General features: G+C 70.5%; 37 protein-coding genes and 2 pseudogenes (1 of these 39 only partly in view). 8 read left to right on the forward strand and 31 right to left on the reverse strand.

Annotated features, from left to right (window positions below; genetic code table 11):
• From AB0G08_RS02755 to AB0G08_RS02840, 18 genes and pseudogenes are all read right to left on the reverse strand, one after another.
• A protein-coding gene (locus AB0G08_RS02755; RefSeq protein WP_358082134.1) for a BTAD domain-containing putative transcriptional regulator crosses the window boundary here: on the reverse strand, positions 1-1,163 show its 5' portion. The gene continues 730 nt to the left of window position 1, outside the view; only the first 1,163 of its 1,893 coding nucleotides appear in the window; it begins with the start codon at positions 1,161-1,163; the stop codon falls past the left edge of the window.
• A 480-nt stretch (positions 1,164-1,643) separates the two neighbouring features.
• Entirely contained in the window at positions 1,644-2,354 is a 711-nt protein-coding gene (locus AB0G08_RS02760) for a hypothetical protein (RefSeq protein WP_358082137.1), read from the reverse strand.
• 138 nt (positions 2,355-2,492) lie between these two features.
• Positions 2,493-2,936, reverse strand: coding sequence for an SUKH-3 domain-containing protein (locus AB0G08_RS02765; protein WP_358082139.1), 444 nt, complete (start codon positions 2,934-2,936; stop codon positions 2,493-2,495).
• Positions 2,937-3,121: 185 nt separating this feature from the next.
• Positions 3,122-3,595, reverse strand: a complete 474-nt coding sequence (locus tag AB0G08_RS02770) for a hypothetical protein (protein WP_358082142.1) — start codon at positions 3,593-3,595, stop codon at positions 3,122-3,124.
• A 183-nt stretch (positions 3,596-3,778) separates the two neighbouring features.
• Entirely contained in the window at positions 3,779-4,234 is a 456-nt protein-coding gene (locus AB0G08_RS02775; RefSeq protein ID WP_358082145.1) for a hypothetical protein, read from the reverse strand.
• Between the two features lie 216 nt (positions 4,235-4,450).
• Positions 4,451-4,633, reverse strand: coding sequence for a hypothetical protein (locus AB0G08_RS02780; RefSeq protein ID WP_358082147.1), 183 nt, complete (start codon positions 4,631-4,633; stop codon positions 4,451-4,453).
• Between the two features lie 430 nt (positions 4,634-5,063).
• On the reverse strand, positions 5,064-5,564 hold the full coding sequence (locus AB0G08_RS02785) for a hypothetical protein (RefSeq protein WP_358082149.1): 501 nt from the start codon (positions 5,562-5,564) through the stop codon (positions 5,064-5,066).
• A 461-nt stretch (positions 5,565-6,025) separates the two neighbouring features.
• Positions 6,026-6,730: a DUF4265 domain-containing protein gene (locus tag AB0G08_RS02790; protein WP_358082152.1), complete on the reverse strand. Its 705-nt coding sequence runs from the start codon at positions 6,728-6,730 to the stop codon at positions 6,026-6,028.
• A gap of 17 nt (positions 6,731-6,747) precedes the next feature.
• A complete protein-coding gene (locus tag AB0G08_RS02795) occupies positions 6,748-7,197 on the reverse strand; it encodes an HNH endonuclease signature motif containing protein (protein WP_358082244.1) in 450 nt (149 codons plus the stop codon).
• Positions 7,148-7,273: a hypothetical protein gene (locus AB0G08_RS02800; RefSeq protein WP_358082155.1), complete on the reverse strand. Its 126-nt coding sequence runs from the start codon at positions 7,271-7,273 to the stop codon at positions 7,148-7,150. The genes AB0G08_RS02795 and AB0G08_RS02800 overlap by 50 nt, the downstream gene beginning before the upstream one ends.
• Before the next feature lie 511 nt (positions 7,274-7,784).
• Positions 7,785-7,997 (reverse strand): annotated as a pseudogene (locus AB0G08_RS02805) (ISAs1 family transposase); the annotation flags it as partial.
• A gap of 64 nt (positions 7,998-8,061) precedes the next feature.
• Positions 8,062-8,316: pseudogene (locus AB0G08_RS02810) on the reverse strand (transposase family protein); the annotation flags it as partial.
• A 143-nt stretch (positions 8,317-8,459) separates the two neighbouring features.
• Positions 8,460-8,858 (reverse strand): hypothetical protein, encoded by a 399-nt coding sequence (locus tag AB0G08_RS02815; protein ID WP_358082158.1) that lies wholly within the window; start codon positions 8,856-8,858, stop codon positions 8,460-8,462.
• 313 nt (positions 8,859-9,171) lie between these two features.
• The gene (locus tag AB0G08_RS02820) at positions 9,172-9,804 is read right to left on the reverse strand and encodes a polymorphic toxin-type HINT domain-containing protein (protein ID WP_358082161.1); all 633 of its coding nucleotides are present in this window, start codon (positions 9,802-9,804) and stop codon (positions 9,172-9,174) included.
• Between the two features lie 122 nt (positions 9,805-9,926).
• Positions 9,927-10,346, reverse strand: a complete 420-nt coding sequence (locus AB0G08_RS02825) for a hypothetical protein (protein ID WP_358082164.1) — start codon at positions 10,344-10,346, stop codon at positions 9,927-9,929.
• 24 nt (positions 10,347-10,370) lie between these two features.
• Positions 10,371-19,481 (reverse strand): DNRLRE domain-containing protein, encoded by a 9,111-nt coding sequence (locus AB0G08_RS02830; RefSeq protein ID WP_358082167.1) that lies wholly within the window; start codon positions 19,479-19,481, stop codon positions 10,371-10,373.
• 680 nt (positions 19,482-20,161) lie between these two features.
• The gene (locus AB0G08_RS02835) at positions 20,162-20,869 is read right to left on the reverse strand and encodes an HAD family hydrolase (protein WP_358082171.1); all 708 of its coding nucleotides are present in this window, start codon (positions 20,867-20,869) and stop codon (positions 20,162-20,164) included.
• Positions 20,870-20,984: 115 nt separating this feature from the next.
• Entirely contained in the window at positions 20,985-23,693 is a 2,709-nt protein-coding gene (locus AB0G08_RS02840; protein ID WP_358082173.1) for a glucosidase, read from the reverse strand.
• A gap of 42 nt (positions 23,694-23,735) precedes the next feature.
• On the opposite strand from AB0G08_RS02840, the gene AB0G08_RS02845 reads away from it, so the two are divergent.
• The 3 genes from AB0G08_RS02845 to AB0G08_RS02855 all read left to right on the forward strand — a co-directional run bounded on the left by AB0G08_RS02845 (position 23,736) and on the right by AB0G08_RS02855 (position 28,156).
• Complete coding sequence (locus tag AB0G08_RS02845) at positions 23,736-25,679, forward strand: amylo-alpha-1,6-glucosidase (protein WP_358082176.1); 1,944 nt, start codon at positions 23,736-23,738, stop codon at positions 25,677-25,679.
• A 138-nt stretch (positions 25,680-25,817) separates the two neighbouring features.
• Positions 25,818-27,146 (forward strand): glycosyltransferase family 4 protein, encoded by a 1,329-nt coding sequence (locus tag AB0G08_RS02850; RefSeq protein WP_358082178.1) that lies wholly within the window; start codon positions 25,818-25,820, stop codon positions 27,144-27,146.
• Between the two features lie 200 nt (positions 27,147-27,346).
• Complete coding sequence (locus tag AB0G08_RS02855) at positions 27,347-28,156, forward strand: metal-dependent hydrolase (RefSeq protein WP_358082182.1); 810 nt, start codon at positions 27,347-27,349, stop codon at positions 28,154-28,156.
• 18 nt (positions 28,157-28,174) lie between these two features.
• Here the strand turns inward: AB0G08_RS02855 and AB0G08_RS02860 are convergent, their stop codons facing one another.
• From AB0G08_RS02860 to AB0G08_RS02875, 4 genes are all read right to left on the reverse strand, one after another.
• Positions 28,175-29,239: a phosphotransferase gene (locus AB0G08_RS02860; protein ID WP_358082186.1), complete on the reverse strand. Its 1,065-nt coding sequence runs from the start codon at positions 29,237-29,239 to the stop codon at positions 28,175-28,177.
• Positions 29,236-29,763, reverse strand: a complete 528-nt coding sequence (locus tag AB0G08_RS02865; protein WP_358082188.1) for a hypothetical protein — start codon at positions 29,761-29,763, stop codon at positions 29,236-29,238. Before AB0G08_RS02865 ends, AB0G08_RS02860 begins: the two co-directional genes overlap by 4 nt.
• A 110-nt stretch (positions 29,764-29,873) precedes the next feature.
• Positions 29,874-30,467, reverse strand: coding sequence for a nucleotidyltransferase family protein (locus tag AB0G08_RS02870; protein ID WP_358082191.1), 594 nt, complete (start codon positions 30,465-30,467; stop codon positions 29,874-29,876).
• Positions 30,468-30,662: 195 nt separating this feature from the next.
• The gene (locus AB0G08_RS02875) at positions 30,663-31,475 is read right to left on the reverse strand and encodes an NAD(P)H-binding protein (protein WP_358082195.1); all 813 of its coding nucleotides are present in this window, start codon (positions 31,473-31,475) and stop codon (positions 30,663-30,665) included.
• 81 nt (positions 31,476-31,556) lie between these two features.
• Here AB0G08_RS02875 and AB0G08_RS02880 point away from each other — a divergent pair, with 81 nt between their 5' ends.
• A complete protein-coding gene (locus AB0G08_RS02880; protein ID WP_358082198.1) occupies positions 31,557-31,970 on the forward strand; it encodes a helix-turn-helix domain-containing protein in 414 nt (137 codons plus the stop codon).
• A gap of 16 nt (positions 31,971-31,986) precedes the next feature.
• On the opposite strand, the gene AB0G08_RS02885 is transcribed toward AB0G08_RS02880, so the two are convergent.
• Positions 31,987-33,690, reverse strand: coding sequence for a bifunctional 3'-5' exonuclease/DNA polymerase (locus tag AB0G08_RS02885; RefSeq protein ID WP_358082201.1), 1,704 nt, complete (start codon positions 33,688-33,690; stop codon positions 31,987-31,989).
• A 119-nt stretch (positions 33,691-33,809) separates the two neighbouring features.
• On the opposite strand from AB0G08_RS02885, the gene AB0G08_RS02890 reads away from it, so the two are divergent.
• Positions 33,810-35,687 carry an ABC transporter ATP-binding protein gene (locus tag AB0G08_RS02890; RefSeq protein ID WP_358082204.1) on the forward strand — a complete coding sequence of 626 codons (1,878 nt, stop codon included), beginning with the start codon at positions 33,810-33,812 and terminating at the stop codon, positions 35,685-35,687.
• Positions 35,684-37,414, forward strand: a complete 1,731-nt coding sequence (locus AB0G08_RS02895) for an ABC transporter ATP-binding protein (RefSeq protein WP_358082207.1) — start codon at positions 35,684-35,686, stop codon at positions 37,412-37,414. Before AB0G08_RS02890 ends, AB0G08_RS02895 begins: the two co-directional genes overlap by 4 nt.
• Before the next feature lie 10 nt (positions 37,415-37,424).
• Here AB0G08_RS02895 and AB0G08_RS02900 read toward each other — a convergent pair whose 3' ends face one another.
• From AB0G08_RS02900 to AB0G08_RS02920, 5 genes are read right to left on the reverse strand one after another with little or no spacing between them, the layout of a single operon-like run.
• Positions 37,425-38,351 carry a carbohydrate ABC transporter permease gene (locus tag AB0G08_RS02900; RefSeq protein WP_358082210.1) on the reverse strand — a complete coding sequence of 309 codons (927 nt, stop codon included), beginning with the start codon at positions 38,349-38,351 and terminating at the stop codon, positions 37,425-37,427.
• Positions 38,351-39,259: a sugar ABC transporter permease gene (locus tag AB0G08_RS02905; protein ID WP_334606514.1), complete on the reverse strand. Its 909-nt coding sequence runs from the start codon at positions 39,257-39,259 to the stop codon at positions 38,351-38,353. The genes AB0G08_RS02900 and AB0G08_RS02905 overlap by 1 nt, the downstream gene beginning before the upstream one ends.
• A 15-nt stretch (positions 39,260-39,274) precedes the next feature.
• Positions 39,275-40,711 carry an N-acetylglucosamine/diacetylchitobiose ABC transporter substrate-binding protein gene (gene ngcE, locus AB0G08_RS02910; protein ID WP_358082213.1) on the reverse strand — a complete coding sequence of 479 codons (1,437 nt, stop codon included), beginning with the start codon at positions 40,709-40,711 and terminating at the stop codon, positions 39,275-39,277.
• Between the two features lie 26 nt (positions 40,712-40,737).
• Positions 40,738-41,487, reverse strand: a complete 750-nt coding sequence (locus tag AB0G08_RS02915; RefSeq protein WP_357881406.1) for an SIS domain-containing protein — start codon at positions 41,485-41,487, stop codon at positions 40,738-40,740.
• Entirely contained in the window at positions 41,484-42,446 is a 963-nt protein-coding gene (locus AB0G08_RS02920; protein WP_358082215.1) for a MurR/RpiR family transcriptional regulator, read from the reverse strand. The genes AB0G08_RS02915 and AB0G08_RS02920 overlap by 4 nt, the downstream gene beginning before the upstream one ends.
• Positions 42,447-42,637: 191 nt before the next feature.
• Here AB0G08_RS02920 and AB0G08_RS02925 point away from each other — a divergent pair, with 191 nt between their 5' ends.
• The gene (locus AB0G08_RS02925; protein ID WP_358082218.1) at positions 42,638-43,627 is read left to right on the forward strand and encodes a BadF/BadG/BcrA/BcrD ATPase family protein; all 990 of its coding nucleotides are present in this window, start codon (positions 42,638-42,640) and stop codon (positions 43,625-43,627) included.
• 588 nt (positions 43,628-44,215) lie between these two features.
• Here the strand turns inward: AB0G08_RS02925 and AB0G08_RS02930 are convergent.
• The 3 genes from AB0G08_RS02930 to ngcE (AB0G08_RS02940) form a co-directional block, all read right to left on the reverse strand.
• On the reverse strand, positions 44,216-44,965 hold the full coding sequence (locus AB0G08_RS02930; protein ID WP_358082247.1) for a carbohydrate ABC transporter permease: 750 nt from the start codon (positions 44,963-44,965) through the stop codon (positions 44,216-44,218).
• Between the two features lie 152 nt (positions 44,966-45,117).
• The gene (locus tag AB0G08_RS02935; RefSeq protein WP_358082221.1) at positions 45,118-46,026 is read right to left on the reverse strand and encodes a sugar ABC transporter permease; all 909 of its coding nucleotides are present in this window, start codon (positions 46,024-46,026) and stop codon (positions 45,118-45,120) included.
• Positions 46,027-46,100: 74 nt separating this feature from the next.
• Positions 46,101-47,519, reverse strand: a complete 1,419-nt coding sequence (ngcE, locus tag AB0G08_RS02940; protein ID WP_358082224.1) for an N-acetylglucosamine/diacetylchitobiose ABC transporter substrate-binding protein — start codon at positions 47,517-47,519, stop codon at positions 46,101-46,103.
• A 195-nt stretch (positions 47,520-47,714) separates the two neighbouring features.
• Here ngcE (AB0G08_RS02940) and AB0G08_RS02945 point away from each other — a divergent pair.
• The coding region (locus tag AB0G08_RS02945) for an acyltransferase (protein WP_358082226.1) at positions 47,715-48,993 on the forward strand (1,279 nt) is incomplete at its 3' end.

Raw genomic sequence — 48,993 nt, forward strand, 5'->3', positions numbered from 1 at the left:
CGCTCGTCGGTGTTCGCCGGCACGTCGCCGGGGGCGACCCCGATCGCGCGCAGCACCCGGGCCAGCACCTCACCCGGCGTCACCGTGGCCCGGTCGCCAAGGTCGACGAAGACCTGCCCGTCGGGGAAGTCCGCGGCGACGACGTGCGCGGCGCGTACCGCCAGGGCGGTCTTGCCGCTGCCGAACGCGCCGGTCACGACCACGGCGGCGGGGGTCGCACCGCGCAGGGCCGTGACGACCTCGGCGGCCTCCCGGCCCCGGCCGACGAAGGTCACCAGGCCCGCCGGCAGCTCACGGGGCACCGCCCAGCCCGCGGGCCCGCCGAGCCCGGACGGGCGCGGGGCCACCCCGGCGGCGTCCGCCGCGGGCGGCGGGGCGACCGGCACGGTCGCCGCCGTGACCGGCGCGGGCGGCGGGGTGTACGCCAGCTCGGGCGCCCGGTCGAGCATCGCGCGGTGCAGGGCGGCCAGTTCCTCGCCCGGCTCGATGCCGAGCTGCTCGTCGAGCGTGGCCCGGGCGTCCCGGTAGACGGTGAGCGCCGCCGGAACGTCCCCGCAGCGGTAGAGGGCCAGCATGAGCTGTGTCCAGGCGCGCTCGCGCAGCGGGTGGGCGGCGAGGTGCCCGCGCAGCTCGGGCAGGAGGTGCCCGTGCTCGCCGGCGGCCAGCCGCGCCTCGGCCAGCTCCTCGAAGACCTGGAGGCGCTGCTCGTCGAGGCTGGCCCACCGGTTGTCCAGCGTGGTACCCCGGGGCAGGCCGTCGCCCGACACCCCACGCCACTGGGCGAGTGCGGCGGTGAGGGTGCCGACGGCACTGGCCGGGTCGGCCGTGGCGAGCAGGGCCCGCCCCTCGCCCGCCAGCCGGTGGAACTCCGTGACGTCCAGCTCGTCCGGCGAGAGCCGCAGCTCGTACGCGTTGGGGCGGGCGAGGAGCCGGTCGCCCAGCTCCCGCCGCAGCCCGGCGGCGTGGGAACGCAGATTCGCCACCGCGGAGGCGGGTGGCACGTCGGGCCAGACCATGTCGGCCAGCCGTGACAACGAGACCGGGCGGTTCGCCTCCAGTGCCAGACCTGCGAGGACCGCGCGACGCTTCGCCGCGCCGGGTGTGACGACCTGGCCGTCGACGCACAGCTCCACGCAGCCGAGAAGCCGAATCTGTAGTTTCATGGTGCCGCTCCCCCGTTGAACCTTGAGCGCGCTCAGGCTAAGTGGGGGGTTCCGCATGGAACAAGGCATACAGGGAGCGACAGACGGTGACTAACATCAATGTCTTTGGGCGGCGTGTCATCGTAACGAGATCGACCAGGAGAACGCTCCCGTCGATCCGTCACGCGTGGTGACGGGCCTCGCATCAACCCGGGCCGACCACCCGCCGAAATACCCGCTGCCGCAGGCGTGAAACAGCCACCGGAGGCCGCCAACAGTCCACACCGGAGCGGGCGGTTTGCCAAGCAGCTGAAAGGACCACCAGCGGGCCGGATCGGCGTGTCACGGGCCGGCGGTCAGTGAACACGCAGCCCCTGGATGGAGGCGCCGCTGCCCCGCACAGCCCGTGGCGCCAGCAACCGTCCGCTGGTGGAGCAGAGACAAACACAAGGGTGGGCCCGCCGCAGCGGCGAGCCCACCCTCCATGTCACATCGGACCGGTCATCCTGTCTGGCCCACGAGCTCCGGCACCGATCGGTCGATGCTGATCGTGAGCGGACCGTCCGGCTCGAATCCCGGAACACCCACAGCCCGGTCGACCGACGCCAACCACTCGGGAAGCGCCGACTCGATCAGATCGATGGATGTCGTCAGCGGCGAGTACTCGACGCCGAGCGCACGAACCTCGCCAGCCACCTTGATGCTGACGAACTCCCACCGGGCATCGGCCCGGTCGACGGCACGCAGGGTCAACTCGGCCGTATCCACGGCAGCGATGAATGCTTCCGTGCCACGGACCACCTCAAGACCGGCACTGCGGTTGACAAATGCGAACACGTCCTCCACCTGCGCATCGCTCGACAGATACGACCTGAGGTCGGCCGCCTTCCTCGCCGAGGCGAGGTCGGTGTCGCGCAGCCAGGTGGACTTTCTCAAGCAGAAGGTCAGTCCGGTCTCTTCCGACTCCTGTCCCGGCAGCGAGTCGGTCCGGTAGACCCCCGTGACGGAGACACGCGGGCCCTCATCGATCATGGCCGTCAGCCAGGGCTGGAACAGGAGTCGGTCCCCCGAGAAGGAGGCGCTGACCATCCGAATGCCGGCCAACTTCGCCACGGCGATACGTTTGAGCGTGCCGACGTTCGGCAGAAGGCGAGCCGGTCGCATCACGACGAAACCGGGGTACCCGGCCGCCGAGCCTTCGCCCTCACCCATGGAGCCTCCTTCCTGCTACACGTCAGAACGTGGGCCCGGGTCGCATCCTATGGAGCGGGTAGTGGCGTACGAAGATGCACGCCACTACCCGACCAACCACCTCTAGGCCGTGTTTCAGAAGTCAGAATCTCGGTCGATCTAGCCGCCCGCGTGTAGCTGCGTAGGCATCGTTCCCTCGCACAGGGCAATCAGGCCCTGGTCGCCTGGTCCGAAGATGGCAACCCAGGTCTCGACCAGGAGAATCACGCCCCGCTCGTCCATCCCGAGAAAGAACCGACCCTGGTCCAACTCGCCCAGCGGGTAGAGCGATCGTCCGGTCTCGCCACCCCACGCCAGGAACCGATCCTCCTCACCGACGCAGAGCGACGGATTCAGCTCGAACGGGGTGCGCGCCGCCGTCCGTCCCGGTCCATGAGCATCAACGACGAGACCGCCGAACTCGCCGAGGAATGCCTCTGCCGCCGGGTGCATATCGAGTCCGACCAGCTCCGCTCGCCATCGCGCCGTCTCCACCCGCCGCCCCAAGAACCACCCGGCACGCTGCAACGCCCGCTCGACGTCAGGCGGGAAGCGCCCAGCCATCCGCTCTCCTTACCCTTCGCTACTGGCACCATCGTCAAACGCAGCTCCGGAGGTCCACCACCCCGCACGGTCCGATCCGGCACTGCCCGTACCACTGAGCGGCCCGCCGTGCCAGGACCAACAACGGCTCGCCACACACCGATCAAGTTATGAAACACGGCCTAGAGCACTGCGAGAGGGTCCCGTCAGGTCGTCTCCGGGCCGATCATCAAGATGATCATCTCGCTCTCCCCGCCAGCCACGGCAGCCGACTGTGCCGGTGAGAGACCCAGGTGTCCCGGCGGTTCGAGATCCTGCTTCAACTTCTTCACGTTGACCGAACAAGTGTCGGCCGCCAACCGCACCTCGCCTTCGGCAATCACCACATATGGGCCACTCGGCCGCTGCGGAACCGGCGCCAGTGACAGTTCCCCGGCCGGATCGAGCCTCACCTTCTCCGCTCCGCCTGTCGATGCCGGACCAACGAATCCCACTTCCAACCAGGTCCGGTCCTCGTACTGCTGCGTCTGGGCATACTCGTCAATGGTGAGCCCTCGGGCACATCGCTGCACGCTCTCGCTGGGGGTGGCGGCCTGACAGGCCGCCACCCCCAGCGACGTCACCAGCAGCGATGCCGAGATGACCCGCCATCCCGACAGCGCCCTCACATGATCAGGCATTCGGAGCAGGGGCTCGCCGGACCAAGGGACATCCCATAGGCAGCCACCCGACTGAAGAAGTTGTAGCCCGGACGGACATCTTGTCCATTTAGATAATTCTCCGCATCACTTGCCGATTCACGCTCCCCAAAATAGAAGACAATCGAAACCCGGCTGGAAACCCGCCCTACGGCTAGATCAACATCACCCACCATGGGCGACGTAGACATAGGCCCAAATGTTTTGCGAGTCCGGCATGTGCTGCACAAGTGCGTGGACCGAATAGAGGTTCGGTTTACCGACGCTGAACTCTTGAAACCGCTGCTCAGGCCCGATTTGCCACCCCATCGCGGTGACCACGCCCTCATCCATCCAACGACTGCGGAAGCTCAACGGCCGCTCAGCATCACGCCCGCCGATTCGCTCGGCTTGGAGCAGACCACGCATGCCGTTAGCCGCCAAGAACCTGTTGACGCACTCCTCGGAAGACTCTAGGCGTAGAAAGACTTTGTAGTAGTAGCCGAAACCGTCGTCCACCGCCGCATATCGCAGATCATCATAAAGGCAGCTTGGCAAACGGATGTCCGCACGACGAAGGCCCTCATCAAGGCTGATGACACCGCTGTCAATGTCGTACGCACGGGCGTCTCGCCCCTGCACGGCGGAGCCGCGCCCAGCCTCGCCCGACCTCGTCGCGCGCTCCGCACCGACGTAAACGGCGCCGAGCAGTAACGCTACTCCAACGACAAGCCAGGCTAGGCGAGACCCGCCGCGGACGCTCAAATCAACACACTCCTCAAGAAGACCTAGAACCCATACCTGGAAGTGGTCGTGCCGACCACTGCGAATTCACGGGCCAAGCCATAGCCTGCCGCGTCAGCCGCGCCATACGTAGCCGTTGAGCTGGCGCTGGTAGGTCAACGCGGTGCCCGGCGTGCCGTTCCTGGCCGTCTCGGCGTCCCTGATCTCGGTCAGGTAGCCGGCGCTAGCGTCGTGCCAGCTCGAGGTCGTCGAGTCAGCGCAAGGGCCCTTGTCGGGGGCGAGTTCGCTCGCGACCAAGGTAACCGACGGTTATGGTGACGGGTCTCAGAGGGGCGCTGGAAGCTGTTCACGTACACAACATCATCCTCGCCGGGTGACACCAGCACCGTGCCAGGCAACGCCTTCACCGAGTTACGAGACGTCCTTTAGACAACGAGAACGTGGACGGGTAAGACAGCACAGGCGAGGCTCCCGTGTTGGGGCATGGGGTTTTGGTCGATGTGCTGTCTTACCTGGAGCCTCGCCCTCATCGATCCCCGGGCTACGCACACTGTTCAAGACCTGCAAGATCGGGTTGGAAAAGGCTTATTGTCGCCTTGTTGGCGCCGGCGGAACGGGCATCGACACCGCCGGGTCGTCGTAGGTGCGGAGTCCAAACGAGGAGGCGGCAACCACTCGGCTGCCGCCTCCTCGATCAGGCGCCTGGACTCAGCACACCCGCATCCCGCTACCGGTCAGACCCGCGACGCAACGCGTCGCGAGCCATCTCCCTCTGCTGGTCGATCGCGTTCATGCAGTTCGCGTTGGCCCGCTCGACGGCAAGCACCTCCTCCTCCGGCGTTCCGACGGCGAACTCCGGCAGGCGCTCGCCGTCCCGGATCACGTCGTAGCAGGCTGACATGGCCTCCAAGGCCATCTCGGCTGTCGCGTCATCCGCCCGCACTCCTACGCAATATGTCAACGCGTTGAACAGCTGCCAAAGTCTTTCCATCCTGAGGTCGTCCGACCACTCGAACAGCTCGTCCAGCACGTCTTCCGTGGAATCTCCCGGTGCTGCTCCAGAGACGGAGCGGCGGACCAAGTCCATGGCAGCATCGACGGTCTTGCCAGCCTCGTCGGCCACGAGAGCACGGCTCAACGACGGCAGCGCGTCGCGCGTCCACTCCAGCACCTGAAGCACCAACTCCAGCCGCGCCTTGGACGGAAGCTTCTCCAGCGTCTTTTCCACCGTATCGGATAATTCCCGGTCCCAAAGTGTTGCCATTGTCTAGCCCCATCCAACAATTCTGACTCCAGGCGTTGCTTCTGCACGAGCCGCGCAACCCTGGTGGCTCTCTGCACCCGGCCCGCAACCCGCCGTAGCGCAGACGGTCGAGGTCAGGTTGCCCTGCGGCTTGGTGACGGTCCGGACGTTGCCGACCTTGTCGTAGGCCGTGGTGGTCCTCCGCTCCGGGTCGGTCGCATCCTCCGGAGCGGGGTGAACCCCGCGACGTTCCCGTCCGGATCACGCTTCGGCGAAGGACTTTCCGCCTCCTGCTTCACGTATTCCGCTGTTCAGTCTTGGCTGCGGTAGGTGGTCGCGTTGTCGCCTTGATGGCGCCGGCGGAACGGACACCGGCACCGCCGGGTCGCCGTAGGTGCGAAGTCCAAACGAGTAGGGCGGCAACCACTCGGCTGACGCCCTCTCGATCAGGCGCCCGGGCTCAGCACACCGCATCGCGCTACCGGTCGGACCCGCGACGCAACGTCGAGCCAGCCATCTCCCTCTGCTGGTCGATCGCGTTCATGCAGCTTGCGTTGGCCCGCTCGACGGCGCGACGACAGCCCGCCCGTCAGGAGTGAATACGCCCCTTGGACGCGACCCTGCACCACAACGAGCCTCCATGAAGGCGCGAGGCTAAGACCTGCAAAACGACCGGTGGTCCGCCCATTCGAACTGAAGTCTCCCTTCCTGGCTCCGGTTTTCAAAGCTTCCAGAAGTGGATCAACGGTCACCTCACTGGGGATGTCAAAAGCTATGAATCGGTCACCATTCAATTCATAGCCGAGATTGAGTCGATCAGCAGTAGACATTAAGATCGCTTGGAGCTGCGCAAGCGATTCCTTATCTGCAGGCCACCCAAGGAGGGCGCGCAACACACGATGCCCAGACCGCTCGTGTACCGTCTCCACGTATCCGCCATCCACGTCAAGGGTGACGACATCCAGGTAGGACAGGCCATACGCACAAAACGGTATGCAGGCCACACGGAACAGGCCGCCACCCAACTCATTGAGCCACAACTGCTCAACCTGACCATCCAGCCCCGCATAACCGAGGTCGACATTGGCAATATAGTAAGGCGCTTGACGTCCGGTCGGATTGTTATGGACGATGAAGATTGGCTCAACCATCCAACTTCCCCTCACGGCTATTGTCGACCCGGGTGGAGCATGAACCACTCCTGGATCATTTGTCGGACCAGTGCGTAGGAGGCCACGTGCCCCGGTACCCCTTGGGTGGGGTTGTACGGAACAAAGTTGTCCTTCTTCGAACTGTTGCACCGCCTGCAGGCAGGTGTGAGATTTGCGTCAGTCCTGTCACCGCCGTGAATTCTCGGCTCGACATGGTCAACGGCTTCGGCAGGGTTCTGTCGGCAGTAGGAGCAGAGAGAAGTAGGCTTGCTGGGGTCGCGGTTTACGCCGATATTGTAGTCGATCAGGTCTTGGCGGGTGATCTCCTCGCCCCCTCCGCGTCCACCACTTTGGTCCTCCGCTCCGGGTCGGTCGCATCCTCCGGAGCGGGGCGAACCCAGGGCCCCGGCAAAGTCGTCAGGTGATGTCGAGCAGTGCCAGCGGGCGGGTGCTGTCGCGGGCGTGATGCCGGTTGGCGGCGGCGATGTTGGTGGCCCCGCTCAGGCGCAGGGGGCCGATCGCGGCGTTGCGTAAAGCGGCCATGACCTCGGGTCCGGTGCCGGTGCGGATCTGGCTGCGGTCCTCGTCGTAGGTGACGTCGCGGACCCAGTGGACCTTGATCTCGATCGACCAGTGCCCGCGGGTCCACGCTGCCAGTTGCGCCGGTTTTGCCTAATAGACGCGGAGATCGGTGATGGCGTAGACGGTTTCGGCGGTGAAGCGTTTCGGTTGGTCCAGGCGGCGTCTGCGGCGGCGGATCTGGATGGCATGGGCGGCGTGCGGGAAGTCGATGCCAGTGGAGATCGTTAGGATCTTCAGGCTGCGGATCTCGCGGCGGCCGTGTCCGCGGTCGGTGTCGCGGGCGGCGTCGGGGACGCCCCGCCAGGGCAGTGCGGTGAGCTGGGCGTGCAGGTGGGGCTGATTGCCTTTGACGGTCAGGATCCAGTGCGCGCCGCGTTCGGCGAGGCAGGTGGCGTGCTCGCGTTTGGCAGTTCAGGGCGTCGGCGGTGATCACGGTGTCGCGCAGGTCGCCGATCTGGTCGAGCAGCGGCGCGAACCGGAAGATCTCGTTGGTCTTGCCGTCGACGTCGATGCTGGCCAGAACCACACCGGTGGCCTGGTCGCAGGCAGTCATCACGTGCCGGGTAGGGGTGTCGGTGGTGCGGGAGCCGCGCAGGGTCTTGCCGTCGGCGGCGATCGCCCGGCCGGCCGTTGAGGTGGTGGCGGTGGCCCGGCCGGCGAGCCAGACACTGATCGCCGCAGTCAGTGGGCGGGTCCATGGCCTGCAACAGCCGACGGATCATCGCCTCCGATGGGCGCCGGTCGGCAGTCATGCCCAAGGCGAGAGCCGTTGCCGCCGGAACATCGGCGACCCACTCGGCGATCGCGGCGTACGAGCGGTAGCCGGCGGCCACAGCACACACGGCTGCGGTGACCACGACTGTCAGCCGACGCCGGACACCTCGCCGGGCCCGTGGATCAGGCAGACCGTCGAGTGCTTCGGGCAGCCCACCAGCAGTTTCGACAACGGTCAGAGCCGGTGCGCAGGACAGGGACGAGATCAGCGATGATGGCAGCGCGGGCATAACTCACTTCGGGCGATCAGCATGGCGCAGCAACCTTGATGATCTTTTGAACCGGTCATGCCCGTCTTGCTGCCACCACCAACGGCGCTTCTACTCCAAGCAACACAAGTCAGACACCGTCACGACTTTGCCGGGGCCCTGAGTCAGTACCAGATCTGAAAACGAAGCACAGCAGGCGCCGAATCCTCGTCAGCCGATATCAGTAAACGCGCCTGACCTGGACGGTCGGTCGTCACCTGCAACTTGACCTCCTCAAGCGGGTCATGGAGAAAGAATTGGCCCTGCAAAGATGAAATGTTCCCGTCAAACAATACGGCTCCGTCGATTGCCAACTCCGGGGAGCCCTCCTCATACAGGTCAACCAGCACTGGCCCGTCGATGGGATTTTGAACCCCGACGTAAACAGAGTCTGGAGCAGCATGGACGAGAGAATCCCACGCATAATCGACATGCGCGTCGATCGAGTTTACATCCCTGAAAATGAGCAGCCCATTGCCGACGAACGCACGAAATGCCCCGAGAAAGCCTTCTTGCAGAGTCATCCATCAAGCACCCCGGTCCTCAGGCAGCAGACACGCGACCACGGCCAGTGTAGACCAACCCAGAAAGCCAACCGGGTTCGGGCTGAACCTAAGATTCGGGGCATCCGCAGCCTCCGCAACCGCGCCATCGCAACCTAGGAGCGGTAGACATGCAAAGGAAGGTCGGATCGGCCGCAGAACCCGCAGCCGATCCGACCTTTACGAAGTCCATCCCTCCAACGACAGTTACGTCACAGTTGGATCAGGTTGAGATGCCTTGCGTCAACCAGTTCGCGAATGGGCGGGAAGTTATAGTTCCCCTGAGAAAGCTGGCTCATAATTCCTGCCTGCCTACGCTGACATTCCGTTCGCGCGCATTGCGGATATCCAGTCCCATGGTACGGCTTGTTGGCGGGCACCGAAGAAACCGGGGGTTGATGATCGAGACCCACTCACCATTCTTCGTCGCCGGCGTCCTCCGGCCACACGTGTGACACCCATTCACAATCCCGTTGATTTGATTATCCACGTATTCCGGATCGCTCCTGGTGACCTTCCTCTTCGTGGTGGCCACGCCTTCCTTTGCGAAAGGACCCGCACCCAAGGTCAGCCGGCAGACATCTTCCTCATCGACGTTGTGGACGAGGACCGGCTCATTGTCGGCAAGCACGTAATAGCTGTGGAGGCCGTCGACGGTGAGGTTGTAAACCCGTTCGTGCTTGACAGTGCGCTTGACTGCGGTGATTTGGACCCAGGTCCCCGCTGCCGCCTGTAGCCACATGCCGGGCTTGAGCTGCTTGGCCTCGACCCACATGCCAGTGTCAGGCAGCCAAATCAGGTGGTTGTCGGTGGATGTGACGCTTCCGGTCTTCGACCCGTCCTTTCCGTCGGTGTCGACGGTGAAGGTGATGAAGGCCTTCTTGCCTGCCTCTTGTGACCCTACTGTCGTCCAATCATCCGCTGGCATCTGACCTGAAGACGCACCCAGCGGCTTGTTGAGATCACCTCAATACATAACGAGGCCTCCGGCGAAGCATCCGATTCGGATGCTTACACCGAAGGCCTCGTTGGCGTTCCCGCCGTCGCGCGCTAGCCCCTAGGCTCCAAGATCACGTGCTTGACATCTTCTTCGAGCTCTTCGACTGCCGGAGTGTAGAGACTTAGCCCCAGTTCACTAAACTTCAACGACTCCAGCTCGAACACGTCCGGACGGAACCCCTCATTCGCGAGCTCATTCAACACCTCCCCTAGCGGTCTTCCAACCAACGATATCCCACGCCAAAGCACTTCGATCGAATCGGATATGTCGATCTCGATGAGCCGGTTATTCGCATCGTACGCCAGGATGAGAGTCATGTCGTAGTACGAGTCCAGGACCGACCCCGGAAATCGCTCGAACGCAACATGATTGCCTAGCCTCTCTCGATGGACGGATCGCGACTCGCCGAAGCGCGCCTCGGATATGCCTTCCCCAGGCAGCACCTCAAACGGTTCGGATCGACCGGACATGACTACGCTCCCTAATCAATCAATTCAGTTGAAGGCATCTGGCGGTATCTTCCCCAACATCTCCGCAATGGCAGCGTCGTACTTAGTGCCGAAACGACTCCTGATATCGTTGATATCGTTCCACATTGCACCCGCCGTGTCACCCCGGCTAATCAAGTCCCGCTGCATCTCCCGATATCTTGCTTGCAGCGACCCCGGTCCGCCACTGGTGCTGTACAACTCCGCATGGTCCGCCCGGTCCATCTGAATCGCAGGCCCCTTGGAGAACGGGATATTCGTCGTAGAATGCGGCGGCATGTGGTTGATCTCGATGCCAGGCGGATTCACCTTCCGCCCGTCCGGCAAGGTGTCCTTAAGCTCTCCATGGGCGCCACCGCGGTAGACATGTCCGGGATTGGCACGTGGCTGCTTTTTGGAACAGCTACAGGGCTGGCCGTTGGCGTCCTTGCCTCCAACACAGTTGTGGACGAGGACAGGACTGGCGTCAGCAAGGACATAATAGGTGTGAATTCCCTCAACAGTGAGGTTATGAACTCGCTCTTGACGGACATTCCGATCGATGGCAGTGACCTGGACCCAGGTTCCAGCGGCTGTCTGCAGCCACATGCCTGGCTTCAAACTGTCGCCCTCGACCCACCGTCCGGCGTCCGGCAGCCAGAACAGATGCTCTGCCGTCGACGTGAAGGAGCCCCTCTTTTCTCCGTCGTCAACAGTGATCGTCACCAGCCTTTTAAGGCCAGCGTGACTACGGACACTGGTAACCGTCCGGCCTTGGTTTTCTCGCGACTCGACATCCGTGCCGAGAACCTCATCACCGGCCTTCAGATCCTCGATCGCCTTGGTTCCACCGTTGGCTAGGAGCACCTTGGTTCCGGGAACGAAGCTGTTGCACTTCTCCGGCGGCTGGTTGGTCCGTGCTGCAGGCGCATCACCGCCCTTGGTCGCCTTGGCGGTGTCGGTGGCGTTGTCGACGTTCTTCGCGGTGTCCGCGGTCGCGGTGGCACCGTCGTAGATCTTCTTGCCCGTCTTGCCGAACTTGACCGCCGAGGCTCCGTACCCCGCCAGGGGAATGGCTGAGGACATCGACAACCCGGCGTCGACGTAGTTGCCCTCCGCCAGGTACCAGATGCCGTTGGCGACGTCGGCGACCTCACCGACCACCGGCACCAGGCCGACCACGTCCAGGGTGGCGTGGCCGACGTCTGACCACGACATGCCCCACAGGTGCCCGTCCAACTCCACGAAGCTGATCGGGTTACCACCAGCGAACGAGTACCGGTTGCCCGTGTACGGATCCGTCGCCAGACCCATGTCCGCCATCGCGCCGCCGTACATGTCCCGCGTCAGGAACCGGTTCAACCCCGGGTCGTAGTTGCGGAACCCCATGTCGTACGTGCCCGAACCCGAATCCCAGCGGGAGGCGTTGAACCGGAACGCGTTGTACGGCTCCTCACCCTCCGGCTGCGCACCCGGCTTGTCCACACCCGTGAACTGCGAGTCGTCGTCCTTGCCGTACGCCGTGTAGCCGTACGTCGCCCGGGTCTTGCCGTCCTCCTTCGTGATACCGATGACGTCACCACGCGGCCGGTAGATGAACTGCGAGTACTCCCGGCTGCCGTCGTCGGAGTGCTTGATCTGGGTCAGCTGCTGACCCCACGGCGCGTACTGGTACGACTTCTTCGCCTTACCGGCGACCTCCTCCCGCAGCACCTGGTTGTCCATCCCCAGGTACGTGAACACCGTCGTCTTGTCACCCACCGTCTGCGACACCGTCCGGTCGAACGGGTCGTACGCGTAGGTCGTCGACTTCGCGGTGGCCCCGATACCGGCGGTGGTCTTCGCCGTGCGGTCGAACCCGTCGTAGTAGTACTTCTGCGCCCGCTGACCACCGACCGACACCGTGTCCAACCGACCCAGCGGGTCGTAGTTGTACGTCGACGTCACGCCGCCGGCGGTGGACGAGTGCAGCCGGTTCCGGTCGTACTTGCTGGTGCTGGTCGCACCACCGATGGTCTGCGACACCACGTTGCTGTTGGCGTCGTAGACGTACGACTCGGTCGACGTGCTGTCCCCGGATTTGTCGACGCGGGTGACCCGGTCCTGCGGGTCGTAGGTGAAGGTGTAGGTGTTGTCGATGTGGTCCGCCGTGTTGTCGGCGTTCATCAACTTGAGCACGTCCTTGGCCGGGTGCCCGTTGGCCGAGTACTCCAGCGTGTGCTCCGCGACCGTCACGCCGGCCGAGGTCTTCTCGATCTGGTGCCGGGTGGCGCCGTCCAGGTAGTACTGCAGTTCCACCGTGTTGCCGTTGGGCTTGGTCTGCTTGAGCAGTTGCCCACGGGCGGTGTAGGTGAAGGTGAAGATCTGCTGGTTGCCCGCCGTCGCCGAGTCGGCGTTGGTCACCTTGGCGACCATGTCCCGCTCGTCGTACTCGATCTTCGACCAGGTCAGGTCGTGGGTCGAGGTGGCCGGGTTGCCGTTGGGGTCGTAGGTGAGCGCGGTGGTGTTCTTCAGCGTCGTGCCGGCGAACTCCTTCACCGTCTCGATCTGGTTGAGGTCGTCGTAGCCGATCTCGTACCGGTCCCTCGTGGCACCCGGGCTGAGATCCTTGACCTCGACCAGGAGCCCGTTCGGGTTGTACCGGTAGGTGAACTCCTTGCGCTCGTTGTCCGTGTCGGCGGCGTTGTCCCGCACCAGCTTGACCGCGTCGGCGAGCACCTTGCCCGTCGCCGCGTCGGTGAGGGTGACCTTCTGGATGCCGTCCTCGGTGAACGGGTAGCTACCGAGGCTCACCCACTGGCCGGTGTTCTGCGTCTGGTTGACGGTCTTGACGACGCTGCCGCCGTCGTGGGTGACGGTGAACTTCGCATCCGTGGCCGCCCCGCTGACCTGCGGGTAGTGCACGAACACCTCGTAGGTGCCGTTCCGGGGAACGGTCAGCTGCCAGTTGAACTGGGCCGCGCCGCTGCCGGCCGGGGCCGTGCTCACGTCGTAGCCGTACTGGCCGGCCGCCGCGCCGCCGGTCCAGGTGCCCTGGGTGGCGGTGTTGTGTGTGTCGGAGTTGTCCACCAGGACGACGTCCCGGCCCACCGGCAGGCCGTCCTCGGAGCGGGCCTTCTCGTTGCCCGAGGGGTAGTACTCCCAGGTCATCGTCCGCGAGACCGACCCGCCGGCCGAGGTCAGCGTGTTCTTCGTCTGCTGGCCCAGGTCGTTGTAGTCGTACGAGTTGACGATGTTCCACGGGTCCTTGGCCGTCTTGGTCCACCCGTTGTCGTAGTAGGTGTACTCGGTGATGTTGCGGACCGTCTGCCCGTCCGACGGCGGGGCGCTGACCTTCGTCAGGTTGCCGATCGCGTCGTAGGTGTAGATGGTCTTGTCGGGCGTGTTGTAGCGGCTGTCGTCCTTGTCGTACGCCGTCCAGGTCTCCTTCACCCGGTTCAGCGAGTCGTAGACGTTGACCGTCGCGAAGTCGTCGGCGTCGTCGGTGGTGTTCACACCGCGCGGGGTGATCACCTTGGTCGAGTTGCCGACCTGGTCGTACTCGTACTTGGTGGTGCGGTAGGTGATGGTGCCGGCGGTGTCCTTGCTGTGCGGCACCTTCGACTCGACCAGCGCGCCCCGGGCGTCGTACGTGGCCAGCGACTCGTTGCCCTCGGCGTCGGTCGTGGCGACGGTCAGGCCGTCCTTGTCGTACCGGGCGGTGGTGAACTTGCCCAGCGCGTCGGTGGTCTTGACGACCCGGTGGTTCAGGTCGTACTCGAACTTCGTGGTGAAGTCCGTGGTGTCCGCCGACGCCACCTTCTTGGCGTCGTAGAGGACGGTGATATTGCCGACGTTGTCGTACTCCGAGCGGACCTTCTGGCCCTTGAAGTTCGACACCTCGATCGGCTGGTAGATCGCGTCGTACGTGGTGGTCGTGGTGTAGTCGCCGACGGTCGAGGTCAGGTTGCCCTGCGGCTCGGTGACGGTCCGGACGTTGCCGACCTTGTTGTAGGTCGTCGTGGTCCTGCGCTCCGGGTCGGTCGCCTCGTCCTTCGGTGCCAGCGTCTCGATCACCTGGTCGGCCTTGTCGTAGACCGACGTCGACTCCGCCCCGTTGGACGCGTACGCCTTGACGATGTTGTCGTTGGCGTCGTACTGCGGTGCCGGCGTCGTGATGAACCGGCCGGCCGCCGCGTCGAGCGGCTCCACCATGGCCAGCGGACGCCCGAAGGTGTCGTACGACTGGGTGACCTTGGCGTTGCCGCCGTTGCGGACCTCCGTGACGTTGCCCCGCGCGTCGTAGACGAAGTACGACTTGCCGGTGCCGGCGTCGGTGATGGTCCGCGGGTAGCCGCTGACGTGGAAGTCGCTGTAGGCGGTGGTGTTGCCGTTGGCGTCCTTGACGCTCTCCAGCTGCCCCCACTCGTCGTAGGTATTGGTGGTGGTGTAGTCACCGTCGGCCGCCGAGGCGGTGCCCAGCGGGTCGGTCACGGTGTGGACGTCGCCCTCGGCGGTGTAGCTGAAGGCCCACTTCCGCCCCTCGGGGCTGGTCTTGGTGAGCACCTCGGCGACGTAGCCGTTGAGCTGGCGCTGGTAGGTCAGCACCGTGCCCGGCGTGCCGTTCTTGACCGCCTCGGCGTCCTTGATCTCGGTCGGGTAGCCGGTCTTGGGGTCGTACGCCCAGGTCGAGACAGCGCCGTTGGCCTCCTCCAGCCGGACCACGTTGTGGTCGTCGTCCCAGCCGAACTTGCTGGTTTCGTTCTTGGCGTTGGTGGTCTCGTACGGCCGGCCGTAGCCGTCCATCCGGTACGCGGTGGTGTGGTTCTCCGCGTCGGTGACCGTGGTGTTGACGTTGTTGCCCTGCGGGCCGTCCGGGTCGACGTAGGCGAACTGCGTCAGGTGGCCGAGCCGGTCGGTGTAGGACTTGGTGGTCCAGTGCCACTTCGGGTCGTCGCCGGTCTGCGGGTAGTGGTAGGTCAGCCCGGTGGCGTTGCCGCGCGGGTCGGTGACCTTGACGAGCTTGACGTTCTTGTTCCCCTGCGTCATGTCGTAGGCGAACTTGAACGTCTTCGGCTGGCTGGCACCGGCACCGTCGACCAGCTCACCCAGCAGACCCTTGTCCGTGTAGGTGAAGGTGAGCTTCCGCCCCGAGACGTCCGTGATCTGCGAGATGTGGTCGATGATCTTCGGATTGGTCAGGTTGGTCGCGGACTTCCGCGTCCAGTCGGTGTCGTCGATGTAGTCGAACGTCTGGCCCTTGGTGTAGTAGTCGATGGTCAGCGTCTGCCGGCCGGTCGCGTCGAGCAGGTACCGGAGGAACTTGGTCGGCTTGTTGTTGGACTTGCGCTCCTCGTAGACGAAACGCAACTCGTTGCCGTTGTTGTCGACCACGCTCGACAGGAAGCCCTCGCAGTCGTAGTAGAACTGCGTCCGGTCGGGCTTGGTGAGCAGCCACGCCTTCGGCTCCTGCGTGTTGGGCTTGCAGTCGAGCGTGGTGACCTTCTGCAGGTGCAGGTGCACGCCCTTGGGCGCCGTCCACTCGTTCGCGGTGGCGTTCCAGGTGAACCGGTGGCTGGTGCCGTCGCCGTCGGTCAGGGTGACCTTCGTCGGGTTCGGGTTGGGGTGGAAGTCCAGCGGCGTGCCCAGGCGCATCATCGACGACGCCTGCAACGACCAGCCGTAGCCGGCGACGGTGTCGCTGGTGTCCAGCGAGTTGTACGCCAGCCGGACGAAGGTCGACAGGCCCCGGGACGGGTTGCTGAACGCGTTGTACGACCAGACGGTGTTGCCCGCGTACAGGTTGTTCATCAGGGTGCCGCCGGCGCCGGTGTTCTTGCCCGCGTACGAGTAGAACTTCTCCAGGCCGAGCTGGTCGGAGGTCGGCTCCTCCACCGCGATGTTCTGCGGCAACGCCTTGATCGCCGTGGTTTCGGAGAGCTTCTTGCCGGTGACCTTGTTGCGTAGCTCCCAGTCGAGCACGTAGTCGGTGCGCTTGTTCCCCTCCGTCGACGGCGGTGGGGTCTTGACCTGGGCGTTGACGTCGACCGTGCCGGCGATCGGCACGGCCGCCGGCAGCGGCGTCGCCACGTGGATGGCGGCGTCGGACACCGGCAGGCCGTCGGCCCGCTTCCACTGGTAGGTCAGCTCCCACTCGGTGGCGGCGAACGCCGCGCCGGTCGGGTTCGACACGGTGACCGGGACGGTGTACGTCGAGGCCGGCGCGAGCTGGTGCGGGGTGCTCGGCGCGTGGTAGGTCGACTCGGCGCTCTGTTCGAGGTAGGTGACCTCCAGCGTCGGGCGCAGCAGCGGCTCGGGCGCCTCCGACGACAGCATCATGGCCCGTGCGGTCTGGGTGGCCTCGTTGCGCATCCGCAGCAGGAAGCCGTTGTTGCCGCCCGGCGTGGCGACCCAGCCCTTCACGGGCTCGGTGACCGTCCAGGTGGCCCACTCCGGGTCGTTGGTGAACCCGTTGAACCCGGCCTTCCAGGTGGTGTCGTAGGCGCCGCCGGGGGTGGTCCAGGCGGTGGTGGCGTTCGCCTTGTCCCAGGTCGCGGTCGTCTCGTCGAAGCCCTGGGTCAGTCGGTGCACGTCGACGTACTCGGTCTGCACGTCGCCGGGGAACAGCGAGGTGTTCCACATCCGCAACTGCGCGTCCACGACCCGCGCGGTCGCCGGGATGCCGGCCAGGCTCGGGAACTTCACCAGGCTCCGGGTGGTGCCGAAGTACGTCGAGTTGTTCCCCACCCCCAGGTACGGGTCGCCGAGGTAGCTGTCGACGTTCTCCGTGCGCCGGGTCAGCGACAGGTTCGTGTCGACCACCCCGTTCGCGCCGGTGGTGTCCCCGGCCGCCGCCGCGTCCCGGTAGATCCGGGTGATCTGGCCGGCCTTGGGCAGCGTCACCGCCTGGCTCGGCCCGGCCAGGAGCTGCCCGTCGCGGGTCTTCACGGCGACCATGTAGTAGTAGAACTTGCGGGCCATCGGGTCGGTGTTGTCCGCCGCCGTCGGCACCGCCGTGGTGTCCTGGTAGGTGCGGGTGCCCGTCCCGACGGGCGCGATCAGCGTCGCCGACGACGGCCGGAAGTCCTGGTAGATGCTGCGGTGAACCTGGTACTCCACCGCGTCGTCATCGGTGTTCGACGACGGGTCCTGGTACTGCGGCCAGGTCAGCACGGCACCGGTGGAGGTGATGGTGGTCGGCGGGTGCACCGCCACGCCCGGCCGGCCGTAGGTGACGATCAGCCGCGGCAGGTTGTAGTCGCGCCGGTCGTTCTGGTACGCGTACTCCGACGCCTCGTAGATCGGCCCGCCGCGGCCCTTGGTCTCCTCGTCCACCGCCTTGATCACGAAACCGTGGTTCGGCGTGCCGTTGAGCCACTGCTGCACCACGTCGCGTACGGCGAACGAGTTCCACACGCTGGAGACGCCGCGCGCCTTGTTCGCCACACCCCAGCGGGTGAACCGCACCGCGTCGGCGATCACCGCCTTGCCCGCCACGTCCCGCAGCACCACCCGGCCGGCCGTGCCGGCGTTGAAGCGGTACGTGCCGAGGGTCGCCCACGCGCCCTTGCTGTCCGGGGTGGTCTGGTTGACCGACGGCGTCGACGAACCGTTCGCGTGCTGCACCGTGTACGGGGTGGGGTTGGCCCGGTCGGACGCGCCCACGTAGTGCACCTCGACCTTGTAGTCCCCGGTCTCGGTGATCGTCGGCGTCCAGGTGTGGGTGTCCCCAGCGGTGGCGTCGTTGTTGAACCGGTAGTCGGTCCTCACCGCGTGCTTGGTCATGTCCGGGTTGCCGGACCACGCCCACGAACCGGTGACCGAGGTGCCCGCGTCACCGTCGTCGAGCTGCACGAGGTTCCCGGCCGGCTGCGCGGCGATGTTCTGGTACGTGTTGTTCCACGTCGCCGACTCGTCCGTCCACGGCTGCGTCACCCGACGCGCCTCCATCAGCACGTCGTGGTCGTAGGAGGTGTGGGTCTGGTCGTAGTACAACTCCAGGCGGGCGTCGTCGATCGCCGTCCCGGACGGCACCGCGGCCAACGGGAACCGCACCAGCGACCGCCAGACCCCGGTGTCGGTGCCGACCCGCAACGGCCAGTTCGTGGGATCCGTCTGGTGGGCGTGGTTCGGGTTGCCCGAGTAGACCTGCACGTCCTGGGAGTCGGTCGGCACCGGCTGGATCCGGATGGTCGGGTCGATAACCACCGGGTAGACCCGCTTCGGGTCCGCCAGCCAGGCGGCGTCCGCGGTCACCGTCACCGTCGTGGCGGCCCCCGACCCGGCCACGGTCTGCGTGACCTTGTCACTCCACACCTTGCCGTGCGGCGACGCCTTGTCGTCCCGGTCGTCGTACATGAACGGCGCCGGCATCACGAACACCGGCTCACCACCGGCCAGGCCGACGAACGCGATCGACCCGTCGGCGCGCTGCTGCGCGGTGAGCCCGGTGGCGTCCAGCGTGAACGTGTACGAGGCCGGGCCGCTCGGCGCCCGGTGCAGGACGATCTTCTCCTTCAGGGCCGTCGGGGTCACGTCGTAGACGACGTCCGCGCCACCAGCCACACCGGGATAGGTGACCGACGAGCCGGAGACCCGGGGCGTGACGCCCTTCGCCGCACCGGCCAGACCCAGCTCGACGCTGCGACCCTCCTGCGCGAAGCGCACCAACTCGTCCGAGCGGTCACCGAACAGGCTGGTGAAGCTGTTCGTCGTGTTGCCCTGGACGTACCCCTTGTCCTTGGTCGGGCGCACCCTGGTGTCGATCGGCTGCCACCGGCCCCTGCCGTCCCTGTAGTGCAACGGCACGGCGGAGATCTCCGCCTGGGTCCGTCCGTCGGACAACTGGTACACGCGGCTGTTCTTCGTACGCTTGCCGGGAAGCTCCCTGACCCGCTTCTGCGCCGGCCACACCTTCGCCTGCGGCGCCTTCTCCTGCACCGTCAGGCCGGCGCCGACCACCTCCGGCCTCGCCGGGCGCGAGCCGCCGTCGACCAGCCCCTTCGCCGCGTCGCCGAGCCGGGACAGCAGGCCGTCGTCCTTCGCCGCGGTCGCGGCCTTCTCCGGTTTCCGGTCCGACAGGACCTGGGTCCCGCCCACGGTGGCGGCCAACGCCACCACCAGGCCCGCGATCAGCGGCCCTCGCAGTTTCCTCTTCACCCGTCACCCTCCGGTCGGGGGCCAGTACGACGGGTAGAAGCTAGGAGGGCCGCGCATACCGAAAGCTATCGTCCGGCTACCGGGAGGATCGATCGGTCCGTGACCGCCGGAATCGGGTGGCGACGCCTACGGTGGCGCTCCGCGGTCTCCTCGGTCGGGCATCGCCGGGACATCGAAAGGCCGCGCCACGTCGGCGGTTTGGGGTCCTCCGCCAGCGGGCGGCCGGCGCGCGTTCCGGTGGCAGCAGGTGTTCCGCCGTCAGGCGGCGCAGCGGAGGGGCGGTCCGCCGAGGGTGCCAGGACCGGGGCCGCAACTCCCCGGTCCTGCCCCCAGCCGTCCGGCGTGGTAGCGGACGCACCGGATGAGCGCGTGGGCGTGGCACGCCGCCCACGCCGGGCTCAACGCGGCGAGCCTGCCGCCTGCACTCAGCTCCATGGTGCCCACCTGCCGGACTTCGGCACGCTCCCGACTCACCCCGAAGAGCCGTGAGCGCCGAATCAGGCTAGGCGTGCCGCCGGGGCCCCGACAAGGACGACCGGGGCCGACCCAGGGTGATTGATGTCAAGGTGAAAAAGCGGCATGTCGACGTAACGCGGCCCTGTGGAGAAGCGCTGTTTCCGGTCGAGGCGGCCACTGTGTCCGGTGCGCCCCGCGCCGCTTCCCCGCGGCGTGGGCGCGGTTCAGAAGTGGCGCAGCAGATCGGGGAAGGCGGACAGCCGCAGCACCCCCGGGTCGGTCGGATCCAGCTCGTCGTGCTCCAACACCCAGGTGTTCTCGTTGGGGATGAACACGGCGTTCAGCCCGGCGGCGCGGGCGGGCCGGATGTCGGACTTCGGCGAGTTGCCGATCATCCAGGTGACGGCGGGGTCGACGCCGTGCTCCCGGGTCAGCCACCGGTAGGTGTCGACGTCCTTCTCCCGCACGATGTGCGCGGCCCGGAAGTGGTGCAGCAGCCCGGAGGCGTCGAGCTTGCGCTGCTGCTCCTCGCGGTCGCCCTTGGTCAGCAGCAACAGCTCGTGCCGGGTGGCCAGGTCGTCCAGCGCCTCGGCCACGCCGGGCATCAGCTCCACCCGGTGCGCGACCAGGGCCGCCGCCAGGTCCTCGATCTCGCGCCGCTCCGCCTCGGTGGCGGGCCGCTGCCGAAGCCGCTCCACGCACTCCCCCAGGCTGCGCAGGAACACCTTGCTGCCGTAGCCGTGCGCCACCGCGTTGGCCCGCTCGATGTCGTCCAGGATGGCCCGGGTCTCGGCCCGGTCGAGGGTCGGATGGTCCAGCCACTCCAGGAAGTCGTCGATCACCCGCTCGAACAGGACGTTGTTCTCCCAGAGCGTGTCGTCGGCGTCGAAGACGAGCACCTGCCCGTCGCGGCGGCGGGTCGTGTTCCCCATGACTGTCCTCCCCGTGGTGGCCGGGGCCACGGTACTGCGGTCCCATCGGCCCGGTCAGCCGGGTTTCGTCGGCGTCGCCCCGGCCGGGACCGCCCGCCGTAGGGGGCGCCCGGCCTCAGCGGCGCAGGGTGAGGATCAGGTCGGCGACCAGGGCCGTCCAGCCGGTCTGGTGCCAGGCGCCCAGCCCGGCGCCGTTGTCGCCGTGGAAGTACTCGGGGAAGCAGATCAGGTCCCGCCAGTCCGGGTGGGTCTGGAAGAGCTGGGCGGCGCCGTAGATCGGCCGCCGGCCCCAGCCGTCGCGGGTGAACAGCGAGATCAGCCGCGCGGAGAGGTCGTCGGCGATCTCGTCGAGGGTCCGCTTCACCCCGGAGCGGGTCGGATACTCCACCTGGAGGTCGTCGCCGAAGAAGGCGGCGTAGTCGCGCAGCGCGCTGATCAGCAGGAAGTTGGTCGGCATCCAGATCGGGCCGCGCCAGTTCGAGTTGCCCCCGAACAGGCCGCTGGTCGACTCGGCCGGCTCGTAGCCGACGCTGAACTCCTGGCCGCCGAGGGTCACCGAGAACGGCTTGTCGAGGTGGGCCCGGGAGAGCGTACGCAGGCCGTACTCGGAGAGGAACTCGTCGGTGTCGAGCATCCGGGCGAGCAGCCGGACGATCTGCTCCGGGCCGACCATGGACAGCAGCCGGTGCTGGCGGCCGTCGGGCCCGAGCCGCCGGGCGCCGATGACGTCGGCGTACTCGGGTCGGTTGGTGAGGAACCAGCGCAGCCGGGCGTGCAGCTCGGGCAGCCGGTGCAGGGTGCGGGCGGTGAGCCGGGTCGTCGCGGCCAGCGGCAGCAGGCCCACGACCGAGCGGACCTTCAGGGGTACCTTCGTGCCGTCGGCGAGCCGCAGCACGTCGTAGAAGAACGCGTCCTCGGCGTCCCACAGGCCCTGCTCGTACGCGGCGGCGGCGATGTAGGCGAAGTGCTCGAAGAACTTGGTGGCGGTGTCGACCCAGGTGCGGTCGTGCTCGGCCAGCACGACGGCGATGTCGAGCAGGTTCAGCGCGTACATGGCCATCCAGCCCGTGCCGTCGGACTGCTCCAGCACCCCGGCCACCGGCAGCGCCGCCGACCGGTCGAACGGGCCGACGTTGTCCAGCCCGAGGAAGCCGCCCTCGAAGACGTTGTTGCCGCCGGTGTCCTTGCGGTTGACCCACCAGGTGAAGTTGAGCAGCAACTTGTGCATCACCCGCGCCAGGAAGTCGTGGTCCCGGCTGCCGTCGATCTCGAAGACCTTCAGCGCCGCCCACGCGTGCACCGGCGGGTTCACGTCGCCGAACGCCCACTCGTACGCGGGGATCTGGCCGTTGGGGTGCAGGTACCACTCCCGCAGCAGGAGCAGCAGCTGCTCCTTGGCGAAGCCGGGGTCGACCCGGGCGATGCTGACGCAGTGGAAGGCCAGGTCCCAGGCCGCGTACCAGGGATATTCCCAGGGGTCCGGCATGGAGATCACGTCGAAGCTCGTCATGTGCCACCAGGCGCTGTTGCGCCCGTGCCGGCGGCCGGAGGGCGGGGGCGCGGAGCCGGGATCGCCCTCCAGCCAGCGCTTGACGTCGAAGTGGTAGAACTGCTTGCCCCACATCAGCCCGGCGATCGCCTGCCGGGCGACGAGTGCCTCGTCCGGGGTCGCGGCGGCCGGGATCACCCCGGCGAAGAACCGGTTCGCCTCCGCCCGGCGGGCCCAGAGGACCGCGTCGAAGCCGTCCCCCAGGTCCGCCGGCGGCGGCGGGGCGCCGCCAGGCGGCGGGGCGGTACGGGTCAGCCGCAGCCGGATGCGCCGCTGCGCCCCGGCCGGCACGTCCAGCACGTAGTGCAGCGCGCCCTTGGTGCCCTCCCGGGCCGGGTTGACCGTCGGCGCCCCGTCGACCACGTGGTCGTTGATGCCGTCCTTCGGGTACGGGGAGCGGCCGGGCAGCCCCCAGAGCCGCTCGGCGTTGGTGTCGTTGTCGCAGAGCAGCGGCGTGGGCTCGCCGTCGCCCTCGAGCAGCAGCTGGCCGAGCACCCGGTGCTCGCCGACGAGCCGCGATCCCTCGCCGACCAGCCGGGGCACCCGCTCACCGCCGGGCAGCCCCCACGCCCAGGTGTTGCGGAACCACAGGGTGGGCAGCACGTGCAGGGTGGCCGCCCGGTCGCCCCGGTTGGCGACGGTGACGACGACGCACATGTCCGTCGGTGTCGCCTTGGCGTAGTCGACGGTCACCGCCCAGTACCGGTCGTCGTCGAAGATGCCGGTGTCGACCAGCTCGTACTCCGTGTCGTCCCGGCCGCGCAGCGCGTTCACGGCGACCAACTCGTCGTACGGGAAGGCGGCCTGCGGGTAGTGGTACCGCCAACGCATCCACGAGTGGGTGGGGGTGGAGTCCTCGTACCACCAGTACTCCTTGGCGTCCTCGCCGTGGTTGCCGCCGTCGCCGCCGAGGCCGAACATCCGCTCCTTGAGGATCGGGTCCTTCCCGTTCCACAGGGCGAGGGCGAAGCAGAACGTCTGCCGGTCGTCGCAGACGCCCGCCATGCCGTCCTCGCTCCACCGGTAGGCTCTGGACCGCGCGTGGTCGTGCGGGAAGTAGTCCCAGGCCGTACCGTGCTCGCTGTAGTCCTCCCGTACCGTCCCCCACGCCCGCTCGGACAGATAGGGACCCCATGTGCGCCAGTCCTGCTCCCCGGCGTCGGCCTGAGCCAGCCGGAGCCGTTCGGGGTCGGGCGCGGAGTCGTCGGGGGGTGGCACGTCGGTGATCACTCGCACATCTTCGACGCCGCCGGAGGACTTCACCACAGGAGCCATTCTCGTCGTGGCGTGTTGCACCCCGCCGCCGGTGGAGGAAAGTTGATCGACATTCGCTTCGGTCCGCAGGTCTGCGGCGACCTGAGCGGCGGCGCCGCCCGGGAGTGGCTGGTCACCGACGGTCTCGGCGGCTACGCCACCGGCACGGTGAGCGGGCTGCGCACCCGCCGGTACCACGGCCTGCTCGTGGTGGCCGGCGATACGCCGGCGTCCCGCCGGGTGGGACTGGTCGGCCTGGACCCGGCCGTGCTGTTCCCCTCCGGCGCCCGGGTGCGCCTGGGCGCGCACGAGTGGGCCTCCGGCGACGTCGACCCGCGTGGCTTCGAGCTGCTGGAGCGGTTCGAGCTCACCGACGGCCTGCCCCGGTGGCGCTGGCGCGTCGGCGACGTGGTGATCGAGCGGGAGCTGGCGATGACGCACGGTCGCTCCTGCGTGGCCGTGGTGCACCGGCTGGTCTCCGGCGGGCCGGTGCGCCTCGACCTGGCGGCCGTCTGCACCTGGCGGGACGCGCACGGCGAGCGCCGCGCCGACGGCCCGGCCCCACGGGTGGAGCCGGTGCCGGGCGGGGCGGTGGTCGAGGGTGCGTTCCGGCTCGCCGGGCCGGACTGGACCCCGCAGGGGCAGTGGTGGCTCGGCGCGCACCACCGGGAGGAGGCGGCGCGGGGCCTGAACCCCGACGAGGACCTCTGGTACGCGGGCCGGTTCTCCGGCGGCCTGGAGCGCCCGGGCGACACGGTGTCGGTGCTCGCCTGGGCCGGCGAGCTGGCCGAGGAGCCGCCCCCGGCGACCGAGGTGGTCGCGGCGGCCCGGGCCCGCAACCGGCGGGTGGTGGCCGCGGCGAAGCCGGCCAACCCGGTCGAGGCGACGCTCGCGCTGGCCGCCGACGCGTTCGTGGTCGGCACGGCCACCGGGCCGGACGTGGTGGCCGGCTACCCGTGGTTCGGCGCCTGGTCGCGGGACACGATGATCTCCTACGAGGGGCTGTTCCTCTGCACGAACCGGGCCGACGAGGGCCGGGAGCTGCTGCGGGCGTACGCGGCGACGCTGTCGGAGGGAATGCTCGCCAACACCGCCGACACCGGGCGGGTGGAGTACAACACCGTCGACGCCACCCTGTGGTTCCTGCACGCGGTCAGCCGGCACGTCACCGTCACCGGCGACACCGACCTCGGCGACGAGCTGCTGCCCGCGCTGCACGGGGTGGTCGACGCGCACCTGGCCGGCACCCGGTTCGGCATCGCCGTCGACCCGGCCGACGGGCTGCTCACCCAGGGCGGCACCCCGGGCACGGCGCTGACCTGGATGGACGCCCGGGTGTACGGGGTGCCGGTGACCCCGCGCACGGGCAAGCCCGTGGAGGTCAACGCGCTCTGGGTCAACGGGCTGGCCGGCCTGGCCGAGCTGACCGAACTCGCGGGGCGGGACGCGGGCGAGCTGTGGCGACTGCACGAGCGGGCCCGCGCCGCGTTCCGGGACCGGTTCCCGGCCCCGACGGGCTGGCTGCACGACGTGGTGGACGCGCCCGCGCCGGCGTACCCGCTGGGTGGGGCCGCGCACCACGACGACGACCTGCTCCGCCCCAACCAGCTGCTGGCCTGGTCGCTGCCGTACGCCCCGCTGGAGCCCGACGAGCCCACCCTGCGCCGCGTCGCCGGCGGGCTGCTCACCCCGCTGGGCCCGCGCAGCCTCTCCCCCGACTCGCCCGAGTTCGTCGGGCGGCACCGGGGCGGTCCGGCCGAGCGGGACGGCGCCTACCACCAGGGCACCGTCTGGCCCTGGCTGCTCGGCCCGTACGCCGACGCCGCCCGGCGGGCCAAGATGCCGGTCGATGATCTTTTCGTCGGCATCGAGGCCCATCTGACCGAATACGGCCTGGGATCGGTGAGTGAGACGGCCGACGGCCTCGCGCCGCACGCCGCCACCGGATGCCCGTTCCAGGCGTGGTCGGTCGCCGAGCTGCTGCGCGCCCGCAGGAATGGCCGGTAGCGCTTTACACGACCGCAACGGCGTCGTCTCCGCTGGTTAGCCAGCCACCAGCAGGATGGTTCCCGATCCAGTCGCGACCGTCACGGGCACCGCTCCCGTGCCGTCGGCGCGCACTCGGGACAACTCAAAGGGGGCCGCATGTCGCCTGACGCCGACGTGATCGACATCCATCCCGCCCGGCCGCAGCGGGTGCTGATGCTCTCCTGGGAGTACCCGCCGGTCCTGGTCGGCGGCCTCGGCCGGCACGTGCACGCCCTCTCGGTCGCCCTGGCCGCCGCCGGGCACGAGGTCACCGTCGTCACCCGGCACAGCGAGGGCGCCCCCCTGGAGGAGTACGCCGACGGCGTCCGCATCGTCCGCGCCGCCGAGGACCCCGTCACCTTCCCCCTGGCCACCTCCTCCCTGCTCGCCTGGACCATGGCGTTCAACCACACCCTCACCCGCGCCGCGCTGCGCGCCACCGAGGCCGGCTCCTACGACGTCATCCACGCCCACGACTGGCTCGTCGCGCACACCGCGACGACCCTGCGCGAGCACCTCGACCTGCCCCTGGTGACCACCATCCACGCCACCGAGGCCGGCCGGCACCAGGGCTGGCTGCCGGAGGAGATGAACCGCACCATCCACGGCGTCGAACACTGGCTGAGCAACGCCTCCGCCCGGGTGATCGCCTGCTCCGGCTACATGCGCGACCAGGTCACCACGCTCTTCGACGTGCCGGCCGGGCAGATCGACGTGGTGCCCAACGGCGTCGACGACCGGGCCTGGCGCGCCCGGCCGGGGGCGGTCACCGCCGCCCGGGCCCGGTTCGCCGGCGACGGCCCGCTCGTCGGGTACGCCGGCCGGCTGGTCTACGAGAAGGGCGTGCAGCACCTGGTGCGCGCCGTGCCGTACCTGCGCGACCGGCACCCCGGGCTGCGGGTGGTGATCGCGGGCGACGGCCCCTACCGCGCCGAGTTGGAGGAGGAGACCCGCCGCCTCGCGCTCGGGCAGACCGTACGCTTCGCGGGCTTCCTGGACTCGACCCGGCTCCCGGCGCTGCTCGGCGCCACCGACGCGACAGTGGTGCCGAGCCTCTACGAGCCGTTCGGGATGGTGGCCCTGGAGGCCGCCGCGGCCGGCGCGCCGCTGGCCGTGGCCCGCACCGGCGGCCTCGCGGAGATCGTCGAGCCGGGCGTGACCGGGGTGACCTTCCCGCACAGCGATCCGAACGCCCTCGGCGAGGCGGTCGACCAGCTCCTCGGCGACGAGGTCTTCGCCAGGCGGGTGGCCCGGCGGGCGCGCACGATGGTCGGCCAGCGGTACGGCTGGGCGACGATCGCCGCCCGGACCGCCGGCACCTACGCGACGGCGTGCCGCGAGCACGGCCCGACGCAGGCCCGACGCGCCGCCGCCCGGCTGGGCGGGGCCCGCCAGAAGATCACCATCCCCGAGGGGAACCTGCTCGCCGTCGGCGGCGCCTGCTGAGCGGCCCGAGCCGCCTGCGCAGTCCGGTGGCCGACAGACCGGCCCCGCCCGCCGCCCGGCGACGGCATACTTCCTGCCGGTGACCCACCCCTCCCCGCCACCGTCCCCGGTGGACCGTCCGGGCGATGCCCCTGCGCCGCACCGGCAAACTACAGTGGCGTAGTTTTGGCGCTCAAGATCCCTGGGGAGGGTGAGCCGACATGATGGGACCGTCCCACGCGCTGTCCGGCGCGGCGGTGTGGCTGGCCGGGTCCTGGGCGCTGCAACAATTCGCCGACTACCACCAGTCCCCGCTGGAACTCGCCGTGGGCACCGCGGTGTGTGCCGGTGGGGCGCTCTTCCCCGACCTCGACCTGTCCGGCAAGGTGACCCGCAACCAGGGCGGGGCGACCGTCGCCCGCACCTTCGGCGTGTTCTCGCTCTTCATCGCCGAGGTGATGGAGAAGGTCTCGCTCGGGGTCTACTACGCGACGAAGCTCAGCAAGGATCCGCGCCGCAACAACGGCCACCGGACGCTGACCCACACCATCCCGTTCACCCTGCTGGTCGGCTGGGGCACCACCACGCTCTGCGCCGCGTACGGCAAGTGGGCGGTCATCGGCATCCTGTTCTTCATGTTCGGCCTGGCGCTGCGGGGCCTGTTCGACAGGTGGGCGGAACGCGCCGGCTGGGTCATCGTGACCCTCGCGTCGGCCGCCGCCGCCTGGTACACCTTCGCCAACCTGCCCGGCGGCCGGGGCTACCCGCTGATCGGCACCGCCGTCGGGGTGGGCTGCTTCGTGCACATCCTCGGCGACATGATCACCCGGGCCGGGGTGCCCATCCTCTGGCCCATCCCGATCAAGCGTCGGATGTGGACGCCGATCGGGCTGCCGAACAAGATCGCCCTGCGGGCCGGCAGCAAGACCGAGGTGGTGGTCGTCCGGGCCGTACTGACCGCGATCTCGGTGCTCGCGGCGGCCGGGCTGGTCGCCCCGTCGGTGCTGCAACGCTTCAACATCGACGTCTGACGGCCTTCCCGTTCCCGGTCAGCCCAGCGCCTCGGCGGCCCAGCGGGCCAGCAGCTCCAGCACGGGCCGGCGGCCCGCCATCATGCCGGCCTCGTCGCGCGCGTCGTAGGTCTGGCTGATGGCGGAGCGGCCCAGCCGACCGAGCATCATCGGCGCCAGCCAGAAGTACTTGGCCGCACCGGTGAGCCGGACGGCCCGGGCCACCACCTCCGGCGCGACGGCGCCGCGCAGCCCCTCGGCGTACCGGTCGACCACGATGGCGGCAGCCTCGTCGAGCAGCGCGACGTCGACCAGCCCGTCGAGGAAGGTGTCCAGCACCAGGTTCGCCGCGTCCTCGCCGACCGGCCCCGGGCCGACGCCGGACCAGTCCAGCAGGACCGGGCCGCCGGCGGTGAACACCAGGTTCATCGGCCAGCAGTCGTGGTGGCAGAGCGTGCGGGGCAGCCGGTCGGTGGCGGCGAGCACCTCGTGCCGCCGCTCCCACAGCACCCGCAGCGCGTCGCGCAGGGGGCGCGGCCAGGCGGCGACGGCGACCGGGTGCTCCCACGGCACCGGCGCGGCCACCGGCCGGCTCAGCGTGTAGTCGCGCAGCCAGTCGCGCGCCAGCCAGTTTGGCGGGCGACCGCCGCCCGCCAGTTGCCGCGCCTCGGGGTCGCCGAGCCGGCGGGCGTGCCCGGCGCCGAGCCGGACGGCCACCTCGCCCAGATCGGCGGGCGTGCAGGCGACGCCCGGCCGGCCGACCGCCTCGGACAGCCACAGCGCCACCGAGCCGTCCGGCCGGTCGTCGACCGCCAGCGCCGTCGGCGCGGCCAGCCCGGCGTCGGCGTACGCGGCGGCGGCCAGGCCGCTGCGGTACGCCTCGACCTCGCGGCGCCAGTAGTTCCAGTGCCCCGGCTCGTCGCTGCCGGCCCAGTGCGCCGGCCCGGGGCGGCCCGGCGGGGTGACCAGCTTCAGCACGGCCGGCCGGCCGTCGCGGCGGGTACGCCAGATGCCGCCGGTTACCCCGTTGAGGATGTTGTGGGTGAGCTGCTCGGCCGGCACGTCGGCGGGGACGAGGTCGGTCGGCGGGCGGGACGCGGTCACGGGACCCCAGCGCCGCCGGGACGGTCCACCGGGGACGCGGGCGGAGCGAGCGGGGCCGGCGGGCCGGGGCGGCGCCAGCGGGCCAGCCACCCGGTCGCCGCCCGTGTCCCCCGCACCACGGCCGCGTGGGCCACTACCGGGCAGAGCACGACCGCCGTCGTAAGGGACCAGGCCAGCGCCGCGTCGGCGACGACCGCCCCGGTGACGGCCGCGATGCCGGCGACGTACAGGCCGACGAGGAACACGGCCACCCCGCAGGCCGCCAGCGTGCGGGCGAACGCGCCACGGCGGGCGAGGGCGACGTCGCCGATGACGACCGCCGGCACCACCACGAGCAGCACCAGGACGGCACCCGGCAGGGCGGCGTCCAGCACCATGAAGGGCCTGGCCAGTGGCCCGCCCGGGCCGGCGTCGGCGACCAGGGCCAACGCGAGCCGCGCCAGGAGGCCGACCCACCCCTCGGCGACGTACACCAGCCAGGCGGCGGCCGCCCCGGCGACGTGCCGGGTCATCGTGCCGATCATCGGCGGGCCTCCCCGTTTCCGGCGGCCCACCAGCCGGCCGGCGTCGCGCGCGGCGACGGGTGCCGCGCCCCGCCGACGCTAGCGGAGGGACCGGCCGCCGTGGGGGCGGGTCAGACGCCGACGCGCTGGGGCGGGACGGTCAGCCCGTAGAGCGCCATCAGTTCCGGGGTGTCGACCCGGCTGCCGTCGGCCACCGAGTCGCAGGCGATGTCGACGATCTGGTCCTTGTGCGCCAGCAGGTACGGCCGGGCGCCCACGTCCGCGCTGGCCAGGGTGGCGATGCCGGACCAGTGCCGGCGTCCGAACAGCATCGGGTAGCCGCGCAGCCCGTCGTAGGTGGCGCAGACCAGCACGTCGGGGTACGGCAGCGCGACCACCCGGCGCACGGCGGCGGCGGTCAGGCCGGGCATGTCGACCGGCACCACCACGACCGCCTCGATGCCCTCGTCGTCGAGCGCGGCCAGGCCGGCCCGGATGGACGAGCCGACGCCGGTCCCCCACGCCCTGTTGATCACCACCGTGGCCCGGCTCAGGTCCGCCGTCTCGCGGACCTGGTCGGCCGCGGCCCCGAGCACGACCACGATCCGCTCGCAGCCCGCCTCGGTCATCGTGTCGATCATCTGGTTCACCAGGGGCTTCTTTCCCTGGTGCAGCAGTGCCTCCGGGCCGCCGATGCGACGCCCCCCGCCCGCGGCGATGATCATTCCTGCGATCCGGTTCAGCTGGGCCCCCTCCACCGTGGAGCGGGCCGTGGCGCGAGGACACGGCCCGCTCCGTCGTACGGACATCGGGAGCAACGAGGACAAGGCGGACCGGGTAGCGGGGCGAAAAGGGAAAATAGTGCAACTGTTACCGGGGCGGAACCTTCCCGGGCCGCGCGCGGGAGGCTGTGCGGACGGTCAGGACGGCGCCCCGGCGGCGGCGACCGCGACCGGCATCGGGTCGCGGGGCGGACGCGACAGCAGGCGCGCCAGGTCGCCGTGGGTCTGCGCGAGGAACCCGGCCGCCGTGGCGGAGTAGATGGACATGAGCATCGCCGGCTGGAACGGCAGCAGGCCCGGGCCCGCCAGCGCGGCACGCCGCTCGCCCAGCGACACCGGGCGGTAGGGCACCCCCAGCTCGGCGGCGAGGCCCGCCGCGGTGAGCGCGACGGGCCCCGTCAGCTCGTACGTGCGGCCGCGGTGTTCGGCGGGGTCGGCGGCGACCCGTACGGCGGCATCGGCCAGGTCCTGCCGGGCCACCGCCGCCAGCGCCCCCGCGCCGAACGGGGCCGTGACCGCCCCGCCGACCGGGGCGGCCAGCTGGCCGAACAGTTCGGCGTAGAGCCCGTTGCGCAGGATCGTCCAGCCCAGCCGGCTCTCCCGCAGCCGGCGCTCCGTCCACCGGTGCGCGAGCGCGAAGGCCAGGTGGTCGCCGGCGCCGACCAGGCTCGTGTAGACCACGTGCGCCACCCCGTGCCGCTCCGCGGCCGCGATCACCCGGTCGTGGCGGGCGAGGACGACGTCGTCCTCGCCGTATCCGGCGGAGACCAGCACCAGCACACGTACGCCCGCCAGGTCCGGCCCCGCCGGGTCGTCGAAGTCCACGGCCCGCCCGGCGTCGCCGAAGCGACCGGGGGTACGGGTGCCGGCGAGCGGGGCGAGGCCCCGCTCGGCCAGCCCGGCGTGGATGAGGGAACCCAGGTGCCCGGAGGCGCCGGTGACCAGCAGCATGAGACGAGCCTTTCGGTGGTACCGGATCGGAACTAGCCTCATCGTCGGGAACCACGGCAGCGGCCACAAGGAGGCACTTCGATGTCGGCAGGGCACACGGCGGTAACCGACGCGCTCGAACCGTGCGGGCTGCCCGAGCACCCGGACTGCGGGATCCGCGACGTGCTCGACCGCATCGGCGACAAGTGGTCGGTGCTCGCGATCGTCGAGCTCTCCTCCGGCGTCCGGCGGTTCCGGGAGCTGCAACGGGCCATCGACGGCATCTCGCAGCGGATGCTCACCCTGACCCTGCGCCGCCTGGAGCGCGACGGCCTGGTGCTGCGCACCGCGTACCCGACCGTCCCGGTGACCGTCACCTACGAGCTGACCGCGCGCGGCAGGAGCCTGACCCACCTGGTCCGGCAGCTGGCCGACTGGTCGCTGGCGCACAAGGACGCCATCGCCGAGTCGCGGCGCGCGTGGGACACCGTCAACCCCGCAGCCGGCGTCTCCTGACCGGGGGCGGGAGCCGTCACGCCGCGTCGGCGTAGCAGTCGACGACCGACAGGTCCAGCGGGAAGCGGACCGGGGTGTCGCCGAAGAGCAGCGCGGCGGCCTGCTCGCCGCACCGGGTGACCGCCTCGGCGACCGCGTCGGCCCGCTCCGCCGGGCAGTGCACGACCACCTCGTCATGCTGGAAGAAGACCAGCTCGCCGCCGGTGCCGGCGAGCCGGCCGCGCAGGGTCGCCAGCAGGGTCGAGGCCCACTCGGCGGCGGTGGCCTGGATGACGAAGTTGCGGGTGAACCGCCCCCGGGACCGGGCCGCCCGCGCCCGCGGCGACTGCGGATCGCCGCCGCCGTCGGGGAGGTCGGCGTCGGGGTCGCCGAACCCGGCGGTGCCGGGCGGGCAGGTGCGCCCCAGCCAGGAGCGCACCAGCCCGCCGGCCTCCCCCGTGCGGGCGGCCGCCTCCACGTAGCCGAAGGCCGTCGGGTAGTTGCGCCGCAGCACCGCCAGCGCCGGCACGGCCGCCCCGCCGGTCTGCCCGTACATCGCGCCGAGCAGCGCCACCTTGGCCCGGGGCCGGTCGCCGCCGAAGGCGTCCTGGGCGAGGGCGGCGTAGAGGTCGCCGGCGCCACCGGCGGCGGCGAGCCGGGCGTCGCCGGAGACCGCGGCGAGCACCCTCGGCTCCAGCTGGCCGGCGTCGGCGACCACGAACCGCCAGCCCGGATCGGCCACCACCGCCCGGCGGATCACCTTGGGGATCTGCAACGCGCCGCCGCCCCGGGTCGCCCAGCGGCCGGAGACGACCCCGCCCGGGACGTACTCCGGCTGGAACCGGCCGTCGCGCACCCAGGCGTCGCGCCAGGCCCAGCCGTGCGCCGTCCAGATCCGGTAGAGCTCCTTGTATTCCAGGACCAGCGGCACCGCCGGGTGGTCCACCCCGCGCAGCACCCAGGCCCGGGTGTTGGGCAGTTCCACGCCGGCCCGGGCGAACGCCCGCAACAGCTCCGCCGGGGAGTCGGCGTGCAACTGGCGTACGCCGAACGCGTCGGCGATCCGCGCGGCCAGCTCGGCCAGCCGGCGGGGCGGGCCGCCCACCGGCGACGGCTCGCCGAGCAGCTCGGCGAGGAGCTCGTCGTGCACGTCGGCCCGCCAGGGCAGCCCGGCGGCGCCCATCTCCACCGCGATCAGCGCGCCGGCCGACTCGGCGGCGACCAGCAGCCGGAACCGGCCGGGCTGCCCGGTCGCCGCGATCCGGGCGAGCTGGTCGGCGTACACCCGGGTCAGCGCCTCGACGCCGGGACCCGGCGGGCCGGGCAGCGCGTCGAAGAGCGCGCCCTGCCCGTGGCCGGGCGGCGGGGCCGGGCGGGGCGGCGGGTCGGCCGGCACCGGCGCTCCGGTGAGCCGGGCCCAGGCCGCGGCGAGCGAGCGGGGTTCTCCCCACCGGCCGGCGTGACCGAGCAGCAGGGCCTCGGTCAGCTCCACGTCGTGGCAGCGCTCGACCCGCGCCCCGGCGCGCAGCAGCGCCGGGTAGACCGTCGCGCAGGAGGCCCACACCCAGCGCGGGTGGTCCGCCGCCTCGCGCGCCGCGACGGCGGCGGCCAGGTCGGCGACCGGCTGCACCGGACCGGTCGGGCGCCCGGCGGCGTCGAGGGGCCGCAGCGCTCCCCCACCCCGCTCGTCCGAGACCACCGCCACCAGCACGGACGTGATTCTGCCTCGCCCCTGCGACACTTCACCCGCCAACCGCCGCCGCGCCCGGGGCGGGTCGGCCGCGACCATCGGCGACGACACAGCGGCAGGCGGTGGGAACGGGGCGGTGCGGCGGTGCCCCGGCTCGGTAGCGTGGGCCGGTGCCACCACGCATCCCCCATCCCGAGCCCGGCAATCCGGACACCAGGGGGCCGCTGCGGTACCTGTGGTGGCTGGTCCGCTGCCAGCCGTGGCGGGTGCTGCGCGGCAGCCTGCTCGGCACGGCCTGGATGACCGGCCTGTCGGTCCGGCCCTACCTGATCTCCCGCGCCGTGGACGACGGACTGCGCACCGGCGACACCCGGGTCCTGGCCCTGTGGGTGACGGCGATCGTCGTCGCCGGCGCCGGGCTGTCCTGGCTGGGCATCATGCGGCACCGCACGATGACCTTCATCCGGGAGGACGCGAAGGCACGCTCCGCCGCCGTGGTGCTCCGCCAGCTCTCCCGGGTCGGCGCCGTGCTGCCGCGCCGGGCCGCGGCGGGCGAGGTGGCCACGGTCGGCGGCACCGACATCGACCGGGCGGCGCTGGTGATGACGGTGACCGGGCCCGGCGTCGGCGCGGTGGTCGCCTACCTCGTCGTCGCCGTCGTGCTCTGGTCGATCTCGCCCCTGCTCGCGCTCTGCGTGCTGGTGGGCGTGCCGTCGGTCGTCCTGGTCGTCGCTCCCCTGCTGCGCCGGCTGGAGCGGGCGGAGTCGGTCTACCGGCAGCAGCAGGGTGAGCTGACCGCCCGGTCGGGCGACATCGTGGCCGGGCTGCGCGTGCTCGCCGGGGTGGGTGGCCGGGGCCTGTTCGCCCGCCGGTACGCGGCCCGCTCCCGCGACCTGCTCGCCGAGGGCTACCGGGTCGGCGCCGTGAACAGCTGGATCGACGCGGCGACGGTGGCCGTCCCCGGGCTGTTCCTCGCGGCGGTGGTGTGGCTGTCGGCCCGGATGACGGTCACCGGCGACATCAGCGTCGGGGAGCTGGTCGCGGTCTACGGCTACGCCGCGACGCTCGTCGTGCCGGTCTGGTTCCTGCTGGAGGGCGGCCACCAGCTGATCCGGGGCCGGGTCGCGGCCCGCCGGATCGTCGCCCTGCTCGCCGTCACGCCGGACGACGTCGGCGGGCCGCGCAACACGCCGGCCCGCCCCGGCGCGGCGACGGTCCCCGGCAGCCGGCAGCCGGCGGGCCCCGCCGGCCCGGTCCCGCCCCCCGCCGGCCCCGCCGGCCCGGTCCCCGCCGGCCCGGTCGCGGCCGGCCCGGTTCCACTCCCCACCGGCCCGGTCGCGGCCCCCGTCGGTCCCGCCGACCTGCACGACCCGTCGAGCGGGCTGACCGTCCGGACCGGCCGCCTCACCGCGGTGGCCGCCGCCGACCCGACGGACGCCCTCGCGCTGGCCGACCGGCTCGGCCGGTACACCGTCAGCGACGCCACCTGGGGTGGCATGCCGCTGACCGGCGTCGGACTGGAGCAGGTGCGGGCCCGCATCCTGGTCGCCGACCACGACGCCTACCTGTTCGCCGGGACGCTGCGGGACGTGCTGCGCGGGGCCCGGCCCGACGGCGACCGCGAGCGGTTCGCCGCCGCCCTGCACGACGCGTCGGCCGAGGACGTCGTCGACGCCCTGCCGCGCGGGCTCGACACCCCGCTGGACACCCGCGCCCGCTCCCTCTCCGGCGGCCAGCGGCAACGGGTCCGGCTGGCCCGGGCGTTGCTGGCCGAACCGGAGGTGCTGATCCTCGTCGAGCCGACCTCGGCGGTGGACGCGCACACCGAGGCGCGGATCGCCGAGCGGCTGCGCCACGCGCGGGCCGGCCGGACCACCGTCGTGCTCACCACCTCGCCACTGCTGCTGGGCCGGGCCGACGAGGTCGCGCACCTGGTCGCGGGGCGGGTCACCGCCACCGGCGCCCACGCCGACCTGCTCGACCGGGACCCGGGCTACCGGCGGCTCGTGGCCCGTGGCGACGCCGACGCCGAGCAGGCGCTGCGGTGAGCGGGCTGCCGGTCGCCGACCGGGCCACCGTGCGCCGGGCGACGCGCCAGCTGATCGCCCGGGACCGGCGCGCCGTCGCGGTCGTGCTGGCGCTGCACGGTACCTCGACGGTCGCGGGGCTCGCCCCGCCGTGGCTGCTCGGCACCATCGTCGACCGGGTCTCCGCCGGGGCCGGCGTCGCCACCGTCGACCGGCTCGCCCTGGCGATCGGCGCGGCCGTGCTGGTCCAGGCGCTGCTGTCGCGGTACGCGCGCTACGCCGGCCACCGCTTCGGCGAGCGCGCCGTGGCCCGGCTGCGCGAGGAGTTCGTCGAGCGGACGCTGAACCTGCCCGTCGGCGTCGTCGAGCGCGCCGGCTCCGGGGACCTCGCGACCCGCAGCTCGGTCGACGTGGCGACGGTCGGCACCACCGTCCGGGACGTGGTGCCCACCATCGTCGTCGCCTCGGTGCAGCTGACACTGCTGTTCGGGGCGGTGTTCCTGCTGCACCCGCTGCTCGGGCTGGCCGCGCTCGCCGGGCTGCCGACGATCGCGCTGGTGACCCGGTGGTACCTGCGGCGGGCCAGCCCGGCGTACCTGGCCGAGGGGGCGGCCGCCGCCGAGCTGACCGAGACGCTGACGACCACCGCGGAGGGCGCCCGTACGGTCGAGGCGTTCCGCCTCGCCGACGAACGGATCGGGCACGGCACCGCGCGCATCGCCCGGGTCTGGGGCGCCCGGCGGGCGACCCTGGCGCTGCGTACCGTGTTCTTCACCGTGGTGGAGGCCAGCTACCCGCTGCCCGTGGCCGCGCTGCTGCTGGTCGGTGGGCTCCTGCTCACGCGGGGCGAGGTGTCCCTCGGCGCGGTGGTCACCGCGACGCTCTACCTGCAACAGGCGATCGAGCCGCTGGACCGGATCCTCCAGTGGACGGAGCAGGCGCAGCGCGGCTTCGCCTCGTTCGCCCGGGTGCTCGGCGTCGGCCAGGTGCCGCCGGAGCGGCCCGGCCGGGCCGCCGCGCCGGTGGACGAGCGGCTGGTCGTCCGGGGCGCCCGGTTCGCGTACGGCGGCGGACCCGACGTGCTGCACGGCATCGACCTCCAGGTGCGGCCCGGCGAGCGGTTGGCGCTCGTCGGGCCGTCGGGGGCCGGGAAGTCGACCCTGGCGCGGCTGCTCGCCGGGATCGACGCGCCCCGGGAGGGGGTCGTCAGCGTCGGCGGCTGCCCGGTGACCGATCTGGACCCGGCCGAGCGCCGGCGGCGCATCGCCCTGGTCACCCAGGAGCACCATGTCTTCATCGGCTCGCTACGCGACAACCTCGCGTTCGCCGCCCCGGACGCCTCCGACGACCGGATGCGCGCGGCGTTGGCCACGGTCGGCGCCGACTGGTACGCCCGCCTGCCCGACGGCCTCGACACCCTCCTCGGCGACGGGGCGCACCAGCTCGGGGCGGCCGAGGCCCAGCAGCTCGCGCTGGCCCGGCTGGTGCTCGCCGACCCGCACACGCTGATCCTCGACGAGGCGACCGCCGCCCTCGACCCGACCACCGCCCGGCGCACCGAGCGGGCCCTGGCCGCCCTGCTCACCGGGCGGACAGTCATCGCGATCGCGCACCGCCTCAACACCGCCCACGACGCCGACCGGGTGGCGGTGCTGGAGGGGGGCCGGATCACCGAGCTCGGCAGTCACGACGAGCTGGTCCGGGCCGACGGCCCGTACGCCGCCCTGTGGCGCTCCTGGCATCCCTGACCCGACCGGGTCACTTCACCGCGCCGGAGGTGAGGCCGGACTGGATCTGGCGCTGGAAGATCGCGTACACGACGATCATCGGGAGGATGGCGATGGTCAGGGCGGCGAAGAGGCCGGACCAGTCCGCCTCGTAGCCGGCGTTCACCGAGATGTCCGCGATGCCCTGGGTGAGCACCCACTTGTCCTTGGCGTTGGAGAGCAGCACGAGCGGCAGCTGGTACTGCCCCCACTGGCCGATGATGTTGAAGATCCCGACGCTGATCAGGCCCGGCTTCGCCATCGGCATCATCACCTGGAAGAAGAGCCGGGTGTGCGAGCAGCCGTCGATCATCCCCGCCTCGGCGACCGACGACGGCAGCGTCTTGAAGAACGCGGCCAGGAAGAACACCGTGAACGGCAGCGAGTAGGCGATGTAGACCAGCACCACCCCGGTGTGGGTGTCCAGCAGTCCCAGGTTCTTCACCACGAAGAAGAGCGGCACCAGGGCGAGGAAGACCGGGAAGGCCAGCCCCGAGACGAACAGGTAGTAGATCGCCCGGTTGCCCCAGAACTTGTAGCGCGCCAGCACGTACGCGGCCATCGAGCCGAGCAGCATGGTGCCGAAGGTGCTGCACGCCACCACGATCACGCTGTTGAGGAAGTAGCGCCCGACGTTGGCCTTGTTCCACGCCCGGGCGTAGTTCTCGAATCGCAGCTCCCCCGGCAGGGTCCACGGGCTGCTGAAGATCTCCGTGGTGTTCTTGAACGAGGCGAGGAAGGTCCAGAGGATCGGCACGATCACGATCACCGCCCAGACCGCGAGCGCCACGTGCCCGAGGGTGGAGAGGAGCCGCACCTCCCGTCGGCCCCTGCCGCCGCGCCCACCCGCGGCTCCCGGCTTCACGGTCTTCGGCGGTAGCGCCGCCGGTGTCGGCGGCAGCGTCGTCTGCGGGTTCATCAGTACTCCACGCTTTCCCGCTTGGTCAGCCGCAGCGTCAACGCCGCGAACGTGAGGGTGAGGAAGAACAGCGCCACGCCCATGGCCGAGGCGTAGCCGTACTTCGAGTAGACGAAGGCGTTGCGGTAGATCTCCATCGCCAGCACGGTGGTCGCGCCGTCCGGGCCGCCGCCGTCCACCGAGAGCACCGAGACGATGGCGAACGCGTCGAACGCGGCGATGCCCAGGTAGACCCAGGCGACCTGGAGGGTGTCCCAGAGCAGCGGCAGGGTGACCCGGAAGAAGAGCGTCACCCGGCTCGCCCCGTCCACCTCGGCGGCCTCGTAGATCTCGCCGGGGATGGAGGCCATGCCCGCCGAGAAGAGCACCACGTAGAAGCCGACCGCCTGCCAGACCAGCACGCCGATGATCGACCAGAGCGCCAGGTTCGGTCGGACCAGGAAGAGCACCGGATCGAAGCCGAGCTTCATCAGCACGCCGTTGATCAGGCCGGACTCGTTGGGCCGGTAGACCATCTGGAACAGCACCGCGATGATGGCCACCGCCAGGACCTGGGGGAAGAAGAACACCACCCGGTAGAACTTCGACCCCCAGACCCCCTGGCGTTGCCCGCCGCTGCTCTTGCCGCCCACGTTGAGCAGGAACGAGAAGAACAGCGCGATGGCGATGGTGATCAGCGGCAGGGCAAGCAGCAGTACGCCGTGGTGCTGGACCGCCTTCCAGAAGTTGTCGTCGTCGAACAACCTCCGGAAGTTGTCGAAGCCCACCCACTGCGGGGCCGAGAGCCCTCGCCAGTTGGTCATCGAGATCTGGAACGCCTGCGCGTACGGCGCGATGACGAAGACCACGTACAGCGTGACCGGGACGAAGAGGAACCCGATCACGAACGGATACTTGCCGTGCCGCATGACCTCACGCTCCGATCAGCGCTTGAACTTGGCGATGGAGCTGTCCTTCTTGATCGCGTCGGCGCGCTTCTGGATCCGCTCCACGAAGGCGTCCGCCTTGATCCGGCCGAACATCAGCTCGTTGGTGGCCGTGCGGGCCTCCGTGTCGAGCTCCTTGTACCAGCCGTCGAAGTAAAGGTTGAACACGTCCTGGCCAGCGGCCTTGAGCGCGGCCTGCGAGCTGGCCACGCCGGGCGGGAAGGCGTAGCCCTCCGAGCCGGCGGTGACCACCGTCGGGGCCTTGACCACCTCGGTGAAGCCCTTCGCGCCGGCCACCGAGAGCATCTGGCGCATGTACTCCAGGCCACCCTTGGGGTTCTTGCTCTTGGCCGAGACGAAGTAGCCCTCACCGGCGGTCGCCCGCAGCGCCGTGCCCGGCAGCTTGTCCGAGGCGGACAGGCTCGGCACCGGCATCAGCTGGTACTCGAAGCCGGACGGCGTGTCCTTCTTCTGCTCGCCCTCCAGCCAGTCCCCGCTGGGGTAGAAGGCCAGCTTGTACTGGTTCTGGCGCAGCTGCACGTCGGTGTGCTTGAGCCCCTCGAAGCTCTTGTCGACGTACTTGGCGCCGATCTCGGCCCACGCCTCGGCGGCCTGCTTGACCGCGTCCTGCTGCCAGGCGCCGTCCTCCAGGTTGTCGATGTTCTTCAGCACGTCCGTGCCGCCGATCTTCGCCGCGTGGGTGAGGATCACGTTCCACTGGTAGTACGCGGCGTTCGCCCCGGCGTAGCCGTACGGGGTGATGCCCTTGGCCTTGATCTGGTCGAGCAGGGTGGTGAACTCCGACCAGTTCTTCGCCGGCGCCCAGCCGTTGTCCTTGAACAGCTTGCCCGAGTACCAGATGCCGAAGACGGTGGAGACGTAGTACAGGACGTACGGCTTGCCGTTGAACGAACCGGCCTCGACGGTGCCCGGCACCACGGTGTCGCGGACCTTCTTGTTGGGGTCGTCGACCGACGGGGCGTCCCACAGCTCGGTGAGGTCCATCAGCTGGCCGTCGGCGACCAGGGAGCCGAAGTCGATCAGCTTCTCGCCGGAGTTGTTGACGAACTCCGGCGGGTTGCCCGAGGCGAACCGCGGCTGGAGCACCGTGGACACGGCCTGGGTCGACTGGTGCTTGATCTCGGCCTTCGGGAACGCCTTCTTGTACAGCGGCTGGTGCACGTCGGTGGCGTACTTCTCGCCGTAGCCACCGTTGAAGATGACCACCTCGATCGGCGCGTCCTCGGCGACGCCGAGCGGGTTGGTGGCGCTCTTGGTGCCGCCGGCGACCTGCTCGTTCTTCTCGTCGCCGCCGCTGGTCGCGCAGGCGCTCAGCAGGCCGGCGGCGGGGGTGGCGAGCAGGCCCACCGCGGCGGCCCGACGCAGCACGGTCCGGCGGCTCAGGTCGGCCGGGTTGTCGGGGGTAATCGACATCGTCGTCTCTCCTTGTGGTGTTCGGGTCAGGCGGTCCGCCGGAGGCGCCCGGCGTACCGCGACTCGAGGGCGTGGTTGTGCTCGTCCCCGCCGGGGACGTTGGCGGAGAGGTAGATAGGGGGTACCTCCCCGGCCTGGTGGAACCGTCGTACGACCTCGGCGGTCAGCAGCTGCGCCAGCAGCGCCGCGGTGACCGAGGAGACCGCACAGACCGCGCCGCCGCCCTCGAGCGGCAGCAGTGCGTCGCCGTACGGCGCGCCGTTGTCCAGCACGACGTCGGCGAGGTCGGCGAGGCGCCGGCCGGACGGGTGCCGCGGGGCGACCCGTGCGGTGTGCGCGACCGAGGTGACCGCGATCAGCGGATGGCCGCGGCCGGTGACCAGCGTCGCCAGCTCGACCACCGAGCCGTTGATGCCGGACTGGGACGCCACCACGAACACGTCCCGCGGCTGCGGGGCCGCCAGCGCGTAGAGCTGGTGGGCGACGGCGGGGTCGCGCTCCAGCTTCGGGTCGGCGAGCACGTCGCGCGGGGCGTCGCCGTGCAGCACCAGGTCGTGCAGGGAGAGCCGGTTGGTGGGCACCAGGCCGCCGGCCCGGGCGACCAGCTCAGCGGCGAACGCCTCGGAGTGGCCGGCGCCGAACGCCTGGAGCACCCCGCCGGCGCGCAGGCTGGCGGTGATCAGGTCGGCGGCGGCGCCGATGCCGTCGGCGCTGGCGTCGACGAGCCGGTCGAGCACCGGCCGGACGGCGTCGGCGTACCCCTGGGCACTGATCATGCGGTGGCCCCCTTCGCGGCCTTGTGCCCGTCGACGGCCTGGGCGGTACGCCGGAAGGCCGCGTGGGCGCGGTCGTGGGTGCGCTGGGCGACGGCGATGTAGAGCAGGTCGAGCACGACCAGCTGCGGGTGCCGGGCGGACAGCGCGTCGGGGCGGAAGGTGGTGGCCTGGCTGGCGGTGAGCAGCACGATGTCGGCCAGCTCGGCCAGCGGCGAGCGCGGGAACCCGGTCAGCGCCACGGTGGTCGCGCCCCGGCTGCCCGCCTCGGCGAGCATCTCGATGGTCTCCCGGGTCTGGCCGGTGTGCGAGATGCCGAGCGCCACGTCGCCCTGACGCAGCAGGGCCGCGCTGGCGAGGCCCTCGTGCACGTCGTTCCAGGCCCAGGCCGCTACCCCGATGCGGTGCAGGCTGAACTGCATCTCCTCGCCGACCAGTGCGCTGCCGCTGGCGCCGAAGATGTTCACCCGGGACGCCCCGGCGATGGCGACGGCGGCCCGCTCCACCTCGGCGAGGTCGAGCAGCGCGGCGGTGTCGTGCATGGCGCGGGTGTCGGCGGCCATGATCTGGTCGAGCACCCGGGAGAGGGGGTCGCTCGGCTGGATCTCGCGTCCGATGTCGACGGTCCAGCCCGCCGAGCGGGCCCGGCCGGTCTCCGCGGCGATGCCGAGTCGCAGGTCGGCGTAGCCCTCGAAGCCCATCGCGCGGCAGAACCGGGTGATCGTGGCCGGGGAGGTGCCGCTGCGCTCGGCCAGCTCCACGATCGTCGCCCGGGCGGCGGCCTCAGGGTCGCTGAGCACGTGCTCGGCGACGCGGCGCAGTGCCCCCGTCAGCTCGCCCGCGCCGGCCCGGACCCGCGCCAGCACGCCCTCGGAGCCGACCCCGAGCGCCCCCCGCCGGTCGACCGCGCCGGCGTCGACCACCGCGGTCCCCGCGGAGGCGTCCACCTCGTGATCAACCATGGGGCACCTTTCGGAAAAGACTGTTAACTGTTAGTGGTAAAAGTTCTTACTAAAGGCCCCTCCGTGTCAAGGCCGTGGTCGAAGTTTTCAAACTGTTACCTGGCGCACAGCCCGGGAACCCGTCCGCCCCTTGCCCGGCGCCGCCGGGCCGACCAGCATGAACGCGGCGTCGATCGGAGGGGTGGGTGCGGATGTCCGACAGCGTCGTGGTCGGCCTCGACGTCGGGGGTACGTCCACCCGGGCGACCGCCCTGGCCCTGGACGGGCGGCGGCTGGGCAGCGGACGGGCGGGCGGCGGCAACCCCACCAGCCACGGCGCCGAGCGGGCCGCCGGCGAACTCCTGGCCGCCCTGCGGGAGGCGCTCACCGACGTCGATCCCGCCCGGGTGCGCGGCGGCACGATCGGGCTGGCCGGGGCGGGCCGGCTGCTCGCGGACCCGGCGGGCCGCGACGCCTTCGACCGGGCCTGGCGTGACGCCGGCCTGCGCTGCCCGTACGCGGTGCACGGCGACGCGCTGGTCGCGTACGCCTCGGGCACCGCCAGCCCCGACGGCACGGTGCTCATCGCCGGCACCGGGGCGATCGCCGCCGGCGTCCGGGGGCTACACCTGGACCGGGTCGCCGACGGTCACGGCTGGCTGCTCGGCGACGCGGGCTCGGGCTTCTGGTTGGGCCGGGAGGCGGTCCGCCGGCTGCTCGCCGACCTCGACCGAGGGCACGCGCCGGGCCGGCTGGCGAGCGTGGTGCTCACCGAACTGCTCGGCTCCGCCGACGTGGCGGCCCGCCCCCGCGACACCGTCGACGCCCTGGTCCAGGCGGTGACCCGGCGGCCGCCCGTGGAACTGGCCCGGCTCGCGCCCCTGGTGGTCGCCGCCGCCGTCGACGGCGAGCCGGTCGCCGGCGGGCTGATCGACGAGGCCGCGGCGCACCTGGCGGAGAGCGCGGCACGGATCCGCCCGGCCGGCGACGCCTCCCCGATCGTGTTCGGCGGCGGCCTGCTGACCGGCGACACCCCGCTCGCCGCGGCGGTGCGGGCGGAGGTCGGCCGGCAGTGGCCGGACGCCCCGCTGCACTCGGCGGGCGACGGCGCGGCCGCGGCGGCCTGGCTCGCCGCCCGGGACCTGCCCGAGGTGACGGATCCGCAGGCCCTGCACGCCCTGCTGGTCCCGCCGCCCTGCTGACCTAACCGACCGCTGAGCGGGCAGGCCCGACCGACGCGAGCCGAGCGAGCCGAGCCGCGGGGCGGCCGGCGCCCCGGGAGGGCTTGCGCCGCGCTGGCGTCACCTCGCGGGGCTCAGGGTTGCCGCAACGCCGGCCTGCCATACGCCGCGGGGAGAACGACCAGCCTCAGGTCGGGCCCAGGGGCACCTGGCATCCCGCCGCTGTCGAGCTGCCCCGTCCATGGGACCGGCCTCGATCCGTGGGTATTCGCGCGCAATGGCCGGTTCGCATACCCCGGGCCGCACGCCCGGACCGGCGTCGCTGGCGTTCTGCTTCGGGGCCGACGCCTGGGCGTGGCACGCCCGGATGGAACACCCGAACAGGACTCGGCCAGGACGCCGGACGCAAACCGCGGTGCGGGGACGCCGGGCCGGTGGGTGGTCCGACAGACGGGGCAGCTCGACAGCGTCCGCCGTACACCACCGGCGCCACCGCCCCGCCGGGCCTGCGGCCCGTCAGCCCGGCGGGAGGGCGGCGATCAGGATCGGTCTCGACGGGCTGGTCGAGACCGGCGAGCCACACGATCAGGCGGCACGATCAGGCGGGGATCACTTGAGCTGGCCGGCGGTCAGGCCGGACTGGACCTGGCGCTGGAAGAGGATGTAGACCAGCAGCACCGGGACCACCGCGATGGTGAGGCCGGCGAAGAGCTGCGCGTAGTCGCCGGCGTAGCCCTGGTTGACCGAGAGCGCGGCGAGCCCCTGGGCGAGCACCCACTTGGACTCGTCGCCCTGCATGAGCACCTGGGGCAGCAGGAACTGGTTCCAGTGCTGGAGGAAGTTGAAGATGGCGACGCTGATCAGTCCCGGACGCGCCATCGGCAGCATCACCTGGAAGAAGAGCCGGAAGTGGCCACAGCCGTCGACCAGGGCCGCCTCCGCGACGGCGGTGGGAAGGGTACGGAAGAAGGCGGTCAGGAAGAACACCGTGAACGGCAGCGAGTAGGCCGCGTAGACCAGGATCAGCCCGGTCCAGGTGCCGAAGAGGCCGGCGTTGCGCACCACGAAGAACAGCGGCACCAGGGCGAGGAACACGGGGAACATCAGCCCGCCGACGAACAGGTAGTAGACGACCTGCTTGCCCCGGAACTCGTAGCGGGCGAAGACGTACGCGGCGGTGGCGCCCATCAGCATGGTGAGGGTGACCGAGCCGGCGACCACCACCAGGCTGTTGAGGAAGTACTGGCCGATGTGCGCCCCGCTCCAGGCGCGGGACCAGTTGTCGAAGCGCAGCGCGCCGGGGAGCGCCCACGGGTCGGCCAGGATCTCCGCGTTGCTCTTGAACGAGCTGATGAACATCCAGAGCAGCGGCAGTACGGTCAGCGCGCCCCAGAACAGCAGGAAGCCGTGCGACAGCACGTTGGCGACCCCGAGCTCGCGGCGTACCGGGCGGTCGGCGGGGCCGGAGGGCTCGGCGGGCAGCGCCACGGGTGCGGGCTTGTCCAGAGTCGTCACGAGTACTCGATCCTGTCTCGCTTGCTGGCCCGCAGCGCCAGCACCGCCACCGTGAGGGTCAGGAAGAACATCACCACGCCGATCGCCGAGGCGTAGCCGAACTTGGTCTCGCTGCCGAAGGCCGTGTCGTACATCCGCACGCCGATGACGTCGGTGGAGAAGTTGGGGCCGCCGTTGGTCATCAGCTGCACCAGGATGAACCCGTCGAGGGCGAAGATGGCCAGGTAGACCCAGGCCACCTGGACGGTGTCCCAGAGCAGCGGGATGGTCACCTTGCGCAGCGTGGTCAGCCGGGAGGCGCCGTCGAGCATGACCGCCTCGTAGATCTCCTTGGGGATGGCCGACATGGCCGCGCCGAAGAGCACCACGTAGAAGCCGACGTTGCTCCAGATCATCACGGCGAGGACGCACCAGAAGGCGGTCCGCGGGTCGCCGAGCCAGGTGGGCGCGGCGAGGCCGACGCCGTTCAGGGCGCTGGTGAGCAGGCCCTTGTTCGGGTGGTAGACCTCCTTCCACAGCAGCGCGATGATCACGACGGAGAGCACCTGGGGGAAGAAGTAGACCGTGCGGTAGAACGACGAGCCGCGTACCCCACTGACCCCCGCCCGCCCCTTCCGGCCGCCCATGTTGAGCATGGAGGCGAAGAAGAGGCCCAGCACGATCGTCAGCACCGGGACCAGCGCCAGCAGGATCGCGTTGTTCTTCAACGCGTTCCAGACGTAGTCGTCGTTCCACAGCGTCTTGAAGTTCGCCAGCCCGACGGAGTTGGCGTCGGGCGAGTAGCCAAGCCAGTCGGTCGTGGAGATCTGGAACGCCTGCAGGTACGGCGACACGACGAAGATGACGTAGAGCAGCACCGGCGGCACCAGGAAGGTGACGATCAGCGGGTACTTGCCATGTCTCACGATGAGGTCCTACCTCTTCAGCGGCGGCCCGGTGGGGGTGGGGTGGTCCACCCCCACCCCCACCGGCCGGGGTGTCAGGCGGCCCGCTTGTACTTCTTGATCGAGCTGTCCTGGGCGATCGAGTCCGCGCCCTTCTGGCACTGGTCGAGGAACTCCGCCGGGCCGATCCGCCCGCTGAAGAACTCGCCGCACGCGGCGTCGACCAGGTTGCGCTCCAGCTTGCGGTAGTAGTTGTTGTAGACCCAGTTGAAGCCGTTGCTGCCGGACGCGTCCAGCGCCTTCACCACCGTGCTCAGCCCGAACGGCAGCTCGACGCCCTCGCTCGCGCCGGCCACCACGGTCAGGCTGGAGACCTTCTTGGTGAAGTCCTGCGCGCCCTTCTTCGAGAGCATGACCCGGAAGAACTCCAGGCCACCGGCGACGTTCTTGGCCTTCGCCGGGACCATGAACGGCTCGCCGGCGGTGCCCCGGACGGCCTCGAACGGCAGCTTGTCGCCGCTGCCCAGGCTCGGGGTCGGCTGGATGGTCATGTTGAAGCCGGCCGGGGTGACGTCCTTCTGCTCGCTCTCCAGCCAGGAGCCGCAGGAGATGAAGGCGGCCTTGCCCTGGCACCACGCGGTCTGCGACTGCTTGTGGTCGAGGCCGGGCGAGCCCTCGAGGATGAACTTGTCCTTGACGATCTGGTGCCAGGCGTCGGCCGCGGTCTTCATCGCGTCGGACTTCCAGGCGTTGGGCTCCAGGTTGTCGATCGCCGTGGCGACCGAGGGGCCGCCGAGCTTGATCGCGGTGGAGATCAGCGGCCAGCTCATGTAGCGCGGGTGCGCGCCCGCGTACGTCCACGGGGCGATGCCGGCGGCCTTGATCTGCTTGCACAGCGCGATGTGCTCGTCCCAGGTCTTGGCGTACTCCCACTTGCGCTCGGTGAAGAGCTTGGTGGAGTGCCAGATGCCGTAGACGGTGTAGGTGTAGTTCATCACCAGGAACTTGCCGTCGTACGAGCCGACCTCGACCGCGCCCGGCAGCAGGGTGTCCTTGACCGTCTTGCCCGGGATGTCAAGGCTCGGGGCGGCGAGCAGCTCGCCCAGGTCGGCGACGGCGTTCTGCGACACCAGGCCGTTGAAGTCGATCTGGCCGGCGCCGGAGTTGTTGACCACGTCCGGCGGGGTGCCGTCGACGAAGCGCGGCTGGAGGGTCTTGCTGATCTCCTGCGTCGCCGAGTGGTTGATCTTCGCCTTCGGGTACTTCTCGGTGTACATGGCCTCGTGGGCCTTCGCGTACTCCTCGCCGAAGCCGCCGTTGAAGATCACCACCTCGAGGGGCGCATCCTCCTTGACACCGAGCGGGTTCTGCTCGCTCTTGGTGCCCTTGTGGGTGCCGGCGTCGCCCTTGTCGTCGCCACCGCCGCCCGTGGCGCAGCCGGTCAGCAGGCCGGCGGCGGGGGTGGCCAGGAGGCCGGCGGCGGCGGTACGCCGCAGGATGTCACGCCTGTTCATGGTCTCTCCTCGGATCGGTCCGGGCGGCCGCCGGAAGGGGGATGGTGACCGCCGCACGAGGCGCAGGGGGAATTTGTCTTCAGTTCGCAATATCTTGCTGAAGAATTTCTACGGCAGGAGGGCGCGGACTTCAACCCCCGGGGACCGAACCGTTATCAGCACCGGCCAGTCGCCGCCTGGCGTACCCTCGGGGCCATGCGCCGCCTGCGGCAGCTCGCCGCGCGCACCCCCGCTGGTCGGCAACGTTACGTCGACCTGCTCCGGGCGCTCGCCATCGGCATGGTCGTTCTCGGCCACTGGGCGGTCGCCGCGATCGGCGAGGACGCCACCGGCCGCCCGACGGGGCGCTCGGCGCTGCCCGACCTGCCGTGGGCGTACCCGCTCACCTGGGTCGCCCAGGTCATGCCGATCTTCTTCCTGGTCGGCGGGTACGCCAACGCCGCCTCGCTGACCGCCCGCCGGGCCGCCGGCGTCGACGCCACCGCCTGGCTGCTGGACCGGGGCGCCCGGCTGCTGCGCCCCACGAGCGCGCTGCTGCTGGTGATCGCCGGCGGCGCCGCGCTCGCGTCGCTGGTCGGCGTCGAGGCGACGCTGGTGCGTACCGTCGGCTGGTTCGCCACGATCCCGCTCTGGTTCCTCGCCGCCTACCTGATCGTGGTGCCGCTGACCCCGGCGATGCTCGCCCTGCACCGCCGCTTCGGCCTGCTCGTGCCGGCGGCGCTGGCCGCGCTGGTCCTCGCGGGCGACGTGGCGCGGGCGCTGGGCCCGGCCGAGCTGGCGCTGCCGAACTACGTCTTCGGCTGGCTGGCCGTGCACCAGCTCGGCATCGCCTGGCGCGACGCCGACGCCCGGCGTCACGACGCCCACCCCGGTCCACGGGCCGAGTCCGCGCGGGGCGCCCCGGCGCGCCCCGCGGCCGCGCGGGAACGCGGGCTGCCGCTGTCCCGCCGCGCGGGCGCGGCGACGCTGCTGGGCGGGCTGGCGGCGACGGTGTTGCTGACCACCATCGGACCGTACCCGGTGAGCATGCTCAACGTGCCGGGCGAGCGCCTGGACAACGCCGCCCCGCCCAGCCTGGCCCTGCTCACCCTGACCGCCGCCCAGTTCGGGCTGATCCTGCTGCTGCGCGGCCCGGCGGAGCGTTGGCTGCGCCGTTCCCGGCCCTGGCAGGCGGTGATCGCGGTGAACGCGGTCGTGCTCACCGTCTTCCTCTGGCACCTGACCGCCGCGATCCTGCTGGTGGGCGCGCTGGACGCGGCCGGGAAGCTACCGACCCCGCCGGTGGGGTCGGCGGCCTGGCTGGCCTGGCGGGTGCCGTGGGTGCTGATGCTGGCCGTGGTGCTGGCCGCCCTGGTCGCCGTCTTCGGCCCCGTCGAGGCCCGCACCACGGCCAGCTTCAGCACCCACGGCACCCGCCAGGCCAGCCAGGCCGCCGACCCCACCGGCGGGGTCGGTAGCTTCCCGGCCGCGTCCA

The sequence above is a fragment of the Micromonospora sp. NPDC023644 genome, assembly GCF_040640115.1.
Lineage (GTDB): Bacteria > Actinomycetota > Actinomycetes > Mycobacteriales > Micromonosporaceae > Micromonospora.

Coding starts and splice junctions, on each gene's coding strand:
- AB0G08_RS02790 (WP_358082152.1), bottom strand. CDS start 6,730: ATGGTTGAGCCAATCTTCATCGTCCATAACAATCCGACCGGACGTCAA.
- AB0G08_RS02835 (WP_358082171.1), bottom strand. CDS start 20,869: ATGGGGAACACGACCCGCCGCCGCGACGGGCAGGTGCTCGTCTTCGAC.
- ngcE (WP_358082213.1), bottom strand. CDS start 40,711: ATGTCGATTACCCCCGACAACCCGGCCGACCTGAGCCGCCGGACCGTG.
- AB0G08_RS02770 (WP_358082142.1), bottom strand. CDS start 3,595: ATGCCTGATCATGTGAGGGCGCTGTCGGGATGGCGGGTCATCTCGGCA.
- AB0G08_RS02920 (WP_358082215.1), bottom strand. CDS start 42,446: ATGGTTGATCACGAGGTGGACGCCTCCGCGGGGACCGCGGTGGTCGAC.
- AB0G08_RS02865 (WP_358082188.1), bottom strand. CDS start 29,763: ATGATCGGCACGATGACCCGGCACGTCGCCGGGGCGGCCGCCGCCTGG.
- AB0G08_RS02855 (WP_358082182.1), top strand. CDS start 27,347: ATGATGGGACCGTCCCACGCGCTGTCCGGCGCGGCGGTGTGGCTGGCC.
- ngcE (WP_358082224.1), bottom strand. CDS start 47,519: ATGAACAGGCGTGACATCCTGCGGCGTACCGCCGCCGCCGGCCTCCTG.
- AB0G08_RS02820 (WP_358082161.1), bottom strand. CDS start 9,804: ATGCCAGCGGATGATTGGACGACAGTAGGGTCACAAGAGGCAGGCAAG.
- AB0G08_RS02900 (WP_358082210.1), bottom strand. CDS start 38,351: ATGAACCCGCAGACGACGCTGCCGCCGACACCGGCGGCGCTACCGCCG.
- AB0G08_RS02870 (WP_358082191.1), bottom strand. CDS start 30,467: ATGATCATCGCCGCGGGCGGGGGGCGTCGCATCGGCGGCCCGGAGGCA.
- AB0G08_RS02815 (WP_358082158.1), bottom strand. CDS start 8,858: ATGACTCTGCAAGAAGGCTTTCTCGGGGCATTTCGTGCGTTCGTCGGC.
- AB0G08_RS02850 (WP_358082178.1), top strand. CDS start 25,818: ATGTCGCCTGACGCCGACGTGATCGACATCCATCCCGCCCGGCCGCAG.
- AB0G08_RS02875 (WP_358082195.1), bottom strand. CDS start 31,475: ATGCTGCTGGTCACCGGCGCCTCCGGGCACCTGGGTTCCCTCATCCAC.
- AB0G08_RS02765 (WP_358082139.1), bottom strand. CDS start 2,936: ATGGCTGGGCGCTTCCCGCCTGACGTCGAGCGGGCGTTGCAGCGTGCC.
- AB0G08_RS02925 (WP_358082218.1), top strand. CDS start 42,638: ATGTCCGACAGCGTCGTGGTCGGCCTCGACGTCGGGGGTACGTCCACC.
- AB0G08_RS02760 (WP_358082137.1), bottom strand. CDS start 2,354: ATGGGTGAGGGCGAAGGCTCGGCGGCCGGGTACCCCGGTTTCGTCGTG.
- AB0G08_RS02825 (WP_358082164.1), bottom strand. CDS start 10,346: ATGTCCGGTCGATCCGAACCGTTTGAGGTGCTGCCTGGGGAAGGCATA.
- AB0G08_RS02800 (WP_358082155.1), bottom strand. CDS start 7,273: ATGGCCGCTTTACGCAACGCCGCGATCGGCCCCCTGCGCCTGAGCGGG.
- AB0G08_RS02905 (WP_334606514.1), bottom strand. CDS start 39,259: ATGCGGCACGGCAAGTATCCGTTCGTGATCGGGTTCCTCTTCGTCCCG.
- AB0G08_RS02880 (WP_358082198.1), top strand. CDS start 31,557: ATGTCGGCAGGGCACACGGCGGTAACCGACGCGCTCGAACCGTGCGGG.
- AB0G08_RS02930 (WP_358082247.1), bottom strand. CDS start 44,965: ATGTTCATCAGCTCGTTCAAGAGCAACGCGGAGATCCTGGCCGACCCG.
- AB0G08_RS02915 (WP_357881406.1), bottom strand. CDS start 41,487: ATGATCAGTGCCCAGGGGTACGCCGACGCCGTCCGGCCGGTGCTCGAC.
- AB0G08_RS02840 (WP_358082173.1), bottom strand. CDS start 23,693: ATGGCTCCTGTGGTGAAGTCCTCCGGCGGCGTCGAAGATGTGCGAGTG.